Here is a 57542-nt window from a genome sequence, read left to right as displayed (position 1 = left end):
GCCTGGCCGAGGCCGTGGAAGAAGAGGTACAGCCCTACTACCGCCGCATAGAGGAGGTGGCGCGCAAAAACCACCAGCGGGTGCTTTCTGCCTTCCAGGAGGTCCGTGTCAGCGAGTTCCACCTCAGGGGCTCCAGCGGCTACGGCTACGGCGACGCCGGACGCAAGGCCCTGGACGAGCTTTTTGCCAGGTGCTTCCAGGCCGAAGCGGCCCTGGTAAGAAGCCAGATAGTCAGCGGCACCCACGCCATTGCCCTCTGCCTTTTTGGCGTGCTCCGCCCGGGGGACGAGCTGCTGTTTGTGCAGGGGCTCCCCTACGACACCCTGCAGGAGGTAATCGGCACGCGCGGTAACGCCCCCGGTTCCCTCAAGGAACTGGGGGTCACCTACAGGCAGGTGGACCTCCTGCCGGACGGGCAGCTGGACGCCGCGGCCATAGAAAGCGCCCTGGGGCCGCGCACGCGTGTGGTGCTCCTGCAGCGCTCCCGCGGTTACAGCCTGCACCCCTCCCTCGGCGTTGAGGAAATGGGCGGCCTGATTGCGGCGATAAAGAAGAAGTGCCCCCGCGCGGTGGTGGTGGTGGACAACTGCTACGGCGAATTTGTAGAGGAGCTTGAACCCACGGCCGTGGGAGCGGACCTGGTGGCAGGCTCGCTCATTAAAAATCCCGGCGGCGGCCTGGCCCCTACCGGGGGCTACGTGGCCGGGCGCCGGGAATACGTGGAAATGGCCGCCGCGCGCCTTACGGCCCCCGGGCTGGGCGGCGAGGTGGGAGCCAGCCCCGATTACCAGCGGCTGTTCTTCCAGGGCCTCTTTATGGCCCCCCACGTGGTGGCGGAGGCGCTCAAGGGAGCCGTCTTTGCCGCGCGCCTCTTTGAAAGGCTGGGCTTTAAAGTGACGCCCCGGGCACAAGAAAAGCGCACGGACATCGTGCAGGCCATACTGCTCGGCTCCCCGCAGCGCCTGGTGGCCTTCTGCCAGGGCCTCCAGCAGGCCTCCCCGGTCGATTCCCATGTTCTTCCCCAGCCGGTGGACATGCCCGGCTACGGCGACCGGGTGATCATGGCCGCCGGTACCTTCGTGCAGGGCTCATCCATTGAGCTCAGCGCGGATGCCCCCATGCGGGAGCCCTATGCCGTCTACCTGCAGGGCGGACTGTCCAAGGAATACGTGCGCCTGGCGGTAATCTCTGCTGCCCGGGCGGTTCTGGCGGTGGGATAGGCATGAACATCAAGCAGCTGGAAGCATTCGTGCGGGTGGCCGAACTGCAAAGCTTCACCCGTGCCGCCCAGCAGCTTTTCATGAGCCAGCCGGCCATTAGCTTTCAAATAAAGTCCCTGGAGGAGAGCCTGGGCACCACCCTTTTCCACCGCAGCGAAAAGAAGGTGGAGCTGACCGAAGCGGGACGCCTCTTTTACCCCGAAGCCAGGCAAATCCTCCAGCACTACTACCGCATCCGGGAAACCCTCGAGGAGCTAAAAGGGCTAAAGAGGGGGCACCTCCACCTGGGCGCCAGCACCATTCCCGGCGAATACCTTTTGCCCCTTTACATCGGCCGCTTCCACGAACTCTACCCGGGGGTGGAGGTAAGCCTGCGCATTGCCGGAAGCAGGGAAGTCGTGCGCTGGGTGAGGGAAAGGGAGGTGGACCTGGGTATCACCGGGGCCATCATCGAGGAGCAGGAGGTGGAGTACACGCCCTGGCAGGACGACTGCCTGGTGCTCATTGTGGGGCCGGAGCACCACTTCCGGAAAAGGAAGGAGGTAGACCTGGACGAACTCCTGGCCGAGCCGTTGATACTGCGGGAACCCGGGTCGGGAACCCGCCGCACGCTGGAAGCCCAGATAGCGGCTGCAGGCCGCAGCCTGGAAAAGGCAAGGGTGGTAATGGAGCTGGGCAGCACCAGGGCGGTAATCACCGCCGTACAGGCCGGGTTAGGGGTGAGCCTGGTCTCGGCCCTGGCCGCCGCCGAGCCCATTGCGCTGGGAAACGTCTACCTGGTAGGGGTGAGGGGAATAAACCTTTGCCGCAAGCTCTACCTGGTGCGCCCTTCCAGCTGGCCCCGCAGCTATGCCGCCGCCGCCTTTTTCGAGTTTTTAACTGCCGGTCCCAAATAAAAAGGCCCCTCCAACGGAGAGACCGTTCTGCCTTTATCTATGCCTTTGGTTCGGAAAAGGTGTTGCTCATTGGCCGCATCGGGCTAACGGTGGAGATGGCGTGCTTGTAAATCATCATCTGCCTGCCGTCGCTTTCCAGGATGACGGTAAAATTATCAAAGCCCCTGATAACTCCCTTTAGCTGGAAGCCGTTAATTAAAAAAACGGTAACGGGCACTCCTTCTTTTCTTGCCTGGTTTAAGAAGGCGTCCTGCAGGTTAATTTGCACCTTGCTCATGAAGGTCCCTCCGTTGGCGGTAATTTTTTCTTTCTAATTGCTTTTCGACGCTTCCTTCAATACTCCTTCTGCGCCGGTGGTAATTTCCTGTACCACTTCCATTATGGAGGAATAGTTCCCCACATCTATCCAGCATATGCGCCCGTCCTTTTTAAACCAGGTAAACTGCCGCTTGGCAAAGCGCCTGGTGTTCCTCTTTAAGAGGTAAACCGCTTCGGAAAGGGTAGACAGGCCACGGAGGTAAGCGGCCATCTCCTTGTAACCCAGCCCCTGCATGGAAACAAGGCCCGGACCGTATCCCCTTTCCAAGAGCCCCCTCACCTCTTCCACCAGCCCCCTCTGCAACATTTCGTCCACCCGCGCCTCAATGCGCCGGTAAAGCTTCTCCCGCTCCATGGTCAGGCCGTAAAGCACCGCGCGGTAAGGGGGAGGGTCCTCCTTTAGCTCCTGCAGGCGCTGCGACATGGGGCGCCCCGTGAGGTGGTATATTTCCAGGGCGCGGATGACCCTCTTTACGTTGTGCGGGTGGATGCGCTCCGCCGCTTCCGGATCCACCTCCTTTAACAGCCGGTACACGGCCAGAGGGCCTTTTTCCCTCGCCACCGCGCACATACGGCGCCGGAAGGCCTCGTCCACACCGGCCCCGGCAAAGTGGAGGGGCTCAAGCACCGCTTTCACATAAAGGCCTGTCCCTCCCACCAGGAGGGGAACTCTACCCCTCTCCCATATTTCTCTAATGCAGCGCCGCGCCTGCGCCTGGTACAGGGCCACGCTGTAAGCCTCCGCAGGGTCGACCACGTCAATCATGTGATGGGGGATACCCTGCCTCTCCTCCTCCGTGGGCTTGGCCGTCCCTATATCCATGTAGCGGTATACCTGCATGGAGTCCGCGGAAACTATCTCCCCGCCTATTTTCTTGGCCACCTCCACGGCAACGGCCGTCTTCCCCACCGCCGTGGGTCCCACGATCACCACCAGGGGTACCGGCCTCTCCACCTGCCCCATACCCCCTCACTTTTCAATTACCCCGTAGGCCACCGGAGAGGACTTGCCGCCCTGCACGCAGGTAAATCCCAGGCGGGCGAATTCCCGGCTCCCCCTCCTTTCCTTCATCACCACCCGCCGCCTGGCCACCCTCACCGCTTCTTCCACCGCCTGCCGGGCCAGCGGCGCGTCATTGGCCAGCGCCCTCAGGGGGCCAATGGCCGGCGAGCGGTGAAGGGGCTCGCGGAACATGGGGTCAAAGTAAACCACGTCAAAGCTTTCCGCGGGAAGCCCCTTAAGGTAAGACAGGTGGTCGCCGCAAATTACCTCGATGCGCCGCATGGCTTCCAGCACCTCCCGCGGCAGGCGGTCGCAGTAGTACCCGAGCCCGTGCTCCACCAGCGCCGCCAGCACAGGAGAGGATTCCACGCCCACCACGCGCCCCGCCGGCCCCACCACAAAGGAGGCCACGATGGCATCCACGCCGAGGCCCAGGGTGCAGTCCAGGACCTCCTCACCCGGGCGCAAGTCCATGGCTTTAACCATCTGGTCAGTTTTCCCAGTTTTTATCTCCGCTATGCGCAGCTTGGCCATGCTGGGGTGAAAAAAGACCTCCACCCCCCCGGTATAAAAAGAAGCCCTGCGCTGTGCCACCACCAGGACCCCCCGGGCGCCGTACTTCTCCTCCAAGGCTTTAAGGGACAGGTTTTCCCGCGGCACGAGAGGGGCACACAGGCGCCGGGCAAACCATGCCGCCAGGGAAAGCTCCTGGGGCCCCGGCCTGCGCCCGGTGGTAACCACGTATCCCGCAGCGTCCAACCAAGCGCTCCCCCTTCTTACCCGGGCCTGTTGCTCGAGCGCCCGAAGCGGCGCTCAAGCTCCCGGTATGAGAGATGGATGGTGGTGGGGCGCCCGTGGGGGCAGGTAAAAGGATTTTGCGCGGCGGCCAGTTCCCTTAAAAGAAAGCGCGCCGCTTCCTCTGCCATTTCCTCCCCGGCCTTTACGGCCATCCTGCAGGCGAGCTGGGAAAGGAGGCGCTGGTAAAGCTTTTCCCCGGGCGGGAGCCTCCCCCATTCTTCCAGGGCCGTGGCCACATCCCGCAAAAAAGTCTCTCCCACTTCCCCCGGGAACCCCGCAGGGGCCCCGCGCAGCACCACGGTCCCCGGCCCCCAAAAATCCAGCTCGAAGCCCAGGGAGTAGAGCAGCTCCCTGTGCTCCTCCAGCACGCTGGCCTCCCCGTAAGTCAGGGCAACCTGTAGGGGGACGGCCAGCCTTTGAATACCTATTCTCCCCCGGGATGTCAGCTCTTCCATGTACTTCTCATAAAGGACGCGCTCGTGGGCGGCATGCTGGTCCACGATATAGAGCCCGTCGGGGCCGGCGGCCAGGAGGTACGCGGGCCCCAGCCGGGCCAGGTAGTGCAATTGGGGGAAGGGAGGTGGGGCGGCCCGGTACGCCGGAGCCGCCTCGCCAAGCTGCCAGAGGTCCGCCTGCAGGCCGGCCCGCATCCCTGCGCTTCCCTTTTGCCCCGGGCCGGGATCCGCCTTGCTAACGCCTTCCGGCATGATCACCCCCGGTATACTCCGGCGGCTGCCCTGCAGCACGGCCCGCACGGCGGCGGTTACGGCCCGAGAAACCTCTTTTTCCCGCGCCAGCCGCACCTCCAGCTTTGCCGGGTGCACGTTCACGTCCACCAACGCAGGGGGCAGGGAGACGGCAATTACGGCCACGGGGTAGCGCCCGGCAGGGAGCATGGTGTGGTAGGCCTCGCATATGGCATTGACCAGGGGGAGGCAGTGCACGTAGCGCCCGTTAACAATAGTCACAATGTGGCGCCGGGAGCTGCGGTGAATGCCGGGCCTTCCCGCGTAACCCTCTACCTGCAGCCATTCCAGCGACCTGTCCTCCACCCGGATCATCTCGCGGGCCAGGTCCAGTCCGTATACTGCCGCCACGACCTCCAGCATGTCCCCCGACCCCGAAGTGGCCAGGACCTGGCGGCCGTTATGGAAAAAGCGCATGGCCACCTCCGGGTGGGCAAGGGCCAGGCGCCCCACGCAGTCCCCCACCAGTCCCCCCTCGGTGGCCGGCGTTTTCAGGTACTTTTTGCGTGCCGGTGTATTATAGAAAAGATCTTCCACCGTTATTACCGTGCCCGGCGCCATGGCCACCGACCCGCTCTCCACCACCTTCCCGGCCTCTACCCGCAGGAACGTGCCGTGTTCCATAAACGGCGGACGGGTCTTGATGGTCATCCTGCATACCGCCGCAATGCTCGGGAGGGCCTCACCGCGAAAGCCCAGGGTAGTGATGCGGTGCAGGTCTGCGGCGCTCCTTATCTTGCTGGTGGCGTAGCGGAGCAGGGCCAGGCGGGCATCCTCCTCGTCCATGCCGCAGCCGTTATCGCGCACCACAATGCGCCGCAGCCCGCCCTCCTCAATGTCCACGTAGACGGCGGTAGCCCCTGCATCCAGGGAGTTTTCCACCAGTTCCTTGACCACGGAAGCAGGCCTCTCCACCACCTCACCGGCGGCAATCTGGTTGGCCGTTGCCTCGTCCAGAACCACAATGCGCGGCAAATTTACTCCCCCACCTTCGGTCCTTCGGAGACCCACTCCCGTTTCTTATCCCGCTCGAAAGAGAAAAACGTATCGGTTGATTTATCCTGGAGGTAAACGTACTGGTAAACGTCCAGGCCCTTGGCCCGTTCGTAGGCATCGTAAGCTTCCGCCTGGCAGGCGCCGCAGGCCTGAAAGGGGACGGAAACGCAGAAGACCCTTGTGGAGTAGCTGTAGCCCCTCACCCCCTGGGAGTCAACGGTAATGTAGCCGGGGCAGCTGGGGCAGCGGCGCACCCTTTCCAGTTGCTCTTCTTCAATGTAGTCGGTATCGTAGAAGATCTTCTTTTGCCTTTCATAAAAGGGACCGCGGCCAAAGATTTTTTCTATGTCAATATTGTCCCGCTCTTCCCAGACCCTGAGGAGCTGGTCTACCATCCGCTTGACCCGCGACACGCGGTCCGGGTTCTCCTTTACGGCTCCCGGCCAGTCCGGTTCCCGCACGCGGGAGTAGTCCAGCCCGGCCAGGGCCAGCAAAATGGCCAGGTTGACGTACGGGAGGGCCGTTTCAATGGCATAACCGCCCTCCAGCACGGCCAGGTGGGGCTTAAGCTTGGAAGTAAACTCCGCGTACCCCCAGGCGGTGAAGCGCATGCTCCCCAGGGGGTCGGTGTAGTGGTTGTCCTGGCCCGCAGAGTTGATAATGAATTCCGGCTGGAAGTCCCTCAGGATGGGCAGGATGAGGTTATCCACCACGTAATGAAATGTTTCATCCCCGAGGCCCGGCGGAAGAGGAATGTTTATGGTGCGGGCGTAGGCCCCGGGGCCCCCCAGCTCGTGGGGAAATCCCGTTCCGGGGTAAATGGTGCGACCGTCCTGGTGGAAAGAAATGAAGAGCACGTCGGGATCGTGGTAGAAAATGTCCTGGGTACCGTCACCGTGGTGCACGTCGGAGTCCACAATGGCAATGCGCCTTATCCCGTGGTGCCGGCGCAGGTATTCCACCAGGATGGCCTCATTGTTGATGTTGCAGAACCCCCGGTTGCCGTGCACCACGCGCATGGCATGGTGGCCGGGAGGCCTGACCAGGGCAAAACCGTTCTTAATCTCCCCGCTGACCACCGCATCGGCCAGCAGCAGGGCCGAACCGGCGGCAATGAGGTGGGCTTCCGTAACCTGGCTCTGCACCCGGGGAACGCAAAAATGCGTGCGGGCCACATCGTGAACGGTAGCCAGCCGGGGGGCATACTCTTTTATCTGCGGCAGGTCCAGGACCCCTTCTTCAAAAATCTGGTCCCGCGTGTAAAGCAGCCGCTCCTCCCTCTCGGGGTGGGTGGGCGAAATGGCCCAGTCAAAGGCGGGGAAGAAAACCAGGCCCGTTTTCTTGCCTCTCACTCCTCCACCCCCCTTTCCCTTCCTCCCCCGACGTGGTAAAGTATGCCCCGCGGGGTCTGGATGGTGATGTCTATCAGGCGCCCCACCGTAACCCAGTCCCGCACCATATTGAAAACTTCTTTCCTGAGCAGCTCCACTTCCTGCACGCTGTTCTCCAGCCCGTAGCGGTTGGCCCGCCAGGCCAGCCACCTCTTGGCCAGGTTAAGCGCCTTTTCTTCGTTAAAGGCGGGATCGTCCAGCTGGCCCTGGAATCCCTCCTCATTTACCGTATAGTAGCCCTGCTCGGTATCGGCGCGGAGGGTAATCTGGATGGTGGGGCGGGCCACCGCAGCCCCAATGGCGTTGGCTACAGGAGCGTACGGCGGGATCACGGGCGAACAGCCCAGACGGGCGGCAATTTGTGAGATAAAGCCCGGGGCTCCCCCGCCGACTCCCACTACCGTACCCGGGCGCACTTTCTTTTTCTGCAAAACCTCCCATACCCTGTAGGCAGGCTCCTGTTCCCAGCTGGAAAACATATTTTCAATTTCCTCGACAACGGTTTCCACCACCTGCCTGATGATCCGCTCCGCCACTCCCTCGGGAGATAGACCTAAGGGAGCGCCCAGCAAGTTCATAGCCTGCCGGGCCCTTTCCGGATCCCCCAGCTTTGTCAGCCCCAGCACGCGCAGGGCGTCGGTGGGCGTGGGCATGGGACCCCCGAGGCAGTACGGCGGGCCGAGGCGTTCCGAGTAAAGGATGATATCCCTGCCCACGCGCTCCACCACGCTGTCCCCGCCCACGGGCACCGATTTCACGGCCAGTGCCCTGACGTGGGTGAACATGTCGTCCACTTTCGCCCCCTTGGAGGCCAGGAGGGGCTGGCCGCTTAAAATGAGGGCCAGGTCGGTGGTGGTGCCCCCTATATCCACCACCACTGCCGTTTCCCCGGGCGGCAACAGGGCCTGCACGCCCAGTGTGCTGGCCGCCGGCCCGCTGAAAATGGTCTCCATGGGCACTTCCTGGGAGCCCTCCAGGGGGAGGGTCCCCCCGTCCGCCTTAAGAATAAATATCTTGCCCCTGATGCCCCGCTGCCCGATGGCCTCCTGTACCGATTGCACAAAAAAGCGGTATTTTTCCCTGGTGGCGCAGGTAAGGTAGGTAGAAACCACGCGCCGGGGGAAATTCAGCTGCCCGGCAACCTGGTGTCCCAGCTCTAGCTTCCACTCCGGGAACCTCCGCTGGATGCGCTCGGCCACCTTTTTCTCGTGCAGGTAATTGCGGCAGGAAAACTTTCCTACTACGGCTACCTTCCGGTAACCCCTGGCAGCCAGGTCGTCTGCCACCCGGTCGACCTCTTCCATGTTTAGGGGAATTATCTCGCGGCCACGATAGTCAATGGCTCCCTGGACCACCCGCACTTCCCCGGGAAAGCGGAAAAGGCCGATGTCCAATCCCGGCCCGGGGATGAGGATGAGGCCAACCGGGTCGTATTTTTTTTCCGCAATCATGTTGGTGATGAGGGTTGTGCTGAAGACCACCCTCTCCACCTGTTCTCCCCCCACCCCCTGCATGACTGCATCCAGGGCCTGCAAGAGGGAGGTCAGAAGGTCCCTGCTCGTGGGTATCTTGGCCACTGCCTTGACTAGCCCTTTGTCCATAAGCACGGCATCCGTAAAAGTCCCGCCCACGTCGATGCCGATGTGCATGCTAGCACTTCACTCCCTGCCGAAAAGTCCCGTCATGCCGGGGAGAGGCTTTTTCTTACTCCCGCGGTTACCGGCCCGCCCTACCTCCTGCCTTAAGCTTTTCTGCCAGGAAGCCAGGATGTTGAGGGCCTCCAGGGGTGTGATCTGCCAAAGGTCCAGGCGGGAAAGCTCTTCCAGGACAGGATGGCGCGCCAGGATTACCTTCTGGCCGCTGTGCGGTTGGGATTGCCGGCGTGAATCCCCGGCCCGGCCCTCCATCTCCTTCAGCACCTCCTGCGCCCGGCGCAGGATTTCTGCGGGCAGGCCCGCCAGCCGGGCCACCTGAATGCCGTAACTGCGGTCGGCCTTTCCCTCGCGTACCCGGTGCAAGAAGACAATTTCTTCGCCGTTCTCTTCCACCGCCACGGTAAAGTTTTTTACTCCGGGAAGGGATTCCAGGGAAGTTAGTTCATGGTAGTGGGTGGAAAAGAGGGTCCGCGCTCCGATGCGCTGGACTATGTACTCCACCAGGGCCCGCGCGATGCTTATCCCGTCGTAAGTGCTGGTGCCGCGCCCCACCTCGTCCATGATGATCAGGCTGCGGGGGGTTGCTGCCTTGATAATGGACTGGCACTCCCTCATTTCCACCATAAAAGTGCTCTGACCCCCGGCCAGGTCGTCGCTGGCCCCTATGCGCGTAAAAATGCGGTCGACCAGGCCGATCTCCGCGTAGGAGGCAGGTATAAAGCTCCCCACCTGGGCCATGAGCACCAGCAGGGCCACCTGGCGCATGTAGGTGCTTTTTCCGGCCATGTTGGGCCCGGTGAGGATGATCAGCCGGGTGTCGCCCCCCAGCTCCACGTCGTTGGGCACAAACTCTCCCGGCCCCAGCACCTGCTCCACTACCGGGTGGCGGCCCTGCCGGATGACAATACGGGTGCCGTTGTTCACCAGGGGGCGCACGTAATTGCCCTTTACCGCCGCCTCGGCCAGGGAAAGCAGGGCATCAACCTGTGCCACGGCTGCGGCGGTCTGCTGGATGCGCCGCACCTGCCCGGCTACTTCCTGCCTGATGGCCGTAAAGATTTCGTACTCCAGCCTGGCCAGCTTTTCCTCCGCGCCGAGAATCTGCTCCTCTAACTCTTTTAGCTCCGGGGTGATGAAGCGCTCGGCCCCGGCCAGGGTCTGCTTGCGCAGGTAATAGGGGGGTACCAGGTGCAAGTTGGGCTTGGTTACCTCTATGTAATAGCCGAAGACTTTGTTGTAACCCACCTTGAGGGAGCGGATGCCGGTGCGCTCCTTTTCCCGCGCCTCCAGTTCGGCCAGCCAGTTTTTACCTTCCCGGCTTGCCTGCCGCAAGCGGTCGACCTCGGGGTGGTAGCCGCTGCGGATTACCCCCCCGTCCTTGGGCCCGGGAGGTGCCTCCTCGCTGATGGCTTCCCCGATGAGCCTGGCTACATCCTCGAGGGGGTCCAGGGTTTCGGCTATCTCCTGCCAGAGCCGGGCTTGTTGACGGGAGAGAATGGCCTTTAGAGAGGGGAGGACGGCAAGGGAATTCTTTAGGGCCAGTAGATCGCGGGGCCCGGCACTGCCGTAAGCAATGCGGGAAGAAATCCTTTCCAGGTCGTAAATTTCCTTTAAGATTTGCTTTAATTCCTGGCGCACTATACCCCCGTTAACCAGCTCCTCCACCGCTTCCTGGCGGGCGCAAATCCCCGCCAGGTCCAGCAGGGGACGCTCCACCCAGGACTTCAGGAGGCGCGCCCCCATGGCCGTAACCGTGTGGTCGAGCACCCACAGCAGCGTCCCCCAGCGGGAGCCATCCTTTAGGGACGCCGTTAGCTCCAGGTTGCGGCGGGTGACGCTGTCCAGGTGCATGAACTGGCCGGCGCTGTACACCTCAACCTGATTAATTTGCGCCAGTTCCCTCTTCTGGGTGGCCTTCAGGTAATCGAGCAACCCGCCGGCACACCTTACGGCCAGGGGCAGGCCGGCCAGACCCGCGCGGTTCCAGGACATCCCCAGCTGCTCCTGGAGGCGGCGCGCCGCCCTTTCCGGCTCAAAGGCGCCCTCGCTCCAGAAGGAGATGGCCGCGCCCTTTAGGTTCTGGCGCAAAAATTCGGCCAATTCGTGCCGCTCCTCGCCCTCGGGCAGCAGCACCTCCGCGGGCTCCAGGCGCAGCAGCTCGTCCAGCAGCGCCTCCCGGCCCGCCAGCTGCGTGACCATAAACAGGCCGGTGGTAATGTCGGTTACCGCCAGGCCAAAGTCACCGGCAGCCCCCTCAACCACGGCGACCAGGAAATTGTGCCTCTTCTCCTCAAGGTAGTCCATAATAGTGCCGGGAGTTACCACCCTGGTTACCTCCCGGCGGACAATCCCTTTGGCCTCTTCGGGGTCCTCCACCTGATCGCACACGGCCACCTTGTAGCCCTTTTCCACCAGCCTGGCTATGTAGCTGTCTGCCGTGTGGTACGGCACCCCGCACATGGGCACCCTGCCTGCGGACCCGGCATCGCGCCCGGTGAGAGTGATTTCCAGTTCCCGGGAGGCCACGAGGGCGTCCTCAAAGAACATCTCGTAAAAGTCTCCCAGGCGGAAAAAGAGGATGGCATCGGGGTAGTTCTTCTTAATCTGGAGGTACTGGTTAATCATGGGGGTATACGACACCCGCATCCCCTCCTGGCCACCATTATAGCATAAAGGAAGATGGCCCAGGAAAATTTATTTGCACCCACCTGGGAAATGGGTTATAATACGAAAGAACAACGGGAAGGGATCTGCCGTGGCGGGAAGAGCACCGACCTACCGGGTAATTACCTTCGGTTGCCAGATGAACGACCACGATGCGGAAGTTATGGCCGGAATGCTGGAATCTCTCGGCTACCAGCAAGTGGAAGACAGCGCCGAGGCAGATGTAATCCTGGTCAACACATGCTGCGTGCGGGAAACGGCGGAAAATAAAATCCTCGGCCTCCTCGGTCGCCTGGCCCGTTTAAAAAAGGGCAGGCAGAAGCCCATCATTGGCGTTGCCGGGTGCATGGTGCAGCAGCCGGGCATGGCGCAGAAAATCAAAAACCGCTTTCCGGAAGTGGATCTGATTATCGGCACGTACAACCTCCACCGCCTGCCCGAACTGCTCCTGGCCGTGCAGGAGTGCCGCGAAAGGATCGTGGAGGTCTGGGAGGAGGCAGGGGAAGTAGTCGAAAACCTGCCCGTGCGCCGGGCTTCCAGGATCAGGGCGTGGGTGAACATCACCTACGGCTGCAACAACTTCTGCACCTACTGCATTGTGCCTTATGTGCGCGGGCGGGAGCGCAGCCGCCGTCCCGAGGACATCTTGCGCGAAATCAGGCAACTGGCGGAAGAAGGGTACCGGGAAGTCACGCTCCTGGGGCAAAACGTCAACTCCTACGGGCGGGACCTGGGAGGAGAAATTAATTTCGCGCGCCTGCTGAAGGAGGTAAACGGCATAACCGGGCTCTGGCGCATCCGCTTTACCACCTCTCACCCCCGGGACTTCACCCAGGAGCTTATTGACACCGTGGCCCGCTGCGAGCGCGTTTGCGAGCACATCCACCTGCCCGTGCAGGCGGGCAGCGACCGCATCCTTGCGCTCATGAACCGGGGCTACAGCCGCGCCTATTACCTCGAGCTCGTGGAGCGCATCCGCCGGGCCATCCCCGGGGTCTCCATCACCACGGACATCATGGTGGGCTTCCCGGGAGAGACGGAGGAGGACTTCGCCCAAACCATGGACCTGGTGGAAAGGGTGCAGTTTGACGCCGCCTTTACCTTTGTTTACAACCCGCGACCCGGTACCCGGGCGGCCACGTTCCCGGACCAGGTGCCGGAAGATGTAAAGAGCAGGCGCATCCAAGAACTCATCGCCAGGCAAAACGAAATAACCCTGGCCCGCAACCGCTCCTTTATAGGGCGGTTGGAGGAGGTGCTGGTGGAAGGGGAGAGCAAGACCAACCCGGAAAAGCTTAGCGGGCGCACGCGCACCAACCGCCTGGTCATTTTTAGCGGCCCGCGGGAGCTGGCCGGAAAGCTGGTCCGTGTCACCATCACCGGCGCAAAGCTTACCCACCTGGAGGGTGAGTTGGCCCTGGAAGGGAGGTGAAAAAATGTCCGTAAGGGAAAAGGCCCAGGAGCTGGGGGAGGAAATTGCCCGTTCCCGCGAGCTTGCAGCCATGGTCAGCGCGCAGCAGGCCATGCTGCAGGACACCACCGCCCGGGAAATAATTGAAGAATTTAATCACAAGCAGCGGCTTTTCCGCATGCTACAGTCCCAGGGCTTCAACCTCACCGCTAGCCAGAAAGCAGAAGTGGAAAGCCTGGAAAGGCGGATGCTGGACAACCCCCTCATTGCGGAGTACATCCGCGCCCAGCAGGAATTTGAAAAGCTCCTGGACGAGGTCAATAAGATAATTGACCGCGCCATATCGTCATCCCTTGCCTGCGCTTCCGGCTGTTGCGACAGCTGCGATGAGTGCGGCTAGCCGAGTTTTTGCCGGACTTTTAGCCGGCGGTAGCGGTTTATGGCCGCGGCAATTTCATGTGCCCGGGGGAGAGCCAAGTCCCCCGGGTGCTGTCCTTTAAAGGGCGAAACCACGTCCAGGCCGTCGCGCTCAATATCCGCAAGTACCGCCTCCACCACCTCCCGCAGGGTCCGCCTGCCGTCAATGTACCGCTTTGCCGCATAGCGGATGATCTCTCCTATGGCCCTGGCCTGAGCAGGGTCCACCAGCTGTTCCACGGCCTGTAGCTCGATGTCCATGTAGCCGTAGACAATCTCCTCCGTGCCCCTGGCCTTCACCTTCTGCCGGCCTTCCAAAGCAAAAGCCTGCGGCAGAGGTATCCTCGGCGTTACCCCGGTCAGCTCGTCCCGCACTTCCACGCGCCGGTTGCCGCCATACCGCCGGGCGATTTCTTTGGCCCGCCGCGTGACGTCCAGGGGCCGGTAGTTCTGCATCATGATCACGCGGTCGGCCACCGCCAGGTAATCCCCGGCGCCCCCCACCACCAGGATGGTGGAGACGCCCATGTTCTCGTAAAGCTGGCGCACGCGGTCTATAAAGGGCGTGATGGGCTCGTGTTCCTTGGATACAAGCTCTTGCATCAGGCCGTCCCGGATCATAAAGTTTGTGGCGCTGGTATCTTCGTCGATGAGCAACAAGGAGGTGCCCATCTCGAGGGCCTCCACAATGTTGGCGGCCTGGGAAGTGCTCCCGCTGGCACTGGCGGTGGAAAACGCGCGGGTGTCCTGCCCGAAGGGCAGGTTGTTGATAAACGGGCTGATGTCTACCTTCTCCACGCTCCGCCCGTCCTCGGCGCGTATCTTTACCGCATCGTGTACGGTAATCACCAGCTCGCGCCCGTCGCCGGGTATGTGATTGTACACCCCCCTTTCCAGGGCCCGCAGGAGGGTGGATTTTCCGTGGTAACCCCCTCCCACAATGAGGGTAACCCCCTGCGGGATGCCCATGCCGGTTACCCTCCCTGCATGGGGCAGCTCCAGGGTCACCTCCAGTTCCGGCGGCGAGACGAAGGGAATAACCCGGCCCCCTGTCAACGGCCGGTCGCTGACACCGCTTTCGCGGGGGAGCACGGAACCGTTGGCCACAAAGGCCACCAGGCCCAGCTCTTTAAGCCGCGAGCGCAGGAATTCCTGGTCCTCCACCAGATCCACGTACCGCCTGACGTCCCCGGCATCGAGCTTCCGGTAAAAGAGGGCCTCGCCGGCTATGGCCGGCAGCTCCCGGAAAAAGATGTCCACCGCCTCCCGGGCGTTGATGGTGCGCCCGCGGGAGGGCAGACCAACGGCAAAGCGGATCTCTACATAATCCCCGTTAACCACCGCCCCGGTGCGCTCCAGGATCTCCTGCCCGCAGCGGTCCACCAGGATCAAGCCGCTTTTCCCCGTCCCCCGGTGGCCCCGGGAGTGAGTTTCCACGGCCCGGGCAAAGCGGCGCAGGAGGTAATCCTGCAGGGCCACCCGCCGCGGGCGGGTAAAATACAGCTCGCGCGGGAAGCCGGCCAGCTCCTGGGCCACCCTCAACCGCATGCGGCTGGGCGGGGCAAAGGGGTCGCTCTGCACGTGGTCGATGTACAGGGTGTAAAAATCAAACTCGTAAGAACCGGCTATGGACTTGTAGGCACCATAACCGCGGCCATTTATTTCCAAAAGGATCTTGTGCAGCGTTTCCTTGCCCGGCAAACTCATAACCTCCTTGCTCCAAAAGGACCAGGGCGCCAGGCGCGGGGCAAGCGCACCGCAAGGGCAAATTTCTGCCGCTCACAGGATGCGCTCCAGGTTAAGCAGCAACCAGAGGCGGTCGCCCTTTTTGATGACGCCGCGCAGGTAGTCCATCCCCTCGCCGGCCACGGAAGGCGGGTCCATTTCTTCCGGGCTGTATTGGCCAACCTCCAGCACGTTATCCACAATCATGCCCACTTTCTGGCCCTCGTGCTCTACCACAATAATACGGGTGGCCTCGGTGTACTCCTGCGCGGGCAGGCCCAGGCGCTTGTTGAGGTTAATCACGGGTAAGATAGTCCCCCGCAAGTTTATAATCCCCTCTATATAGCTCTTTGTATTGGGGACGCGGGTAATGCCGGTCATGCGGATAATTTCCTGGGTTTCCTGCACGGGCAGGGCATACTGCTGGTCGTTTAGCTGGAAGATAACCACCTGTTGTTCCCCGCTCATTTACAAGCCCCCCTTATTGCTTATTTTTGCGGGGCTTCCTTGGCCAGCTTGTCTTTGGGGGCCCCGCAGATTTTGCATTTCCCCGGCTTGCAGCGCGCCTCCACCACGCTGCCGCACTCCTGGCACTTCCACACGGCCACTTTACTCCCTCCTTTCTGCCGCCAGGCGTAAACTTTTTATGGCCCCCTCCGGGTCCGCCGCGCCGAAAATGGCCGTGCCCGCCACCAGCACGGTTGCCCCTGCTTGCACCACCAGGCGGGCGTTTGCAGGGCCGATACCCCCGTCAACCTGTATTTCTGCCCGTACCCCCTCCTTTTCCATCATCTCCCTTATACGGCGTATCTTGGGCACCACTTGCGGGATGAAGGCCTGCCCCCCAAAGCCGGGGTTTACCGTCATTACCAGGACGAGGTCGAAAAGCCCCCAGAGGTAACTTAGGGCCTCGGGCGGGGTCGCCGGGTTTAAGGCCACCCCTGCCTTTACTCCCTTTTCCCTTATGCGGCAGAGGGTGCGGTGCAGGTGGCGGCAGGCCTCCACGTGGACGGTAATGAGATCGGCCCCTGCCTCCGCAAAAGGCTCCAGGTAGCGGTCGGGATCCTCAATCATCAGGTGCACGTCAAAGAAGAGGCGGCTGTATGGGCGCAGGGCCGATACCACCAGGGGCCCTACGGTGATGTTGGGCACAAAGTGACCGTCCATCACGTCAATGTGCAGGTAATCCGCCCCGGCTTCCTCCACCCGGCGCACGTCGTCCAGGAGGCGGGCAAAGTTTGCCGCAAGTATGGATGGGGCGATCTTAATCACTTAACCTAATATCTCCTTTCCTGTTCGATAACGTCCCGCAGTAACTGTAGGTAGTTCTCATGGCGAAAGGCGGCGATTTTCCCTTCCTTCACCGCTTCCTTCACGGCACACCCGGGTTCCTGGTCGTGTAGGCACCCGGTAAAGCGGCACCCCGCACGGTAATCCTCAAATTCCCGGAAGAAGCCGCCCAGCTCCTCCCTTCTCATCCCGGGGAGGTAGAGGCTGGAGAAGCCGGGAGTATCGGCCACCAGGCCCCCGTCGGGCAGGAGAAGCAACTCCACGTGCCTGGTAGTATGGCGCCCCCTACCCAGTTTTCGGCTGATCTCGCCCGTTTTTAAGTTCAGGCCCGGCACAAGGGCATTCAAAAGGCTTGATTTCCCCGCCCCCGAGGGGCCGGCAAGCACGGTTATGTGCCCCTTTAACATCCCCCGCAGCTCTTCTAAACCGGTGCCTTCTTTAACGCTCGTGCACACCACCGGGTATCCGGCCCGGCGGTAGGCGAGGATTATCCCTTCCGCTTCCCCTGCCCCCAGGTCCGTTTTGTTAAAACAAATAACGGGTTCCACCCCGGCGTGCTCGGCCTGGACGAGGATCTTATCCAGGAGGAGCGTGCTGGGGTCGGGGTCCCTGACGGCAAAGACAACCAGGGCCCGATCGACGTTGGCTACCGGGGGCCGGAGAAGGGAGGTCTGCCGCGGATAAAGCTCCTCTATCACCCCCTGCCCCGGCGCGAGCACACGAAAGCCCACCCTGTCGCCCACCATTACCCGCTCCTGCTCAAAGCGGAACCGGCCCCGCAGGGCGCAGTCGTAAACTCCTCCCTCCGCCATGACAAAGTAGTGTCCCCCGTAGGCCCTAATTACCGTTCCGGTGAGAAGCATATTCCTCTTTTCCTCACATACCCCCCTTCAAGGCTTCAGCGTTTCCCTCTTCACCAGCCTCTCGTCTATATAAACCTCCACGGTTGCCTGGCCAAAGTAACGCGAAACTACTTCCACCTGTTCCCCGGGGCGGTGGGTATTCAGGTATACGGTGTTGCTGCCCCTTACATCGCTGATATTGATCTTCACCTGGTGCTCCTGGCCGTCGTTGGGCACGGGCACCTTGATGCGCGCCTCCCTGGGGAGGGGGCCCGGCCCCCTGCTCAAGGTCAGGCGCACCTTCGTCCCCTGGGTAACCCGGGTACCCTGGGGGGGATCCTGGGCCACCACTTGCCCTTGGAGGTAGGCGGTGCTCTCCGCCCACTGCAAGTTTTCATCCAGGCCGAGCTGGCTTTCCGCCAGCCTCGCGCGCGCCTGCTCCAGGGTGAGGCCCACCAGGCCGGGCACCTCCACCTGGCGGGGAGGCGGGCCTTCCGAGAGATAGACGGTCACCGGCGTACCCCTGGGCTTTTTTTCTCCGGGGGCCGGCATCTGCCCGAAAATGTAACCGGCAGGAACCTCCTCGCTGTAGCCCTTTTGTACGGGCTCCGCCAGGACAAAGCCGTTTTCGGCCAGGCGCATGCGGGCATCCTCCAGGGAAAGGCGGTAGAGGTTGGGGACCGCCCGCAGTTCTGGGCCGGCACTGACGGTCAGGGTAATGGTGCGGGGAGGTTTGACCCGCGGACCCTCCGGGCCAATATCCTGGGCAATAACAATTCCTTCCTTAGCATCCGAGGGGGCTTTTTTAACGGCTGTCTTCAGCCCCAGCTGAGCCAGAATGGCCTGTGCCTCCTCCAGCGGCAGGCCGACTACATTGGGTACCTGGACTTCCGGCGTGCCAAAATAATACCTCTCCCAGGCCCAGACCCCTCCCGCCAGGAGGGCCACCAGGAGGAGAAATATTACCGCCCACCCTGCCGGCCGCAAGCGGCGGCGCACCCTGGGTTTGGACACCTGCGGGATTAACCGGGTGGCTTCTTCTTCCTCCCCGCTGAAAGCCCGCTTCAAGCTTTCGGCCATTTCCCGCGCGCTGTTAAACCTGCGGGAAGGCTTTTTCTGGAGGGCGCGCAGGACCACCTCTTCCAGGGCCGGCAGCACGGCAGGATTGCGCCGGGACGGGGGCTCGGGTTCTTCCTGCACGTGCTTGAGGGCTACGGCAATGGGGCTCTCTCCGGTAAAGGGTACGGTGCCGGTAAGCATTTCGTAGAGCACCACGCCCAGGGAATAAAGATCCGACCTGGGTTCCGCCGGCTCTCCCCTGGCCTGTTCCGGGGAAAGGTAATGCACCGAGCCCAGTATCGTATCCGTCTGGGTTACGGTGGCCGCCGTAGCCTCACGGGCAATGCCGAAGTCCGTTAATTTGGCCCGTCCCGACCTGGTGATGAGAATGTTATGGGGCTTTATGTCCCGGTGCACGATGCCGTTTTCGTGGGCGTGCTCGAGGGCCTCCAGCACCTGGCAGGCTATCACCACCGCCCTCTCGGGCGGCAGAGAGCCTTCCCGCCTGATAATGGATTTTAAGTCTTCCCCGTCAACATACTCCATGACCAGGTAGTGGATCCCGTCCTCCTGGCCCACATCATAGATGGAGACTATATTGGGGTGTGATAGGCTGGCCACCGCCCGGGCTTCACGCCGGAAACGGAAGGTAAAGTTCTGGTCGCAGGAATACTCCGGACGCAGCACCTTGATGGTCACCAGGCGCCCCAAGAAATTGTCCCGGCCCTTGTAGACTATGGCCATGCCGCCCCCGCCGAGCTGCTCGATAATCTCATAGCGGTTGCCCAGCTGCCTGCCGATCATTCCAAAGCTCACCTCGAATTGCCCTCGCCGCTCAAACTCAAAGCCAGTGCCAGGAGCTCCCTTGCCACCGGCGCCGCCACAATTCCCCCGCTGCCGCCATTTTCAATAATTACCGCCACGGCCACCCGGGGCGCTTCCGCAGGGGCAAAACCGATAAACCACGCGTGCGCGTCCCCGTGAGGGTTCTGTGCCGAGCCGGTTTTCCCGGCCACGTTTACCCCCGGCAGGGACGCTTCCCTGCCGGTTCCCTCCCTTACCGCGGCCACCATGGCCTTCTTTATTATCTCCGCCACTTCGCCGTCGGTAGCCTTCACCCACGTCCGGGGCTCGCTCCGGTAGAGCACCCTTCCGGAGGGGTCCAAGACGCGCTCTACAAAGTAAGGGCGCATGATTACGCCACCATTGGCAATGGCTGCCGCTACCAGGGCCATTTGCAGGGGGTTTGCCAGCACCTCACCCTGGCCAATGGCGCTGGAAGCCAGAAGGGGGCGGCTCATCTTCTCCGGAGGTGTAAGGCTGCCGGGGCGGTACGGCCAAAAAGGGGTGGCGGTATTTTCCCAGGGATTCTGTTCAAAACCGAAGGAGCGTGCTGCCCGGTACAGGCGCTGCGCCCCAAGTTCGAGCCCCAGGAGGGCAAAGGTGGAGTTGCAGGACTCCACCAGGGCGCGCTCAAAGCTCACCCTGCCGTGGGCCACCGTATCGCGGAGCACAAACCCGTCCACCGTAATGCTCCCCTGACAGTCAAACACGCGCTTTGCGGTGCCGCGCTCGGCGGCCAGCGCCGCGGCTGCCGTTACCACCTTGAAGGTAGATCCCGGGGGGTAAGCGCTCTGGGTAGCGCGGTTAAAAAGCGGGGCCTCCTTTTCCCTCTGCACCGCCTGGTAGTTTTCCTCTATCCGGTTGGGGTCAAAGCCGGGGCTGCTGGCCATGGCCAAAATGGCCCCGGTCCTAGGGTTTAAGACCACCGCCGCTCCCCTGCGCCCGGCCAGCAGTTGCATGGCCAGCCGCTGCAGGCGCGCGTCCAAGGTCAACACCACGTCGTTCCCCACCGGGACCCGTCCCCGGAGGCGGTCCCAGAACATCCTCACCCTGTCACCTGGGGCCTGCCCCAAAAGGTAGGCATCAAGGGCCGCCTCCAGCCCGGTCTTTCCGTAAAGGGCGGAAACAAAGCCCACGGGGTGGGCGGCAAGCTCCCCCAGCGGGTAGTAGCGCCTCCCCTCCTTGCTCTGGGCCAGAATCACCCCCTGGCGGTCGTAAATGCTCCCCCTCTGGATGCGGGCCTCTAAGGCTATCAGCCGGCGGTTGTAAGGATGGGCGTTTAAGCGCGGCCCCCAGAAAACACTGACATAGCCCAGGTACAGAGAAACCACCACGAAACATCCCAAGACGACATAGCCCAGCCTCTGTATATTTTGCTTCATGACGCTTCCTTTCCCGCTCCATCAAAACACACATGGTGGGAAACGTTTAACAAAAGGCCCAGAAGGATGAAGTTGGCCACCAGAGAGCTGCCGCCATAGCTAAGAAAGGGAAGGGCAATACCGGTAAGGGGCAACAGCTTGCTTACGCCGGCAATAATTATCAGCGCCTGAAGACCTAAAAGGGCGCTCAGCCCGGCGGCCATCAAGGAGCCAAACTCGTCCCTGGAGCTGACGGCCACCAGGAAGCCCCGGTAGACCAGGAGCATGTAGACAACCAGGAAGGCAAGGGCGCCGCCGAGGCCCATTTCTTCGGTAATGGCCGCGAAAATAAAATCGGTATGTACGGCGGGGATGTATTCCGGCATCCCCTTTCCCAGGCCGGTCCCCCAGAGGCCACCGGAAGCCAGGGCAAAAAGCGACTGCGCGATCTGGTAGCCGGCGGTATCTATTAACGCCCAGGGGTTGAGCCATACTTGCACGCGCAGGCGCACGTGGTCAAAGAGGAAGTAGCTCCCTGCTGCCCCGGCCAAAAAAAGCAGTGCTCCCAGCAGCACATAGGCTGCCCTTGCCGTGCCCACGTAAACCATGGCCAAAAAGGTGGCAAAATAAATCAGCCCTGCCCCCAGGTCTTTTTGGAAGATCACCAGCAGGAGGGATACTCCCAGCATGACCAGCATGGGCCCCCAGTCCCGCGGGGAGGGCAGGAACACCCCCAGCACTTTAAAGTTGCCTGCCGATAAGAGGAGCCGGTTTTCCGCCAGGTAGGCGGCCAAAAAAAGCACCAGCAGCACCTTCACAAACTCCGAAGGCTGTACGTAAAAGAGGCCCAGGTCGAGCCAGCTTCTAGCGCCCCCTTGCTCCACGCCGCAAAAAATCGGCAGGAGGAGGGCCACCGCGCCGGCAAAGGCATAAAGGTACTTGTAATCCGCCAGCGCCTGGTAACGGGGAAACCAGCAGGTAACCGCCCAGAGGGAGGCAACACCCACCAGCAGCCAGGCGAACTGGCGGACAGCGTAGGCCGGGTTGAGGCGGTAGAGAAAGAGCAGGCTGGTAAAGGAAAGAAGGGCCACCAGCGGCAAAAGGAATGGATCCCCGCCAAAACCCTTAAAGGACCAGAAAAAGTGGAGGAGGATAAAGGACAAAAATGCTGTCGCCGCCCCTGCCAGCACCGTCCAGGGCACTTTCCCGTAGCCGTGCAAAAATAAAATCGCCGTCCCGGTACCCAAATAGGCTCCGGCGTAGAGGAGTAACTTTCTCTCCACACTTCTCGAGCGGCCCAGCGTGGAGGCAGGCACTTCACTCACCCACCGCCAGCAAAATGATGCTTATGTTGTCGGTACCCCCGCGCCTCAAGGCCATCTCCACCAGGCGCCCCACCGCCTCGGCCACCGCTGCACAGTTGGACGCCACCGCCGCAATCTCCTCGTCCGAAAGGTGCTCCGTCAGGCCGTCCGTGCAGAGAAGCAACCTGTCCCCGGACCGTAGCATTAATCTATCGCTGTCCACCCTCACCTCGGGCTCGATACCCAAGGCCCTGGTCAACACGCTGCGGTGGGGGTGAAAGCGCGCCTGCTCTTCCCGCAAGCCTCCCCGGCGCACGAGTTCCTGCACCAGGGAGTGATCCTCGGTAAGCCGCACCAGCTCTCTGCCGCGCAGCAGGTAAAGGCGGCTGTCGCCCACATGGGCCCAGAACAGCTCGTTCCCTCTGACCAGGGCAGCCGTGAGCGTGGTGCCCATGCCCCGCAGGGAGCGATAACTGGAGGAAAGGTGAAAAACTAAACGGTTGGCTGCCTGAACTCCATTAACCAGGGCTTCCGCCGGATCGGGAAAGGCAGAGAGGTTTTCGCGCAGATACCTCACCAGTTCGGCAATGGCCGTCTGGCTGGCCACTTCCCCTGCCTGGTGGCCGCCCATCCCGTCAGCCACAGCAAAGAGGCCGAGTGCGGGCTCCGCACAGAGGGAGTCTTCGTTTGAGGGGCGCAGCAGGCCTTTATCGCTGGCCAGGCTCCAATTCATAAGCCCACCTCACAAAACGAAAGGTAACGCTCCCCACACGCAGGCTATCACCATCCGCCAGAACGGTGGGCCGTGTAATGCGCACGCCGTTGAGGTAGGTCCCGTTCTTGCTGCCGAGATCCCGCACCCAATACTGGCCGTTACGGAAAAAGACTTCCGCATGCTCGTGGGAGGAAAAGGGATCGGGAAGGACCAAGTCGTTCTTTTCTCCCCGCCCCATGGTCAGCCTTTCCCCCAGAGTGATGACTTCCCCTTCCCTGAAGCGGGGGTTGTTGCTGGAGAGAACCACCAGCCAGCCCTCCGAGGGCAGCGTGCGGGGCACGGACACCTTGCCCGCTTCCGCCAGGCCCTTAAACATCATGCGCAGCGCGGCCCACAGGAACAGGTAAAGGAGGAATAAAAAAGCGTAGCGCAAGACGGCCAGCACGAGGTCCAGCACCTAATCCACCTCAAAAGTACACAGGGTGGTGCCGAGCTTGATCACGTCCCCTGAGGAGAGCACCTTGGAGTGAACCCGCACGCCGTTTACGTAAACCCCGTTGGTGCTACCCAGGTCGCGCAGGATAAAGTTCCCCCCGCGGTACTCCAGCCGGGCATGGCGGCGTGAAACGCTGGGATCATCAATAACCAGGTCGCATGTTTCCCGGCGCCCCACCACGGCTGTGCGGGGCAAGAGCTCAAACACCTTCCCCTTTGCCGGCCCCTCGGTAACTACGAGCCGCGCCCTTACCTCCTCCCGGCAGGCGGGTGCAGGCACGGCGGAGCGGTCCGGGCGGTACTCCAAGGTGTCTTCCATTTCCCCTTCCCCTGGATGGGTACCGGCTGTGCCTGCATCCTCCGGCTGGCCAAAGGAGGCTTCCACCCGCATCTCCCCGCCGGGCACCTCAGGCGACTCCCTGATTTCCACCCTGGGTGCAGCCACCAGCGTGAAATTTTTTTCCCGCGCCTTCTGTAAAAGGTACTCTTCCAGCTCCTCGGCCAGGTAAGGGGCAAGGTGAGAAACACCTTTGTAATCTTCGGGATGCAGGTAAATTATGTATTCGTTGGGCACGTAAACCCGGCTGATGCTTACCCTTTTGCGGTCCCGCATTTCCCGGAAGAGGCGCTTGGCCATGTCTAGCGGCTGCACGCGCCCCTTAAACCTGTCCCGGAAAAAGCCCTCAATGTACTTTTCGAGGCTGCCCTCGAGCTCGGAAAACAGTCCCACGGCTTTCCACCTACCCGTACAACCCCAGCACGCGGCGCCGCAGCTGGCCGCAGGCGGCATCTATGTCCGCACCCAGCTCGCGGCGCATGGTTACTTTAACGCCAGCACGCTCCAATACCCTTTTGAAGACAGCCACCCGTTCAGGCGGAGAGGGGGCGACAAAAGGGCGATCCGGTACAGGGTTGGCCGGTATCAGGTTGACATGGCAGAGCAGCCCCCTGACAAGGTAAGCCAGCTCCCGGGCACAGGACACGCTGTCGTTTACGCCATCCAGGAGCACGTACTCAAAGGTAAGGCGCCTCCTGGTCAGCCGCACGTACTCCCGGCAGGCGGCCATTAATTCCTTTAAGGGATAGCGCCTGTTGACGGGCACCAGGCGGCTGCGCAGCTCGTCGTTGGGCGCATGAAGGGAAACGGCTAGAGTCAAGGGCAGGCGCCTTTCGGCCAGCCGCAAAATTCCCGGCACCACCCCGCAGGTGGAGATGGTGATGTGCCTCCAGCTGAGATGCAGTCCGTAGGGCGCGGTAAGGTGCTCCAGGAATACCATTACCTGCTCGTAATTTTCTAGGGGCTCCCCGGTGCCCATGAGCACCACATGGCTAACCCTTTCTCCGGCATCACGCTGGGCAACCATTACCTGGTCGTACATTTCCCCCGGCGAGAGGTTGCGTACCAGTCCCCCTATTGTGGAAGCACAAAAAAGGCAACCCATACGGCAGCCTACCTGGCTGGAAACGCAAACAGTACGCCCGTAACGGTGGCGCATGAAAACCGCCTCCACGGCCTGCCCGTCGCCCAGGCCAAGGAGGTACTTGACGGTATCTCCCCGGCGGGAAACCTGCTTCTGCCAGAGGGTTACCCCGGTGAGGGAAAACTGCTCTTTGAGCTCCGCACGCAGTTCCTTGGGGAGGTCCGTCATTTCCTCCCAGGAAAGGCACCCGCGCTGGAAAACCCAGCGGGCCACCTGCAGGGCGCGGTAGGGAGGTTCGTTCATGCGGACCAGGTAATCCTTTATTTGCGCCAGGGACAGGTCTTTAATGTTGCCCATTATCAAAACATGCGGCGTGCAGCATTTTTAAGTTTTATTATATCATACCCCTTTCAGGCCATATCCTTTTTTCGCAGGCGGGCCAAGAAAAAACCGTCCGTGCCGTGCCTGTGGGGTAAAAGCAACAGGTAGCCCTCCGTAAGGCTTCTTTCCCCGTGCAGTTCCGCGGGCAGGTAGGGGCGGAGATCTTCACAGGTAAATTCCGGGTGACGCGCTAAAAAAGCCTTTATCTGGGCGAGATTTTCTTCCTCCGTGAGCGTGCAGGTGCTGTATACTAGCACGCCGCCAGGCCTCACGCAAGGGGCTACGCCCTCTAAAAGCTCTTCCTGCAGCGCGGCCATACCGGCAATAGTTTCCTCCTTCTTGTGCCACCGGGCGTCAGGGCGCCGGCGCAGCACCCCCAGCCCGGAGCATGGGGCGTCAAGGAGCACAAAGTCGGCCCATTCCGGCCATCGCTCCCACGCCCGGCGGGCATCCGCCAGCGCGGTGCGCACGCAGGAAATACCCAGGCGGCGGCAGTTGTCTTCCACCAGCTTGAGCTTGCGGGGGTGCACATCCAGTGCGATTATTTCCCCTCTGTCCTGCATGAGCTGGGCGAGGTGGGTGGTCTTCCCTCCCGGCGCCGCCGCGGCATCCAGTACCCTTGCCCCGGAGCGCGGTGAGAGGGCGTGCCCCACCAGGATGGAACCCTCATCCTGAACCAGGAAAAGCCCCTCCTCAAAAGGGGGAAAGCCCCTCAGCGGCGGGGCGTGCTCCAGGACGGTAATGCCTTCCGGGGTAAGGGAGGTGGGTGCGGCCTGTACCCCTTCCGCGGCCAGACGCGCCAGGAGCGACGGGCGGTCGGTTTTCAGCGTGTTGGTGCGCAAGACGTATGGGGCCGGGCGGTTATTGGCCGCGCATAAGGCCATGGTTTCCTCCGCCCCGAAAGCCGCAACCCAACGCCGCACCACCCACTCCGGATGGGAGTATTTCAAGGCAATGTGGGCCACGGGATCCTCCTGCAGGCCGGGCCAGGATACCTGCCCTGCGCCGCGCACGAGACTGCGCAGCACGCCGTTTACAAACCCCGCCGCGCCGGGCCGCCCGTATTTCTTGGCCAGCTCCACCGCCTGGTGGCAGGCCGCGGATACGGGTATTTTATCCATGTACAGAATCTGGTAGGCCCCCAGCCTCAGGATATTCTTCAACCACGGATCCTGGGAGCTTAAAGGGTGGCGCGTAAAATGGTCCAGGTACCAGTCCAGCGTGTTCCGGCGGCGCAAGACCCCGTAGACCAGCTCGGTGGCCAGGGAGCGGTCCAGCCTGCCCAACCCGTGCCTCTCCAGCGCGCGGTCCAGGGCAATGTTGGCGTAGGCGCCGCCGGCATCAACCGCGTGGAGCACCTTTAAGGCCACCTCGCGCGCCGTGACCATATCAGCCCTCAGCTCTCCTGGCGCCCACCGGGAGGAAGCTAAAAATAGCCCCCTCCACCTGGGCCAGCGAAACGTTGGTGTTGAAGCAGGGCCCGTGGGGGCGTTCGTTAACCACCCCCAGCACGGGAATGGGGTTGGTGTCCAGGATGCCGCTGCTCAGATCGCGCTCGCAGGCGACGGCCACAATGGCCCGCGGCCGGAACATACGCACATACTTACGCGCTAGCGTGCCCCCCGTAGCCACCCCCATGTTAAAGCCGTACCTGTCCTTTAACGCCAGCAGTTCCCCGATGGCGCAGCGGCCACAACGCCGGCAGTTACCCACATGCACGGTAATTTTGTGGGGGCACTCGCTGCACTGCAGGCAGTGGGGCACCAGGAGGAGGAGTTCGTGGGGGAGCACTTTCACGCGGCGGGCACGCACCAACTGGTTGTTCACCTCGATGAAGGACCTCCTGATGTTGTCGGTACTTATTCCGAGAAGGCGCCCCAGGGCGAGAATTACGGGGAAAAAGGTGTTGATGGCCACCCTGGTGGGCGCCTGCAGGGGCTCGCAGGTCCGCGCGGCGGCAAGGGTCAGCACCATGCCCAAAAAGCCGCTTGCCGCAAGGAGGGCCACACATGCCAGAAGGGAAACGGCGAACCAGAAAATAATCCGGTGAGCCAGGGTGCGTGCGGGGACAAAAATCAGGTACCAGGTGGCCGCCACGAGCAAGACCACCAGCAAAAGGCTGCCGCCTAGAAGCGCCGGGAAGAGAAATTTAGACGGTTTCATGGCCAAAGCAACCCTCAACCCTTTTGCCCAGCACCGTGCCCTCCGGTATGGGCCTCCCCCGCAGGAAATCCTCTGCCGGCAGGCGCTTCCCGCCCTCCAGCTGGATTTCCAGCAGGGCCAGGCACCCCACGCCGGTAGCCACTACCAGCTCTTTGCGGGAGAGGACGACTTCCCCCGGCTGCGCCCTCGCGGGAGGGGGGAGGGGGCTTGCGGCGGCCCGCCACACCTTGAGTACCTTGCCCTCCAGCCAGGTGCGGGCCACGGGCCACGGGTTCAAGGCGCGTACCTGGTTGTAGAGGTCACGCGCCGGCCTCCGCCAGTCGATAAGCTCATCCTCCGGTGTCAGGGGAGGCGCATAGGTGGCCAGGCGGTGGTCCTGGGGGCGGGGAGCCAGGTCCCCCCGGGCCAGCAGGTCTAGTGTTTCCAGGAGCAACTCCGCTCCCTCGCGGGCCAGGCGGTCGTGAAGCTTACCGGCGGTATCCTCCTCATAAATGGGCACGCGCCGCTGCAACAAAATGCCGCCCGTGTCCAGGCCTTCATCCATAAGCATGGTGGTGACGCCCGTCTCTTTTTCCCCGTTCATAATTGCCCGCTGGATGGGCGCGGCGCCGCGGTAACGGGGCAGCAGCGAGGCATGAAGGTTAATGCACCCGTAGGGTGGCAGCCGCAAAATTGACGGGGGGAGGATCTGCCCGTAGGCCACTACCACCACCGCGTCGGGGGCCAGGCCCCGCACGAGGTCTACAAACCCCTCCTCTTTTACCCGCTGCGGCTGGAACACCGGCAGGCCCAAGGAAAGGGCCCGGACCTTTACCGGGGGAGGCTGCACCTTTTTCCCCCTGCCCCTGGGCCGGTCGGGCTGCGTAACAACCCCCACCACGCGGTGCGGCGAGCTGACCAGCACCTCCAGCGAAGGCAGGGCAAAATCAGGAGTACCCATAAAGACGACCTTCATTGGTTTGCATGCGCCCCTCGTCTATTCCCGGGACCTGGATCTGACGGGCTGGAGGCGGATGGCCCGGTCAATAAATAGTATGCCGTCGAGGTGATCTATCTCATGCTGCAGGGCCCGGGCCAGGAAGCCCCTGGCCTGGTACTCCACCCGGTGGCCCTGGCGGTTCAATCCTACCACCTTCACTTCCACCGCGCGGGGCACTTCCCCGACCAGGTGGGGGATGCTCAGGCACCCCTCGGTATCTACCTCCTCGCCCTGCGCCTCCACGATCTCCGGATTGATCAGCTCAATAAGCCCCTCGCCGACATCCACCACAATAACCCGCTTGGACACGCCAATTTGCGGCGCGGCAAGGCCCACGCCCCTGGCGCTGTACATGGTATCGCGCAGGTTGTCCAGGAGTTTTAAGACGTTGGGGGTAATCTTTGTTACCGGCCTGGCCTTTTCCCGGAGCACCGCATCCCCGTACTGGACAATCTTGAAAACGGCCAACTTTCATTTCACCCCTAGCCATCACATCATACTCTGGGGGGCCATGTCTACGGACACGCGCACTTTCCGAAAGAGGGCCATTTTCTCACAGCTTTTCAAGGCCGCCCCCACCACCTCCCGCAGGGCAGCCTGCTCACCGGCCTTTAGCACTAGGTGCCAGCGGTAGCGACCCTTGAGGCGCCCCAGGGGGGCCGGCGCAGGCCCCAGCACGTCCACACCCGCCTCCTGCGCGCGTATTTCCCGGGCAAGGATACCCGCCCCCTCGGCAACGCTATCCTCCCCGACACCCGTGACCAACAGGCGGCACAGGTAAGAGAAGGGGGGGTAGCCCAAGGTGCGGCGTACGGCCATTTCCTGGCGGTAAAAGGAAAGGTAGTCGTGGTCCCTGGCGCAGGTTATGGCGTAGTGGTGCGGTGTATAGGTCTGGATGATTACCTCCCCTTCCCTTTCCCCGCGGCCCGAGCGCCCGGCCACCTGGGTAAGGAGCTGGAAGGTCCTCTCGCTGGCCCGGAAATCGGGCAGGTAGAGGGAGACGTCGGCATTAACCACGCCCACGAGGGTCACTCCCGGTATGTCCAGCCCCTTGGCCACCATCTGGGTGCCGACGAGTATATCCGCCCTGCCGCGGCGAAAGCCGTCGATAATCTCGCGGTACGCCCTGCCCCTCCCCGCGCTGTCGCTGTCCAGGCGCAGGATGCCCGCCTGAGGGAAGAGCCTCTGGAGCTCTAGCTCGATCTTTTGCGTGCCCGTGCCCAGAAAAGCCAGGTAACGGCTACCGCAACCGGGACAAAGGGAGGGAGCCCGCACGTTAAAGGAACAGTAGTGGCAGCGCAGGCGCTGGCTGAGGTGGTAGGTTAAAGTGATGTCACACTGCGGGCACTTCAGCACCAGCCCGCATTCGCGGCACACCACCAGCGTGGAATGGCCCTTCCGGTTTAAAAAAAGGATTACCTGTTCCCGGCGGGCAAGGCGCTCCGCAATGGCCTCCTGGAGGCGCCGCGAGAGCACCCCCGGGTTTCCCTCCCGCATTTCCTGGCGCAAGTCCACCACGTGCACCTCAGGCAGCGGGCGCCCTCCCACGCGCCGGGTCAGCCGCAGCAGGCGGTAGGGCCCCCTGCCTCCGGCCTGCGCGTACGACTCCAGGGAAGGCGTGGCGCTGCCTAGCACCACCACCGCCCCGCTGTAGCCGGCCAGGCGCAGGGCCACGGTGCGGGCGTGGTAGCGCGGGCTCTCCTCCTGCTTGTAAGACGGCTCGTGCTCCTCGTCGATGACAATGAGGCCGGGATTCTCCAGGGGGGCAAAGACGGCAGAGCGGGCGCCCAGGACAACATTAGCCTTTCCGCTGCGCAGCCGCTGGTATTCCCCGTATCTCTCCCGCTGCGTCAGGCGGCTGTGCAGGAGGGCCACCTGGGCCCCAAAGCGGTTCTTGAAGATTTCCACCATCTGCGGCGTTAGGGCAATCTCGGGCACCAGCATCATGGCCTGCCTGCCGCGCTGCAGGGCCGCGGCAATGGCCTGCAGGTACACCTCCGTCTTGCCGCTCCCGGTTACACCGTGAAGCAAAAAAACCGCCCTTTCCTTCCTCTCCAAGGCGGTAACTATTTCCCTTACCGCCCTCTCCTGCTCTTCGTTGAGAACCGGCGGCCCTGCGCTCCCCACCAAAGGCCCTTCTTCTTCCTCCCACCAGCGGGGCGCCTGCTCCACCCGGCGCAACAGCCCCCTGGCCACCAGGGCGTCCACCACCGAGGGAGAAACTCCGGCCTTCCTGGCCAGCTCCGTGCGGGACAGCCCGGGGTGCTCCAGGGCCGCGCGCCAGGCGGCGGCACTCTTCGGCGCGCGGCGGGGGTCAGGTGCCTCCCGGTCGCCTTGCGGCAAGAGCACGTAAGTCCTCCCCGGAGGAGAGCCGTGCAGGAGCGGCCAGGCTATGGTGCGGATGGCTGCAGCCAGGGGGCACAGGTAGTAGGCGGCCATCCACCTGGCCAGGTTCAGCTGGTGAGGGGTCAGCAGCGGCCCCTCATCCAGGATGTCGGCAATATCCTTGAGGCCGGTACCTGCGGGCGCCGGGCCAAAGCCCACCACGTACCCCTCTACCTGGCGCCGGCCAAAAGGTACCATAACCCTGCTACCCACCTTTACCTTTCCTTCCAGGTGAGGAGGCACGTTATAATAAAATACCTTGTCCACCCGGCGCAGGGCCAGGGAGACCACTACCTCTGCGGCCAACCCTTATCTCTCCCCGTAGCTGATCTTCAGCCGCGGAGCGCATGCCGGAGGAGGCGGGGAGAGGGGCGGGGGGACACCCCTGCCCGGAGGCACCGCCGACTGGTGGCAGGGAGCATGGACCATGGTCACGCTGTTAAGGATCAGTTCTTCCTCGCACACCAGGTGGCCGGCGTGGTAATGGCGCCGGCGCACCTCCAGGCGGGGGATGTAGGCCGAAAATTCAGCCGGGACAACGTGCTTGGCGCGGCGGTTCATGCGCATCACCACGTCCCCGATCTTGATCTCGGCCTCGTCGACTTGGCACCATCCTGCTTCCCGACCGGGACCATGGAATAACATGGCATCACCCCCGGTATATTCTATTCACCCCTCCGCCCGGGTGGTTTTAAGGGTGCGAATTTCCCGCACGATGTCCAGGAGGCGGTGGGCCAGCTCCTCTTTGGGCATTAATGGCAGCGGCTGAACGCGCCCGTCGGGATAAAAAATTTTCACCTCGTTGGTATCCCAACCAAAGCCGGCACCGGGCCGTGTGACGTCGTTGGCCACGAGCAGGTCCAGGTTCTTTTTCTCCAGCTTTTCCCGGGCGTTTGCCTCAAGGTCTGCCGTTTCGGCCGCAAAGCCAACCAGCACCTGATGAGGCAACTTTTGCCGGCCCAGCTCAAAAAGGATATCCGGGTTTTTTTCCAGCTCCAGAATAAGGGTACCCTCTTTCTTCTTTATCTTCTGGGCGGCCACCACCCTGGGGCGGTAGTCCGCCACCGCGGCAGCCTTAATGACCACATCCTGGAGCGGGAAGCGGCTGACCACCTCCCGGTACATTTCCCGGGCCGTTTCCACGGAGACGAATTCCACTCCTTTGGGGGGCTTGAGGGCGGTGGGTGCGGAAACCAGGGTTACGGCGGCCCCCCGCCTGGCCGCCGCACGGGCCAGCGCGTAACCCATCTTGCCCGAGCTGCGGTTGGAGATAAAACGCACGGGATCCAGCGGCTCCCTGGTACCGCCAGCAGTAACCAGCACCTTAACGCCCCGGTAGTCCTTCTGCGGGGCCAGCAGGTCCGCGATGCGCTCCAGGATCTCTTCCGGCTCCGGCAGACGCCCGGGCCCCTGGGCCCCGCAGGCCAGGTGTCCGGCAGCCGGTTCCATAATGTGGTATCCCATTTCTCTCAGCCGCTGGAGGTTGGCGCGTACGGCGGGGTGCATGAGCATGGCTGTGTTCATGGCCGGGCAGAGGAGCACCGGGCAACGCAGGGCCAAGAGGAGGGTGCTCAAAAGGTCGTCGGCCAGGCCCCAGGCCAGCTTGGCGAGGAAGTTGGCCGTAGCCGGGGCGATTACGGCCAGATCCGCCTCGCTGGCCAGCCGGATGTGCGGGACGAAGTCCCCTCCCGGGGTATGAAAAAGGGAGGTGTGTACCGGCCTCCCTGTAAGAGCAGCAAAGGTAAGGGGGCGCACAAACTCCTGGGCGGCACGGGTCATCACCACGTCCACCAGGGCCCCGCGACGGCTCAGGGCACTGGCCAGCTCGCAGGCTTTATAAGCGGCAATGCCCCCCGTCACTCCCAGGATGATGCGCTTTCCTCCCAGCACGGCTTATCCCCCTTCCCTACTTTAACCCGTGCTTGGTGCGCCGGTAGGATACCTCTCCCCGAGCTACTTCGTGAAGGGCTTGCGTCACCGGCTTAACGGCCGAACCGGCCTCCTGCTTGCCGTTTTGCTTGTTCCTCTCTTCGGTAAGCATCCTGGCCCTCTTAGCTACCAGCACAACCAGGGTGTAGCGGCTGTCCACCTTTTCCATGAGTTCGTCCAGCGAAGGCTGGTTCATCGTCCACCCCCCCTTACAAGCCCCAGCTTTCATCCAACTGGACGCGCTGGGGGCGGCATTTTTCCGCGGTTATGATGGCCTGGATGGTAGCAACCGCTTCCTCCACCCGCCGGTTGATAACCACGTAATCGTAGCGGTAAAGGGACTGTAGCTCGGTGGAGGCCCAGCGCAACCGCCGCCTTATTTCTTCCGCCGAGTCTGTGCCGCGACCTGTGAGGCGTTCCACCAATGCCGCCCGGGAAGGGGGTAAAAGAAAAATCAGTACCGCCTCGGGAAACTTTTCTTTAACCTGCAAACCTCCCTGCACGTCGATTTCCAGAAGCACGTCGTAACCCTCCTGGAGGGCTTCCTCCACCGCCTTGCGGGGCGTACCGTAGTAGTTGCCGTATACTTCTGCCCACTCCAGGAGTTCCCCGGCTTTAATCATCTCCTGAAACCTTTCACGGGTGACAAAGAAATAATTAACCCCGTCCACTTCCCCAGCACGGGGCTTCCTGGTGGTAGCAGAAACGGAAAGGCGGATGTTGGGTTCCTTTTCCACCAGGGCACGGCACACCGTACCCTTTCCAGCCCCTGAAGGCCCGGATAAGACCAGCAACACTCCCTTCGCCTTCATGGCTACCTCTCACTCGGAAGGCTCCTCCGCCTGGGGTGGCGGGCTCTCCCTGTTTACCAGGCGGTGGGCTACGGTTTCCGGCTGTACGGCGGAAAGAATAACGTGATCGCTGTCGGTAATAATGACCGCCCGCGTGCGCCGCCCATAGGTGGCATCCACCAGCTTGCCTCGATCCCGGGCTTCGTTGATGATGCGCTTTATGGGGGCTGATTCAGGGCTCACAATGGCCACAATGCGGTTGGCGGAAACGATATTCCCGAAGCCAATGTTTATCAGTTTAATATCCACCAGATTTTCCCCCTTACCGCGGGATCACTCAGGTGGGTTACTCCACGTTTTGCACCTGCTCCCGCAACTTCTCCAGCTCGCTCTTCACTTCCACCACCAGGCGGCTTATTTCCAGGTCGGGGGCTTTGGCAGCTATGGTATTTATTTCACGGAACATTTCCTGCAGTAAAAAATCGAGCTTCCTGCCTACCGGGCCCTCGCTTTCCAGGAACCCCCGGAACTGGGAGATATGGCTTTCCAGGCGGACGATTTCCTCGTTTATGTTCGAGCGCTCGGCAAAAATGGCCACTTCCGCAGCCAGGCGCCCCGGGTCCAGGGGGACATCCGCCAGCCACTCCTTGACCCTCTGGCTCAAGCGCTGGTAGTAATCCAGCGCCACCTGCGGCGCCCTGGCCTTTATGCGCGCCGCCAGCTCTGCCACCCTCTCCAGGCGCTGCAAGAGGTCGGCCTTTAAGCGAGCGCCTTCCGCCACGCGCATTTCCACCAGACCGTCCAGCGCCTGCTCGAGGGCATCCCTGACGTAAGGCCACCATGCCTGGGGGTCCTCAGCAGGCTCGTCCACCACCAGGACTCCGGGCAGGTGAATTAAATGCGGCAAGGCTACCTGGTCCTGCAGTCCAAGCGCTACCTTCAACTCTTCCATTGCCTTATAATACGCGGCAGCCAGTGCTTTGTCAACTTTGACAAGCGCCCTTCTTCCTTCGGCGTTCTCCAGCGCAAAGTAGCCGTCCACCCTTCCCCGGGAGATGCGCGCCTGGATGATGCGCCTGATCTGGTCCTCCAGAGCCACCATGTGGCGGGGGAGGCGCAGGTGCACCTCACAGAAGCGGTGGTTGACGGACTTCAGCTCCACCACGAACCTGCGCTCCGGGCTGGAAGCCTCCCCGCGCCCGTAGCCGGTCATGCTTTTTAGCAACTGCATCTGCCTCCTGCCTCAAAAGACTTTTACTGCACCTGCCGGAGGACCTCTTCCATGCGGTCAAGCCCTTCCACAATATCCTCCATGGATGTGGCGTAGGAAAGTCGCAGGTAACGGTCGTCGCCAAAGGCCACGCCGGGAACCACCGCCACCTGTGCCTCCTCGAGCAGGATGCGGGCCAGGTCGCCGGAGCCCCTGATTGGCTGGCCCTTGTACGAGCGCCCGATAAGCGCGGCTACGGAGGGGAAGAGGTAAAAGGCCCCCTGGGGCTTGAGGCAGGAAATACCGGGCATGGCATTGAGCCGCTCCCACATGTAGTCCCGCCGGCGCCTGAACTCGCCGACCATCTGCTGCAAAGGCTCCTGGGACCCGCAGAGGGCGGCAACGCTGGCCGCCTGGGCGATGGAGGTGGGGTTGGAAGTGGTGTGGCTCTGAAAGTCCACCATGGCCTTGGCCACGGCAACAGGAGCCGCAGCGTAGCCAATGCGCCACCCGGTCATGGCGTAGGCCTTGGAAACCCCGTTAATGACCACCGTGCGCTCCTTGAGATCCGAGCTGAGGGACGCTATGCTCACGTGCTGGCACCCGTCGTAGACCAGCTTTTCGTAGATCTCATCGGAAATGACGATCAGGTTATTTTTCTCGATAACCTCACCCAGGCTCTGCAACTCCTCCCGCGTGTAAACGGCACCGGTGGGGTTGCCGGGGGAGTTGATGATCACCATGCGCGTGCGGCGGGTAACAGCCGATAACAGCTCCTCGGCGGTGAGCTTGAAGCCGTTTTCCGGCCTCGTCTGCACAAGGATGGGCACGGCTCCGGCCAGCTTGATTTGCTCCAGGTAGCTGACCCAGTAGGGCAGGGGGAGGATCACCTCATCGCCGGGCTCCAGCAGCACCTGCATGGCGTTGTAAAGGGAGTGTTTGGCCCCTGCGGAAACCACGATTTGCTCCGGCTGGTAATCCAGCCCGTTTTCATCCTTCAGCTTGCGGCAAATGGCCTTTCTTAATTCCGGCGTGCCCCCAACCGGCGTGTACTTGGTCATGCCCCTTTCCAGGGCCGCTACAGCCGCTTCCTTGATGTGCGGCGGGGTATCGAAATCCGGCTCGCCGGCGCTAAAGTTAAAGACCTTGACGCCCGAGGCTACCAGCTCCTTGGCCCGCGCATCAATGGCCAGGGTAGGCGAGGGGTTGATTTCTCTGGCTCTCCTGGCAATCCTCATGACCATTTCCCCTTTTCTTTCAAAAGCGTACCGGGCCCACGTTCTTCTTAAGGCGCTCCATCGCTTCCCTTAACCGCCCGGTGTCCACGGTCAGCGACATGCGAAAATATCCTTCACCGCGAGGACCATACCCGTTACCCGGGGTTACCACCACTCCTGCCTTTTCCAGGACCATCTCGGCAAAAGACTCGCTTGTATAACCGGGGGGCACGGGAGCCCATACATAGAAGGTAGCGCGGGGCTTTTCCAGCTTCCAGCCCAGCGAGTTTAGGGCCTCCACCAGGATGTCCCTGCGTTCCCGGTAAACGGCGCAAACGCGCTCCACAACTTCATAGGGGCCCTTTAGCCCCGCCATGGCCGCATACTGAATGGCCTGAAACTGACCCGAGTCCAGGTTAGATTTCAGGCGCGCAAGGGCTTCCACGGCCTCCGCACAGCCGGCCGCCCACCCTATCCGCCAGCCCGTCATGTTAAAGGGCTTGGAGGCGGAGTTAAATTCGATGCCCACTTCTTTGGCCCCCGGGACTTCCAGAAAGCTCGGCGCCCGGTAGCCGTCGAAGGTAACCTCCGAGTACGCAGCATCATGGCATACGAGGATGTTGAACTCGCGGGCAAAGGCTACCACCTCGGCAAAGAAGGCCCTATCCGCCACCGCCCCCGTGGGGTTGTTGGGGTAGTTGAGGAACATCATCTTGGCGCGCCGGGCCACTGCGGTGGGGATGGCGCTCAGGTCCGGGAGGTAACCTCTTTTTTCCTCAAGGGGCATGTAATAGGGCTCGGCGCCGGCCAGGATGGCGCCGCCCGCATATACGGGGTAACCGGGGTCGGGCACCAGCACCACATCGCCCGGGTCGAGGTAGCACCAGGAGATGTGGGCTATACCCTCCTTGGAACCAATTAAGGCCACCACTTCCGTGCGCGGGTCCAGCTGCACGCCAAAGCGGCGGGCGTACCAGTCGGCCACCGCCTGCCGGTAGGCGAGCATTCCCGCCGAGGAAGGATACTGGTGGTTGGCCGGGTTTTGCGCTTCCTTGATCAGCTCCGCCACAATGTGCTCCGGCGTGGGCTGGTCGGGATCGCCAATGCCCAGGCTGATGATATCCATGCCGGCAGCCCTCTTTTCTTCGATGAGTTTTTCAATGCGGGCAAAAAGGTAAGGCGGCAGGCTCTTTAAACGCTTGGCTTGTTCAAAACGCAAACCCAAAACCCCCTCACGTCATGGTTTACGGGCACGGAATCTGGCCGCAGAAAACCTCTTCCGCGGGACCGGTCATGTAGACGCGGTTGTCCTCGGCCCATTCCACCAGCAGGGCGCCTCCCGGCAGGCTGACCTCCACCCTGCGCCCGGTCAGGTTGTTCACCACCCCCGCCACCACCACCGCGCATGCCCCCGTGCCGCAGGCCAGGGTGGAACCCGCTCCCCGTTCCCAGACCCTTACCATGACCGCCTCACGGCTCAACACCTGCGCGAACTCCACATTGGTCCGGCGCGGGAAAAGGGGGTGGTTTTCTAATTTCGGCCCCCACCTTGCCAGGTCCACCCCTTCCACGTCCGGCACGAAAACCACACAGTGGGGGTTGCCCATGGAAACAGCCGTCACGTAAAAAGTCTGGCCCTCCAGCACCAGCGGCTCGCCGACGGCTGCACCGGGAGGACCGATCATAGGGATTTCCTTTCTTTCCAGGCGGGGGGGCCCCATATCCACCCGCACCGCCTCCACCCGCCCTCCCCTGACCAGCAGCTGGGGTACCATAATTCCGGCCCCGGTCTCAATGGAAAGGACTTCTTTTTTCATGCCGGCCCGCTCGTAAAGGTACCTGGCCACGCAGCGGATGGCGTTGCCGCACATCTCGGCCTCGCTGCCGTCGGGGTTGAAAATCTGCATACGCGCATCGGCAGCGGAACTGGGCAAGATCAACACCAGCCCGTCGCCGCCAATGCCGAAATGGCGGTGGCAGAGCCGCCGCGCCACGCCGGGCAGGTCCTGCCACGCCGGCGGCCACTCCTGGTGCAAGAGGTCGAAGAGGATGAAATCGTTGCCCAGGCCGTGAACCTTAAAAAAACTCAGCAACCCTAAACCTCCCCTAAAATTATTTCCTGCACCTAAAGCGTAAAATTTTTTTCGTGCTCTAAAACCTTTTTTCCTGCAAAAAAATTAAAAATCCATTGGGCAGGGGACAATTGTCGCCCCCGCCCTTAAACGCGCAGGTAGGTAACCTTCTCCCGCACTTTTACCTGCAGGTGATGGAAAAAAGTGCCCAGCAGGGAAGGGGCCAAGGCAAAGGGAACGATGATCCCCCAGTGCCCCGCTTCCAGGGAGACGGTGCGGAAAACGGGCTGCAGAAAAGGGAAATAGGTGACCGCCACCTGCAAGAGCAGCGAACACAGCACCGCCGCCACCAGGTGGGGGTTGGAGAACAACCCCACTTCCCAGACGGCATGGTGTTCCGAGCGGCAGGTAAAGACAAAGAACAGCTGGGAGAGAACCAGAGTGTTGAAGGCCGCCGTGCGGGCCAGGTCCAGGTTGGACGGGTTCCCCGCATAGAAGCCGGCAAAAACCAGAAGGGTGCCCAGCCCAATGGCCGCGCCGCTACCGAGAATGCGCCAGGCCAAGCCGTGGGCAAATATGCTTTCCCGCGGGTCACGGGGCGGCCTGGCCATGAGGTCCCTTTCCGGGGGGTCCAGGCCCAGGGCCATGGCCGGCAGGCCGTCCGTCACCAGGTTCATCCAGAGAATCTGGATGGGCAAAAGGGGCAGGGGCAGGCCGGCCAGCACGGCCAGGAGCATGACCAGCACTTCCCCCACGTTGCAGGAGAGCAGGTAGCGGATGAACTTGCGGATGTTGTCGTAAATGCCCCTCCCTTCCTCTACCGCCGCCACGATGGTGGCAAAGTTATCGTCGGCGAGAATCATGGAGGAAGCTTCCTTGGCCACATCGGTTCCCGTTAAGCCCATGGCAATGCCAATATCGGCCTCTTTGATGGCCGGGGCGTCGTTGATGCCGTCGCCGGTCATGGCCACCACATGGCCGGCCTTCTTCAGCGCCCGCACAATGCGCAGCTTGTGGCGCGGCGAAACGCGGGCGTAAACGGCCACCTTACCCACCACCCGGCCCAGTTCTTCGTCGTCCATCTGGTCCAGCTCGGTCCCCTTTAGGATGCGCCCCTCCCTTTCCAGGAGCCCCAGTTCCCTGGCCACCGCCCTTGCCGTGAGGTAGTGGTCCCCGGTAATCATCACCACCTTTATGCCCGCCTGGCGGCAGCGCCGCACGGCTGCCACCGCCGCCGGGCGCGGGGGGTCGACGATCCCGGCAAGCCCTGCAAAAACCAGCTCCCTCTCCACCTCCTCTTCGGCAAGCACCTGCCCCCCTGAGGGGAGCCTGCGCCAGGCCAGCGCCAGCACCCTTAACGCATCGGAAGCCATGGCCGCATTACGTCTCAGTATTTCCCTCCGGTCCTGTTCGCTCAGGCGCACCACTCGACCGCGGACCATCTGGTGGGAGCAAAGCTCCAGCACCACGTCCGGCGCGCCCTTTACATAGGCGACCAGGCTACCGTCCCCCTGGCGGTAAACCACGGACATGCGCTTGCGCTCGGCATCAAAGGGGAATTCTGCAACCCGGCGCTCCTCTTTCTCCAGGACTTCCCTCCACACCCCCCCTTTGGCGGCCATCACCAGCAAGGCCCCCTCGGTGGGATCCCCGCCGACCGACCAGAGGAGTGCTTCGCGGCAGGCCAGGCCGCGCCAGAGCCCCTTCACGCCAACCTCGCCGCGTTGCAAGGAGGCATTATTGCAGAGGGCGGCCACCTTTAAAAACCAATAAAGATCCTGGGAGTGAAGGGGTTGGGAGGGCATGATCTCACCCTTAGGGTCGTACCCCTCGCCTGAGATTTCTACAGGAACGCTGCCGATCAGCGCGCGGCGCACCGTCATCACGTTTTGGGTCAGCGTGCCGGTCTTGTCGGAGCAAATTACCGTCGCGCAGCCCAGCGTCTCCACCGCCTGCAGCCTGCGGATAATGGCCTGGCGGCGGATCATGCGCTGCACACCGAGGGCCAGCACCACCGTGACAATGGCCGGGAGGCCTTCGGGGATGGCGGCTACGGCCAGGCTTACCCCTGCCAGGAACATCTGGTAGGCAGGCTCGCCGCGGTAAATGCCCGAGGCCACCACCAGGGCGCAGATAAAAAGGCAAAAGGCCACCAGCCACCGGCCCAGCTGCTCCAGGCGGCGCTGCAGGGGGGTTTCCTCGCTGCCCGCTTCTTTTATCAGGGTGGCAATGCGGCCCATTTCCGTCGCCATACCCGTGGCGACCACTATCCCCTTGCCACGGCCCCGCGTCACCACCGTTCCCATGTAGGCCATGTTGCGCGCATCCCCGGGAGTAACCCTACCGGCAATTGTCTCTACGATTTTTCCAACCGGGCGAGACTCCCCGGTCAGGGCGGACTCCTCCACTTCCAGGTTGGACACTTCCACCAACCTCAGGTCCGCCGGCACCCTGTCACCGGCTTCTATGAGCACCAGGTCTCCCGGAACAAGGCTTGCGGCGCCAATCCTCTTTTCCGCACCCTCCCTGATCACCCTGGCCTCGGGAGCCGCCATTTCCCTCAAGAGCTCCATGGAGCGCTCGGCGCGGTACTCCTGCAGGCAGCCCAGGAAGGCATTTAAGAGCACGATGACAATAATGGTCACGGCGTCGGCGTACTCACCCAGCAGCCCGGACACAACCGTTGCCCCCAGCAAAACCAAAACCATGAAGTCCTTCAACTGCTTGGAGAACAGCTGCCACAAGCCAGGCCGCGGCGGCTTTTGCAGCTCGTTGGGCCCAAAGCGCTTTAACCTTTCCCTTGCCTCCCCTTCCGTCAAGCCCCTCACCGGGTGCGTGCCCAGCAGCCCGGCCACCTCTTCCACCGCCAGGGAATGCCATTGCTCCGGCAACACCTATCACCCCTACCGCTGGATGTTTGTCCCCTAAAAAAATATGCCGCCCTCCTGGTAGAAATAACCGTGCCTTGAGGAGGACAGCCGGAGGTGGTAAACTCTCCTTGTAGCCATCAAACAGCGGGAGTGGTAAGGGACATGCCCTTTGACGGCCTGGTAATGGCCGCCGTGCGCCGGGAACTGGAAAGGGAAATTACGGGGGGGCGCATCGAGCGCATCTACCAGCCCTCGCCCCTGGAGGTACTCATGGTCATCCACTGCCAGGGGAACAAGCAGCGCCTCCTGCTCTCCGCCCACCCCCAAAACGCCCGTGTGCACCTCACTGCCAGGGCCAGGGAAAACCCCCTTTCACCGCCCCTTTTCTGCATGGTGCTGCGCAAGCACCTGGAGGGTGGGCGTATCCAGGAGGTTTCCCAGCCGGGCCTGGAAAGAGTCCTCACCATCCGCATCCAGGGATGGGATGAACTGGGAGAGCCCGCGCCGCGGGAACTTATCTGCGAAGTCATGGGACGCCACAGCAACATCCTCCTCATCGATCCCGGCTCGAACCGCATCATTGATGCCGTAAAGCGCTACACCCACGCCGTAAGCCGCCACCGGGAGGTCCTCCCCGGGCGGGAGTACGTTCCCCCGCCCGCGCCGCCAAAGCTCGACCCCCTGGAGGCCGGGGAAGAAAGCTTTTACCGTTGCCTGCTCAAAGGCTCCCTGGATATGCCTGCCGCCCACGCCCTCCAGCAGTGCCTCCACGGGATCAGCCTGCCCACGGCGCGGGAGATAGTCTACCGGGCCGGGTTCCCCGTGGATATCGCCCTGGAACACTGCGGTGCGTACGAGCTCTCCAGGCTGTGGCTCACGGCCAGACAGGTAACCCTGCAGGTTCTTTGTGGGGAGCTTTCTCCCTCCCTCCTGCTTGACGGCGAGGGAAACCCGGTGGAGGTGGCAGCCCTTGAGCTGACCCACCTGCAGCCTGCGTCCAGCCGCCACGGCTCCATGAACCTGCTGCTTGATTTGTTTTACGGGGCCGTTGAGGAAAGGGAAGAGCGGGCGAGGCTTTGTCAGTCCCTCATGGCGGTGGTAAAGCGGGAAACCAAGCGCCTCCGGGAGGTCATCTCCCTTCAGGAGGAAAGGGTGGCTGCCGCCGCCGCTGCCGACCGGTACAGGATGTACGGCGAACTGCTCATGGCCAACCTCCACCGCCTCTCAAGAGGGTTAAAGGAAGCGGAAGTGGAAAATCTCTACGACCCCGAGGGAAAGCCGCTTACCATTCCCCTCGATCCCGCCCTGTCCCCCCTGGAAAACGCCCAGGCCTACTTTAAAAAATACGCCAAGGCCAAGCAGGCCGTGGAGGAAGCCCAAAAAAGGCTTGCCGCCTGTGCCCTCGAGCTGGAATACCTGCTGGGGGTGGAAACGGCCATAAACTTCGCCGCCACCAGGGAAGAGCTGGCCGAAATCCGCCAGGAGCTGGAAGAACAGGGATATATAAAACCGGCAGGAAAAGAAAAGGAAAAGAAAAGGGAGCAGGCCGGGCCGCAGCCCCTGGTCTTCACCTCCAGCGACGGGTTCACCATCCTGGTGGGGAAAAACAACAAGCAAAACGACTACCTGCTTACCCGCCTGGCCAGGGGAGAGGACCTCTGGCTTCATGCCCAGGGCGTGCCGGGTTCTCACGTTATCGTCCGCGCCCAGGGCCGGCAGGTGCCGGAAACCACCCTGCTGGAGGCTGCTTCCCTGGCCGCGTACTACAGCCGCTCCCGCCAGTCCCCCAAGGTGGCGGTGGATTACACGTCCGTCAAAAACGTGCGCAAGCCCCGGGGGGCCCGCCCGGGTTACGTCACCTATACGGGCCAGCGCACCCTTTTGGTTAAACCGCAACCCTTAAACCCGCCGCCGCAATCATCTCCAGGTCCCGGCGGATCTCCTGACCGCGGGTAGTAAGGTAATTGCCCACCATAAGCCCGTTTGCGGCCACCACGAGGGCCTCCGCCTGCCTTTCTCCCAGCCCCGGCTCGCGTCCGCCGCATAACCGAAAAACCCCCTCGGGTATGATCAGGCGAAAGAGGGCCAGCGTCTTGAGGATCTCCTCCCTGGGCAGGGGCTTTTGGCCGGCTAGCGGTGTTCCGGGGATGGGGTTTAAAATGTTTACCGGCACCGACCTCACCTTCAACTCCCGCAGCTCAAAGACCATCTCCAAGCGGTGGTCCATGCTTTCTCCCAGGCCGATGATCCCTCCGGAGCACACGTTTAACCCTGCGGCCCGGGCCGCCCGGATGGTCGCCACCCTCTCTTCAAAGGTGTGGGTGGTGCATACTTGGGGGAAATAGCTCCTGCCGGTCTCAAGGTTGTGGTGGTAGGTGGTCACCCCCACTTCCCTCAAACGCCGGGCCTTATCTTCATCGATGATGCCTAAAGACGCGCACAGCTCAAGACCGGTTTCGGCCCGCAGCGCGCGGTAAATTTCCAGCACCCGCGCGAAATCCCTTTCCCCAATGCCCCTGCCGCTGGTAACCAGGGCAAAGCGCTTTACCCCCGCGGCTTCCATGCGCCGCGCCTTTTCCAGGACCTTCTCCGGCCCAATGAGAGGGTATACTTCCACCCCGGTTTGGTAGCGGGAGGACTGGGCGCAAAAGCGGCAGTCTTCACTGCACAGCCCTGAACGGGCGTTGATAATGGCGCAAAGTTCCACTTCCTTGCCGCAGAAGCGCTCCCGCACCTGGCGGGAAAGTTCCAGCAACTCCCCCAGTCTTTCCAACGGCCAACCGGCCAGCTCCCGGGCCTCTTCGCAGGATAGACCTTCACCGGAAAGCACTTTTTCCCTGATGGCACGCATAGATTTAACCCCCTCCCCCGCTTACCTGCCGGTTACCGCCGCTATGGATTCATAGGTAATTTCCAGCACCCGCTGCAACTCTTCGCAAGACATGGAGAGCACGGGCATGAGCACGATCACATTGCCCAAGGGGCGGATGACCAGTCCCCGCCGACGAGCTTCCAAAATAACCCGGTGACCTATTTGTTCTCTCATGGGGTAGGGCTCCTTTGTGCTTTTATCGACCACCAGCTCAATGCCCACCATCATTCCCCGCTGGCGGATGTCCCCCACGTGGGGCAATTGCCAAAACTTCTCCAGGCCGCGCCGTAAAAGCTCTATCTTGGTTTGCAAAGCGGCCAGTAGGTTTGTTTTTTCTAACAGCTCAATATTGGCCAGTGCAGCTACACAGGCTAAAGGGTTGCCCGTATAGGTGTGCCCGTGGTAAAAGGCCTTACACTCTTCCGGCTCTCCTAAGAAAGCCTCGTAAATTTCATCGGTGGCTAAGGTGGCAGCTAGGGGAAGGTAGCCTCCGGTGATACCTTTAGCCAGGCACATTAAATCAGGGGCCACCTCTTCATGCTCGCAGGCAAAGAGCCGCCCCGTGCGGCCAAAGCCAACAGCCACCTCGTCAGCTATGAGCAGGATGTTGTACCTGGTGCACAGTTCCCTTACCCGGCGCAAAAACCCATCGGGAGCCGTAATCATCCCGGCCGCCCCTTGTACTAAGGGTTCAATGATCAGGGCAGCAACCTCCTCGCAGTGCCCGGCCATTAACTCTTCCAGTTGGTCCAGGCAGGCCATGTGACAGCTTTCCCTTATAAGGCCTAGGGAGCAGCGGTAGCAGTAAGGAGCAGGGGCATGCAGGCACTCAAAAAGCAGGGGTTTAAAAATGCCGTGAAAAAGGGGTATTCCGCCTACGCTTACCGAGCCAATGGTATCACCGTGGTAGGCGTTAACCAGGGAGATGAACTTGGTCTTGTTGCGGTATCGTCCCCCGTCTTTTTGCTGCCAGTATTGAAAGGCCATTTTCAAGGCTATTTCCACGGCTGTGGCCCCGTTGTCGGAATAAAACACCTTGTTTAAACCAGGTGGGGTAATTTCCACCAGTTTCTTTGCCAGCAAGATAGAGGGGACATTGGCAATACCCAGCAAGGTTGAATGGGCAATGCGGTCCAGTTGCTCCCTGATGGCCTGGTTTAATTCCGGGTGGCAGTGGCCGTGCACGGTCACCCAAAGGGAGGAGATCCCATCCAGGTAGCGGTTGCCTTCCACGTCAATTAAGTAACTGCCTTCACCCCGGTCAATGATGAGCGGTTTTTCCCGGAGGTATTGGCGCATCTGGGTAAAGGGATGCCAAACGTACTGCTTGTCCCACTGTTCTAAGAGGGAGGGATCATATTTAACCAATGTTGGGCACCTCCAAATATGGCTAGATTAAGACTTCAGGTAGGTGAGCAATTCGCCCCAGAGAACGTGTTTTTCTACTGCTTCCACCAATCCCTCACATGTCCCCTGTTCAACGCTCACGCCCGGTAAGTAGGGCAAAATACCCAGCACTGGCACACCGGTCATCTCGGCAATAACCCCGGGGTTATCCCTTTCGACAGGTCCGGCCTCCCCGGGCCTTAAGCTGTTAAAAATAATTCCCGCCACCCTGAGGCCTATGTTCCTGGCATAGGCCACGGTAAGCACGGTGTGGTTAATGGTGCCCAGCCCAATCCTGGCTACCACAATTAAGGGCAGGGAGAGGTCCCGTGCCAGGTCGGCCACCGTAAAATGCGGGCCGGACAGGGGCACGCAAAGCCCCCCGGCTCCTTCTATCAGGGTTACCTGGTGGCGCAAAAGAGCCTGCTGACAAAAATCCACCACCCGCCGGGGATCCACTTTTTGCCCGGAGAGTTCAGCCGCCAGGTGAGGTGATACCGCAGGGGCAAAGCGGTAGAGGTTCAACTGCTCAAGAGGGTAGGTCAGGCCGGTAGCCAGGCGGTAGAAAAGAGCATCCTCTGGGACCAACTCCCCGTCTTCCAGCCTTGCCCCGCTCTGCACAGGCTTGATGGCCACGGCATCAAGGCCATGGCGGCAAAAAACGCCTGCCAAGCCGGCAGTGACTACCGTTTTGCCCACACCGGTATCGGTACCGGTAACCAAAAATCCCTTGCTTGTTACATCATCCATGGTTCTTGCCCCTCCAGCACTGATGAAAGGTAGCCTATAGCATATTGGCAGGCCTTAGCCCCTCGTACTCAAAAAAAGCCCAGCCTCTCCCCCGCCTGCCGGAAGGCGTCCAGGGCCCACTGCAGGTCTTCCGGGGTATGGGTCGCCATTACGGTAATCCTTAAACGGCTGGTGCCTTCCGGCACTGTGGGCGGGCGGATGGCCGGTACAAGCACGCCCCTCTCGGCCAGCTTGGCCGAAAGGGCTAGGGCTTGGCGAGCATCTCCCACCATCAGTGGGATGACGGCCGACTCTGTAGGTAGCACTTGAAAACCCATCTCCTTTAAACCCTGGTAGAGAAATTGGACGTTAGCGTGAAGCTGTGTAAGCAGGTGAGGCTCTTCCTCCAGGACATCTAGAGCCGCCATAGCGGCAGCAATTACGGGCGGTGAGAGAGCAGTGGAAAAGATAAAGGAGCGGGCCCGGTTGCGCAGGTAATCAATTAAAGCGGCATCACCGGCCACATATCCCCCCTCAGCACCCAAAGCCTTGCTTAAGGTTCCCATTTGGATAATGCCCCTGCCTTCGAGACCAAAATATTCCACCGTCCCAGCTCCCTTTTTTCCAAGCACCCCGGTAGCGTGAGCGTCGTCCACCATCAGCAGGGCTTGAAACTCCTCTGCTAAATCTAATAACTCGGGCAGCGGAGCTACATCACCGTCCATGCTGAAAACTCCATCGGTAACGATCAGGCACCTGCGGCAGGCGGCCCTTTCCGCAGAAAGGATGTTCCTTAGGTGGGCCAGGTCTTTATGCCTGTACACCTTTACCGTGGCCCGGCTGAGGCGGCAACCGTCAATGATGCTGGCATGGTTCAGCTCGTCGCTTACCACCAGGTCGCCCCGAGTCACCAGGGCGGAAACGGTACCCAGGTTGGCCATGTACCCGGTATTGAAGACCACCGCGTCCTCGGTGCCCTTAAACCGGGCAAGGCGTTCTTCCAGCTGACGGTGTAGCCTGAAGTTCCCGGTAGTCAGGCGGGAACCGCCGCTGCCCGTTCCCCACTTCTCAATGGCTTCTATGGCCGCCGCCTTAACACGGGGGTGATTGGTCAGCCCCGAGGTAATTGTTTGAAGAAAGAAGCAGCATTTCACGCCCCCCAACCACCACCCGGGAGCCAGAAGCACTTTCCAACGGCCCGGGTAACTGGCGGTAAAGGTGAGCTTCTTTTAGCATATTTAGCTCCTGCACCAGCTGGTAATAAAGCAAGCCCCTCCCCCCTCCTCCCAGGGGAAACCTTGAAATCAGCCTGGTACAATTAATTCTATATTGTTAACCACAATTCCTCCTTGAGTTTACATTGCCGCCAAAAATATGGAATTTATTCCAATTGACTTCCCCCCAGAGCTAAAGCTCGGGGATTCCTTCAGGCGGTTTTAAGCCGCCATCCGGCTGCCGCTCGCCGCATACAGCGTACCGGCGGCAGATTCGAAGCGGCTTACCCAGCGGTGGTGGTTCCACCGGAAGGCGAGCGGTGGCAATTGCGTGGCCTCCGCCCCGTGCCCCTTCGAGGAGCCCAAAAGCAGTATGTTGAGTGCCGCGTTGGCGTCGGCGTGCCAGACGCGGCCGCATCTTTTGCACACCGCCTTGTGCCGGACGGGACGCCCGGTGGGAGAGCCGCAGACGGCGCACCTGGAAGAGGTCCCGCGCGGTTCGACGGGAACGACTTTTATCCCGGCCCGGGCGCAGGCGGCTGTGATAAGGTTTTTCAGCTGTCTCACGGCCCAGAAGTTGTGCACCAGGATGTTTTTCGGCCCGAAGTCCATGTCCTCCCGGATGCCCGTCAGATCTTCGATGAACAGCGTGGTTACGCGGTGCTGGTTCAGGGTGCGTGCGATTTCCGCGGCCAGGGCCAGATAAGCGTGTCTGAGCCTGCGGGCGCGAGTTTGGTAGAGCTTCCTCAACTGCCGGGAGGTTTTACGCCCGGCCCGGGCAAGCCTTGCCTGCTCTTCTGCAATTCGCTTCGTCCAGTACAGGAAGTCTTTCCAGACTTTGCGACCGGAGAAGAGAATCTGGCGGCTTACACCTTCGATGGCTAGGGCTGCCAGTACCCTAGCGCCGAGGTCTAAAGCGGCGCATTTCTCGGGCCGGGTTTTTCTTGCTGGTTCCGGCACTTCCACGACCTGATGGGCGTACCAGCGCTTCTTCACGCGGTCGTACCTGAGTTCCAGGGTTTTGGGGGTACCGTGGAAGCGCAAGACACCCTTCGTGTGCAGGACCAGGCGGCCTCCATGCTTTTCCCGGAGATCCCGCGGTAGTGTGAGGGAGAGGGTGCGGGAGTTCAACGCGTAGGACGTGGGCGCCTTGACGGGGATGACGCAAAACGTGCGCCTTCCCGTGCGGCGGTCCTTCCAGTAGCGGGGTATGCGCGGCGGCCTCCCCAGTTCGCCCTTGCGGTACAGCCGCAAGAGCGCGAAGAACGAATCCCACGCCTTCCTTGCTTTTTTGATGACCTCCTGCCCTATGTGGGCGGGCAGGGCACGATACGGCCGGGTGTTCCTTGAACTCGGAGCACAGGGTTTCGTAGGAAGGCACGGGTTCACCCTTGAAGAAGGCCTGTCTGCACCTGTACTGGACGGCATTCCAGAGGGCAGCGCAGCGGTCCCCGATGGTTTCGAGCGCTTGCCTTTGTTGCTTGCCGGGCAAAACCCGGACAACGTTTGTTCGCCTCATGCTTTTATTTTAGCACACCCGGCTGCCGCTTTCATCCCCAGGCTTAAAAGCCGGGGCCTTCAGCGGCGGTTTTTGGTAAAGACGCCCTCGAGGTGGATCCCCGGCAGCGCCGCCACGGCAGAAACAAACTCAGGCGCCTCGGCAGGCTGCACGCCGATGCGCCCCATGCCCGTATCCACCTTCACGTGCACCTTTACTGTTTTCCCCGCGGCTACCGCCGCTCCCGAAAGGGCCCCGGCAACCTCCAGGGAAAACACGGTCTGGGTGAGATCGTTTTCCACCACGAGGTGCACCTGCTCCGGAGGAGTGTAACCGTGCACCAGGAGGGGCGCGCTTATGCCAGCCCGCCGCAGGGCCAGGGCCTCCTTCAGAATGGCCACAGCCAGGTAGTCCGCGCCGTTGGCCATGGCCACCCGGGCCACGGGCAGCGCGCCGTGGCCCTAGCCGTCCGCCTTTACCACGACGCAGAACCTGGTTCCAGGGGAAAGCAAGGCGCGCAGCTGGCTTACGTTATGGGCTATGGCTTCCAAGTCCCCCTCTGCCTATACGGGCCGCAAAAGAACATTTCCTGTCATGGCCAGCCCACTCCCCGTCGGGATTCTTACAAAAACCGGCTTTCTGTGGTATAAAAAGGTTAGGGGTGGTGCCGCCACAGGGGCCAGGGGCGACGGCCTTACCCCGCCCGGGTTCCGCCGGCTCCCAGGGGGCGGCTTCCGGGCTTAACCAGCGGCTCTCCCCGGCGGCAGAGCGGGCACTCCTGGGGAAGGTAGCTGGCCATCGGGAGGGTGAGCAGGGCGTAATAGGGCAGGCCAAAATCCACGCTGCCGTTGCTGCGGTCCACCAGGGCCGCCACGCCCGCCACTTCCGCCCCGGACTGCCGCACCACTTCCAGCACTTCCCTCACCGAGCCGCCGGTGGTTACCACATCTTCCACCACCAGCACCCTTTCACCGGGTGAAAGGCTGAAACCGCGCCGCAGGGTCATTCTGCCGTTCTCCCTCTCCGCAAAGAGACTCCTCACCCCCAGGGCACGGGCTACCTCGTAGGAGACGATGATCCCTCCCAGCGCCGGGCCGACGACCGCCTCCACCCTCCCCACATCCAGCCTGCGCACCAGCTCGCGGCAGAGCAGCTCGGCATAGGAGGGATGCTGGAGGACCAGAGCGCACTGGAAGTAGCGGTCGCTGTGGCGCCCGGAGGAAAGCAGGAAGTGACCCGTTAAGAGGGCGCCTGTCTTGGCAAAAATGGTCATAATTTCCTGCCGGCTGAGCACCGCTTTTTACCTCCACGTCCAAGGGGTGTTTTTGTCATGGGCTACATACTGGCCGTAATTTCCTCCCTGCTGGGCTCCACGGGCCAAATTTGCCTGAAAATCGGCGTAGGGCATTACACCAGCGGGCAGGTCTGGCCCGGCATAGGAAAGATCCTCCTGGGAGTCCTGTTTTACGCGCTGGGCTTCGGGCTGTGGCTCATCGTATTATCAAAATTGCCCCTTTCCAACGCCTACCCCGTGCTGGCCCTCAACCTTGTCTTTGTCCTCCTGGGATCAGCCGTTGTGCTGGGCGAGCCGCTGACTCCCGCCAAAGTAACCGGCATTTCGCTGATCGTCGTCGGCGTCTGGATTGCCAGCGCCGCCCTTGGCTGAGAATAACAATAAAAGCGGGCGGCCACATTAATAATGCGGGTAGTACTGCCCCTTGCCCGCCGGAAAGGAGGTAGGCTAATGAGTAGAAGGCGCCGCGGAGTAATGTCCGACAGGCTGAAATACGAATTAGCCAAAGAGCTTGGGGTGGCCGACATCGTGCGCGAAGAGGGCTGGGGCGGAGTTTCCTCGCGGAACTGCGGCAACCTGGTCCGGCTGGCCATCGAGCGAGCCGAGCGGGCTCTCATGGAGGGGCGGTACGGACCCGGGGTACGCCCTTAACGGGCGTACCCTTTTAAATTTTCAACCCCAGGAATCCTTGATCTCGGCCAGCAGGCCCTTTACGGCCTCCACTGGATCTGCGGCCTCGGTCACCGGGCGCCCCACCACCAGGTGCGTTGCCCCTGCCTTCAGGGCTTCGGCAGGCGTGGCCACGCGCTTTTGGTCGCCGGCAGGGGCCCCCGCCGGGCGGATGCCGGGCGTCACGATCAGGAAGTCCGGGCCGCAGGACTGCCGGATGGCCGCCGCCTCGCGGGCGGAGGCCACCACGCCGTCCAGCCCGCACTCCCTGGCTAAAAGCGCCCAGGCCACCACCTTCTCCGAGATGCGACCCCCGAAGCCGAGTTCCCGCGCAAAGGCCTCCTGGTCGATGCTGGTGAGGACGGTAACCGCAAGGACCAGCGGGGGCGGTAAACCCATCGCCGCCGCCTCTTCCCGGGCCGCCTCCGCCGCCGCACGCATCATTTCCGCTCCCCCGGCGGCATGGACGTTAAACATGCTCACCCCGAGGCGGGCCAGGACGCGGGAGGCGCCGGCCACCGTGCGGGGGATGTCGTGCAGCTTTAAATCTAAAAATACCCTTGCTCCCGTGCGCCGCAGGGCCTCCACCACCGCCGGCCCCTGGCCGTAAAAAAGCTGCATTCCCACTTTAAACATACCCACCCAGGGCGCCAAGCATTCCGCCAGGCGGCAGGCACGGGAGGCCTCGTCCACGTCCAGGGCCACAATCAACCTTTCCCTGATTCCTTCCAACTGCTAGCGCGCACCCCTTTCGCCGTGGGCCACCCCGATGAGCTCCCTGATGTCCCCTATGCCCTCCTCAACTAAAAACCTTTCCAACCCCTCAATTACCTCCACCGTTGCCCGCGGGTTAAAAAGGTTGGCCGTACCCACCGCCACCGCCGTGGCCCCGGCCATGATAAACTCGAGGGCGTCCTGGGCGGTGGCAATGCCCCCCATGCCCACGATGGGCACCTTCAGGGCGCGGTACACCTCCCAAACCGCCCTCACGGCCACCGGGCGTATGGCCGGTCCGGAGAGGCCGCCCGTGATGTTGGCCAGCGCGGGCCTGCGGCGGCGCACGTCAATGGACATGCCCAGCAGGGTGTTGATCATGGAGAGCGCGTCGGCCCCCGCCTCCATCACGGCCCCGGCAACGGCCACGATGTCCGTGACGTTTGGAGTCAGCTTGACAATGAGCGGCAGGCCGGTAACCTCCCTCACCGCACCCACCACCAGGGCCGCAGAGGCAGGGTCCACCCCAAAGGCCATGCCGCCATGACGAACGTTGGGGCAGGAAATGTTTATTTCCAGCCCGGCCACCCCGGGAAGCCCGTCCAGGCTGGCCGCCACAAAGGCGTAATCGTCCACCGTGGTACCGGCAATGTTTACGATGACGGGGAGGTCGTACGGCCTTAGGGCCGGCAGTATCTCCTGCACGAACTTCTCCACGCCCGGGTTTTGCAGGCCTATGGCGTTAAGGACTCCTGCCGGGGTTTCCACCAGGCGCGGCGGGGGATTTCCCGGCTGGGGGTAGCGGGTGATCCCCTTTACAAAAACGGCCCCCAGGCGGTTTAAGTCCACAAAAGGAGCATACTCCAGGCCAAAGCCAAAGGTACCCGAGGCGGCGGCCACGGGATTTTTCATCTTAATGCCGGCAATTTCCACCGACAGGCTGGGTTTGGCCACCTTCACCTATCCTCCCAGTCAACGCTCTCTGCGGCAAAAACCGGCCCGTCCGCACAGACGCGGCGGTAGGAGAACCCCCCTGCTTCTCTGACCCGGCAGGCGCAGGAAAGGCACGCCCCAACCCCGCATCCCATGCGCTCCTCCAGGGATACCTCACCGGGCACGCCAAAGCGGGCGAGCACCCCCGCCGCCTCCCGCAGCATCTGCCGGGGCCCGCAGGCGTAGGCCCTGTCCACCTTTACGGCGGCCAGGAGGACCTCTAAAAGCCCCGTCACCGGGCCGCAAAAGCCGTAAGAGCCGTCATCGGTGGCAAAGGAAGGCTTGAAGGAAGGCCTTTTCTCCTCCAGGGCCAGCAGATCTCCGAGCAGGTAAAGCTCTTCCAGCCTCCTGGCCCCCGCCAGGAAGTGAACCTCGTGGCCAAAACGGAGCAATTCCTCCGCCAAAAAATACAGGGGGGCCACGCCCATCCCGCCGGCCACCAGGACCACCCGGCTCCCCGCAGGGGGCAAACTAAAGCCCCGGCCCAGGGGGCCGAGCACGTCCAGCAGCTCCCCTTCCTTCACCCGGGCCAGGAGGGCGGTACCCCTCCCGACCACCCGGTAAAGGAGGGCCACCGCCCCCCGCTTGACATCCACCCCGTGCACGCTTAGGGGGCGGCGCAAGAGAGGGTCATAGCAGTCCGATCCCCGGCCTTTGGTGTGCACGGAAACGTGCAGGAACTGTCCGGGGCGGGCCTGCGCAGCCACATCCGGAGCAAAGAGCTCCATGCGGTATACGTCCAAGCCCACCTTTTTGTTCTGCAAAACCGGTGTCTCGTGCTGCTGCAAGGCACCTCACCGCGCGGGTAGTTTTACCTGCCCTGCAGGGCCAGGCACAGGCGGTGTATACCGTAGTAGGCCTCCGCCCCGGTAATTTGCTGCTGGGGGTCCTCACCCGCGTGCTGCACGGGCAGCAGGCCCTTTTCTTTGGCCAGGCGCACCGCCTCCCGCGGGTCGCCGGGGGCAGAACCGTCCAGCCAGTAAAGCAGCAGTCTGGCCGCCTCCCACCGCCTGATGGGCTGGCTACTGGCGTACTCCTTTTCCAGGGAAGCGGCCCGGTACTTTTCCGGGAAGGCCCTTCTCACGGCGTTGGCGACCATATTGTACATGGTGGCCTTTCCGAGGGGCTTCTCCAGGCCCCAGTCGTTTTCGTAACCGGGGCAGATCAGCCCCCAGCGGTTGACAAATTCCAGGGCCGGGAAGGCCCAGTGGCCGGCCAGGGGATTGGGAACCTGCACTGGCTCCAGATAAGCCCCCTGCTTTTTCAGTATTTCCTGCACCTTGGCCACGGCTTCCTGGTCGGCAGCCAGGGCGTGGATGGTCTTGTTCAGCTTGAGGGAAAGCGCGGCGGCCACGCCGGCGGCATCGCCTTCGGCCATACCCACGGGCACCACGCGGGCGCTCCCGGCGGCCAGGTGGGTGTAACCCGCCGCGCGACCGACCACCAGAAGGTTATCCACCCTCTGGGGCACCAGGCTCCGCAGGGGTATGGCGTACATCTTGGGCTTGCCGTAGACAAAACCCGTGTCGGCGGGGGACGTGGCCTGCACGTCTACCGGGTAAGAGCCGATGGCCACCCGGTCCGGAAAATCGCGGTTGAAGACCACATCGTTTAAGTCCAGCTGGTAGAGGCACTGGATGTGCCTCGTCTCCCGCACGTAAAGCTCGGGGGCGGCGCCGTCCAGGGCCGCCTTCTCAAAGCCCGGCAGGTGCTTCTGGAGGTGGGCGATGATGAGCGGCAGCTCTTTTAAGGCCAGTTCCCTCCCCTCGGCCCTAGAACGGGGGTCCAGCCCGTCCACGCCAAAGATCTGCAGGGCGTTGATAAGCACCGTGCCGTCGCTCTGCAAGCCGATATTTAAGCCGCGCAGGCGCAACCGGGGAGTAGAGGGGCGGTACTTCTCGGCTACCTCGTGAAAGCCCCAGGCGTTCCGGCCGGAGACTATTCCCTTTACCTGCCCCCTGCTTGCCGCCTCCTTTAGTTTCTCCCAGGATACGTTTTTCACCCGAAAGACCAGGGTTACGCACTGGCGGCGGGCGGGCTCCCCGATGTCCTGCGCCCCCACGGTGTAGGGAGCGCCGGCCATCACGGCCACATCCCCGTCCTGCGTGGCATCGATGACGCGGCGCGCGCGGATGAGGGAAAACCTCTCGTCCCTTTGCACCTTAAGCCCGGTTATGGCTCCCCCTTCCACCAACGTCTCCACTACCCGCGTGTTTAAGGAGAGCGAAATGTTGGGGTGCCTGCCAATCATCTGGTTGAAAACCTTTTCGGCCTTTTCCACGTCAAAGGAAGCCGAGCCCACCTGATGGTAGAACTCAGCAAAGGTCCCTTTAGTTACCAGATCGCCGTGGGGGCCGTAGTTCATGTCAATAAAGTTCAGCCAGCCCAGCGTGTACAGCCCCCCCACCTTATCCCGGTGATCCAACAGGAGCACGCTGACACCCTGCCGGGCGGCGGAAACCGCTGCCGCAATGCCCTCCGGCTCTGCACCGGCCACAACAACATCAAAGCTTGCCTCCTCCGGGAGGGAATAGGCCCTCGGAGCAGCCTCTTTCCGGCAACCGGCAAGGAAGAAAACCGCCAGAAAGACCAAAACCGCCAGTTTTGCCGCCCTCATCCCCGCGCTTTTAGACCTCCTTCGCATTTTTCCGCCAAAAGTTACCCCTTGTAGTATAAAATATCCTTCCCGGGGCAGGCAACGAATTTTTTCGTCTTTACAAGCCGGGGAGGGTGCTGCTAACCTAGAGATCGGGTTGTTGGCACTGCCCAGACAACGCAGGGAGAGGGAAGATAGGGTGCCTTTGCTTTCCTGGCCGGTATGGGGGAGCCTCTGGTCAACCCTCGGTAAGCTCTTCTTTCCTTTTGTATTTCTCGGGCTTGCAGCCCAGCCCTTACCCCCGGTCGCCAAAAGCCTGCCCCCGCATTCCGGGGTTGCGGTGCTGATGTACCACCACATCAGCGCCACCCAGCAGTCCAGCTCCACCATTACCCCCCAGCTCTTCAGGGCACACCTCGAGGCCCTGGAAAGAGAAGGGTACCGGGTAATCTCCACCGAAAAGCTGGCCCGCCACCTGGCTCTGGGGGAGGAGCTGCCCTCAAAGGCGGTGGTCATTACCTTTGACGACGGCTATGAATCTTTCTACACCCAGGCCTACCCGGAGCTCAAGAGGAGAAACATGCCGGCCACCTGCTTCGTAATTGTCAGCAGGGTGGGGGACAAAAAGGATAAGCTCCCCAAGCTCTCCTGGGACCAAATGCGCGAAATGCAAGCCCACGGCATGAGCTTCCAGTCCCACACCTACGACAGCCACCACAAAGCTGTGGTCTCGCGCTCCGTGCTGGGCAGGGTAAATTTAAAGCCGGCAGTATGCGAACCGCTCTGGCTGGAGGCAGCAGGCCGCCGGGAAACGCCGCAGGAATACCGGGCCAGGGTTAAAGAAGACCTCCTCCTGGCCAAAACAATTCTGGAAAAGGAGCTGGGCCGGCCCGTGGAGCACCTGGCCTGGCCGTACGGCGTGGCCAGCCCCGAAGCGGTGGAAATTGCCCGCGCGGTGGGTTACAAGTACTTTTACTACATTCACCGGGGGACCATTACCCCCTACACCCTTTCCGGGGGAACCATTTTACGTATCAATGCCGGCAACCCCCGCATGACTCCGGAAAGGCTCCTGCGGGAGATCAAAACCCATTCCCTCCTTACCCCCGCCGGAGGAGGGGGCATGGCCCTTTTTGCCCTCTACCCTAGCCTTTCCAGGCCGGTCCTACTGGCTTTAATGAGGATATGAAAAGCACTCCTTTAGCCTAACTAGCCGTATTTCTTAGGTTTTGTCGGTCGTAAGGTCCAATAGGGTCTAGGCAGCTCCCCCTCTTTCACCTGGAATGGGTCACATACACCCTGTAGAGGAACATGTAAAGGCATGCTCCGCATCTGAAGGTAAAGCTGCTCGAATACCTGCGGTAAAAAGAAAAGGCGGGTGCTACTCCCGCTCACCCCCGTAGACCCGCTAAAGATCATCCATAAAGTACAAGCCATTTATATCTTGCACGTGTGACCTCCTCCCCCCAATAAATTGGGGAGCATCCGGGAGCGGCTAGGCTCCGGAGGCCAGGGCCATATTATGTACCCTGGAGGTTTCCGTATACCACCTTCCCCAAGGGGCGCGGCGGTACACGGCACGCGCGGTGAAGCCTTCCGGCTTAACCGGCGGCCGGGCCAACTCGGCAAGGATTTTGTTGAGCAGGTTCACGGCAGAGTTCTCGTCACGGCCCACTATGAGCCCGCACTTAGGGCAGCAGTAAACCCGCACCGAGGGGCCGAGCTTCTGCCGGTGCCCGCAGCGGCTGCACCGCTGGGTGCTGTAGCGCTCGTCGGCACTCTTCGCGTACCTGTCCCGCAGGTGGCACTTGTAGGACAGGCGGCCGAGGAGTTTCACCAGCGGCCAGTCGTTCTGCACCGCGCGGTTGATTTTTGCGTTACCCTTCCCTTTGGCAGGATCCTTCGAAACCATGCCCTGCTTGTCGGGCTTGCCGACCACCTTGCTCCTGCTATGGCTATGCGCTCCCGCCTTCCCTGCCCGCCGGAAAGCACCAGCCTACCGCCCTCCAGGGCAAACCCGCTCTGGACGTAGCAAAGCGTAAAGAAATAGCGGGAGCTCTTGAACCGCGGCGGGCGGGCCGTTTCCTCCCGGCCGTTTGCCCGCGGGCTCCTCAGCCGCCCGAAGAAAGAGTTGAAGTTCTTCTGCACCAGCCGCAGCACTTCCTGGGCCACCAGGCTGTAGAGCACCTTGAACTCCGGAAAAGCCTCTTTAAGTTCCACCAGCTGGGCGTTTTGTTGTGCGTAGGTGATGCCCGGCCTGGTGTGGTGGTAGCGCAACCAGTGCCAGCGCCGCTGCTCCAGGGCCAGGTTGTACAGTCTGGTGGCACAGCGGCTCATCTCCCACAGCCACTCCTTCTGTTCGGGCGTGGGAGCCAGCTTGAGCTTAGCCGTGAGGAAGGATCTTTTCCATCTCGTTTACCTTCCGGGTATATGGTAGCACTTCCTGTGCCAGGCGTAAATACCGGAGCGAGGGGGTCCGTGCGACGAGCAATTTTGCCTCGGGAGCTTACTGGAAAGGGTAAGAGCTAACGCAGCAAAATTGCTCGTCGTATCCCCTCAATAAATTGAGGGGGATTACAGCCCCCTCGCGCTCCCCATTTCTCTAAAAATTATACACGCCCTGACAAATTCACTGACGAATTTCATCTGACATTTTCACTGCTCGCTCTGGAAATTTTAGAGCCCTAGCCCACCAGCCGGCTCCATACCTCCCGGTAGGCTTCCTCCACGCCGCCCAGGTCGCGGCGGAAACGGTCCTTGTCCAGCTTCTCCTTCGTGCGGGCGTCCCAGAAGCGGCAGGTGTCGGGGGAAATCTCATCTGCCAGGATGACTTCCCCGTGGTGGCGCCCGAACTCCAGCTTGAAGTCCACCAGGATGAGGTTTCTTTGGGCCAGGTAGTCCCGCAGGATCTCGTTGACCGCCAGGGCCAGCCGCTTCATGATGCCCAGCTCCTCGGGCGCGGCCAGCCCCAGCACGGCAATGTGGTCCTCGTTAACCATGGGGTCGCCCA

General features: G+C 61.9%; 55 protein-coding genes and 1 pseudogene (1 of these 56 running past the window's edge). 8 read left to right on the top strand and 48 right to left on the bottom strand.

Annotation, left to right across the window (positions count from 1 at the left end; translation table 11 throughout):
• Both G454_RS0101995 and G454_RS0101990 read left to right on the top strand, forming a co-directional pair.
• Positions 1–1220: the 3' portion of a methionine gamma-lyase family protein gene (locus tag G454_RS0101995; RefSeq protein ID WP_027717248.1), read on the top strand. The gene continues 22 nt to the left of window position 1, outside the view; only the last 1220 of its 1242 coding nucleotides appear in the window; the start codon falls outside the window, past its left edge; it ends in the stop codon at positions 1218–1220.
• Positions 1221–1222: 2 nt separating this feature from the next.
• Positions 1223–2116 carry a selenium metabolism-associated LysR family transcriptional regulator gene (locus tag G454_RS0101990; RefSeq protein WP_027717247.1) on the top strand — a complete coding sequence of 298 codons (894 nt, stop codon included), beginning with the start codon at positions 1223–1225 and terminating at the stop codon, positions 2114–2116.
• 37 nt (positions 2117–2153) lie between these two features.
• Here G454_RS0101990 and hfq read toward each other — a convergent pair whose 3' ends face one another.
• Genes hfq through mutS form a run of 7 tightly spaced genes read right to left on the bottom strand, consistent with a single transcriptional unit; the run spans position 2154 to position 11663 of the window.
• Positions 2154–2393: an RNA chaperone Hfq gene (hfq, locus tag G454_RS0101985; RefSeq protein WP_027717246.1), complete on the bottom strand. Its 240-nt coding sequence runs from the start codon at positions 2391–2393 to the stop codon at positions 2154–2156.
• A 33-nt stretch (positions 2394–2426) separates the two neighbouring features.
• On the bottom strand, positions 2427–3389 hold the full coding sequence (gene miaA, locus G454_RS0101980; RefSeq protein ID WP_245574278.1) for a tRNA (adenosine(37)-N6)-dimethylallyltransferase MiaA: 963 nt from the start codon (positions 3387–3389) through the stop codon (positions 2427–2429).
• A 15-nt stretch (positions 3390–3404) separates the two neighbouring features.
• Positions 3405–4196, bottom strand: a complete 792-nt coding sequence (locus tag G454_RS0101975; protein ID WP_027717244.1) for a class I SAM-dependent methyltransferase — start codon at positions 4194–4196, stop codon at positions 3405–3407.
• Positions 4197–4213: 17 nt separating this feature from the next.
• Positions 4214–5956, bottom strand: coding sequence for a DNA mismatch repair endonuclease MutL (gene mutL, locus G454_RS0101970; RefSeq protein WP_027717243.1), 1743 nt, complete (start codon positions 5954–5956; stop codon positions 4214–4216).
• 2 nt (positions 5957–5958) lie between these two features.
• Entirely contained in the window at positions 5959–7329 is a 1371-nt protein-coding gene (locus tag G454_RS0101965; protein WP_027717242.1) for a histone deacetylase family protein, read from the bottom strand.
• Positions 7326–9017: a hydantoinase/oxoprolinase family protein gene (locus tag G454_RS0101960; protein ID WP_027717241.1), complete on the bottom strand. Its 1692-nt coding sequence runs from the start codon at positions 9015–9017 to the stop codon at positions 7326–7328. The genes G454_RS0101965 and G454_RS0101960 overlap by 4 nt, the downstream gene beginning before the upstream one ends.
• Before the next feature lie 9 nt (positions 9018–9026).
• The gene (gene mutS / locus G454_RS17280; RefSeq protein ID WP_051275764.1) at positions 9027–11663 is read right to left on the bottom strand and encodes a DNA mismatch repair protein MutS; all 2637 of its coding nucleotides are present in this window, start codon (positions 11661–11663) and stop codon (positions 9027–9029) included.
• Positions 11664–11778: 115 nt separating this feature from the next.
• Between mutS and miaB the strand changes: the two genes are divergently transcribed.
• Positions 11779–13119: a tRNA (N6-isopentenyl adenosine(37)-C2)-methylthiotransferase MiaB gene (gene miaB, locus G454_RS0101950; protein WP_027717240.1), complete on the top strand. Its 1341-nt coding sequence runs from the start codon at positions 11779–11781 to the stop codon at positions 13117–13119.
• A gap of 4 nt (positions 13120–13123) precedes the next feature.
• Positions 13124–13498, top strand: a complete 375-nt coding sequence (locus G454_RS0101945; protein ID WP_027717239.1) for a YlbF/YmcA family competence regulator — start codon at positions 13124–13126, stop codon at positions 13496–13498.
• Here G454_RS0101945 and G454_RS0101940 read toward each other — a convergent pair.
• The 27 genes from G454_RS0101940 to G454_RS0101810 all read right to left on the bottom strand — a co-directional run bounded on the left by G454_RS0101940 (position 13495) and on the right by G454_RS0101810 (position 40588).
• On the bottom strand, positions 13495–15216 hold the full coding sequence (locus G454_RS0101940) for an ABC-ATPase domain-containing protein (protein WP_245574277.1): 1722 nt from the start codon (positions 15214–15216) through the stop codon (positions 13495–13497). The two genes, G454_RS0101945 and G454_RS0101940, sit on opposite strands and share 4 nt — an antisense overlap.
• Before the next feature lie 78 nt (positions 15217–15294).
• Positions 15295–15708 carry a chemotaxis protein CheW gene (locus G454_RS0101935; RefSeq protein WP_027717237.1) on the bottom strand — a complete coding sequence of 138 codons (414 nt, stop codon included), beginning with the start codon at positions 15706–15708 and terminating at the stop codon, positions 15295–15297.
• Positions 15709–15728: 20 nt separating this feature from the next.
• Positions 15729–15848 carry an RCKP-type rubredoxin-like domain-containing protein gene (locus G454_RS0101930; RefSeq protein WP_027717236.1) on the bottom strand — a complete coding sequence of 40 codons (120 nt, stop codon included), beginning with the start codon at positions 15846–15848 and terminating at the stop codon, positions 15729–15731.
• A gap of 1 nt (position 15849) precedes the next feature.
• Complete coding sequence (rpe, locus tag G454_RS0101925; protein WP_211229909.1) at positions 15850–16509, bottom strand: ribulose-phosphate 3-epimerase; 660 nt, start codon at positions 16507–16509, stop codon at positions 15850–15852.
• An 8-nt stretch (positions 16510–16517) separates the two neighbouring features.
• On the bottom strand, positions 16518–17393 hold the full coding sequence (rsgA, locus tag G454_RS0101920; protein WP_027717234.1) for a ribosome small subunit-dependent GTPase A: 876 nt from the start codon (positions 17391–17393) through the stop codon (positions 16518–16520).
• A gap of 27 nt (positions 17394–17420) precedes the next feature.
• Positions 17421–19247 carry a Stk1 family PASTA domain-containing Ser/Thr kinase gene (gene pknB, locus G454_RS0101915; protein ID WP_211229900.1) on the bottom strand — a complete coding sequence of 609 codons (1827 nt, stop codon included), beginning with the start codon at positions 19245–19247 and terminating at the stop codon, positions 17421–17423.
• Positions 19244–20656, bottom strand: coding sequence for a peptidoglycan D,D-transpeptidase FtsI family protein (locus G454_RS0101910; RefSeq protein WP_027717232.1), 1413 nt, complete (start codon positions 20654–20656; stop codon positions 19244–19246). Before G454_RS0101910 ends, pknB begins: the two co-directional genes overlap by 4 nt.
• The gene (locus tag G454_RS0101905; protein WP_156896613.1) at positions 20653–21960 is read right to left on the bottom strand and encodes an FtsW/RodA/SpoVE family cell cycle protein; all 1308 of its coding nucleotides are present in this window, start codon (positions 21958–21960) and stop codon (positions 20653–20655) included. Before G454_RS0101905 ends, G454_RS0101910 begins: the two co-directional genes overlap by 4 nt.
• Positions 21953–22672: a Stp1/IreP family PP2C-type Ser/Thr phosphatase gene (locus tag G454_RS0101900; protein ID WP_027717230.1), complete on the bottom strand. Its 720-nt coding sequence runs from the start codon at positions 22670–22672 to the stop codon at positions 21953–21955. Before G454_RS0101900 ends, G454_RS0101905 begins: the two co-directional genes overlap by 8 nt.
• Positions 22647–23111: an FHA domain-containing protein gene (locus G454_RS0101895; RefSeq protein ID WP_027717229.1), complete on the bottom strand. Its 465-nt coding sequence runs from the start codon at positions 23109–23111 to the stop codon at positions 22647–22649. The genes G454_RS0101900 and G454_RS0101895 overlap by 26 nt, the downstream gene beginning before the upstream one ends.
• Positions 23112–23879, bottom strand: coding sequence for an FHA domain-containing protein (locus G454_RS0101890; RefSeq protein WP_027717228.1), 768 nt, complete (start codon positions 23877–23879; stop codon positions 23112–23114). It lies immediately after the preceding gene.
• 10 nt (positions 23880–23889) lie between these two features.
• Positions 23890–24927 carry a dual-specificity RNA methyltransferase RlmN gene (rlmN, locus tag G454_RS0101885; protein WP_027717227.1) on the bottom strand — a complete coding sequence of 346 codons (1038 nt, stop codon included), beginning with the start codon at positions 24925–24927 and terminating at the stop codon, positions 23890–23892.
• A gap of 53 nt (positions 24928–24980) precedes the next feature.
• Positions 24981–26339 (bottom strand): 16S rRNA (cytosine(967)-C(5))-methyltransferase RsmB, encoded by a 1359-nt coding sequence (gene rsmB, locus G454_RS0101880; protein ID WP_027717226.1) that lies wholly within the window; start codon positions 26337–26339, stop codon positions 24981–24983.
• A 1-nt stretch (position 26340) separates the two neighbouring features.
• Positions 26341–27114: a DUF116 domain-containing protein gene (locus G454_RS0101875; protein WP_027717225.1), complete on the bottom strand. Its 774-nt coding sequence runs from the start codon at positions 27112–27114 to the stop codon at positions 26341–26343.
• Positions 27101–28069 (bottom strand): methionyl-tRNA formyltransferase, encoded by a 969-nt coding sequence (gene fmt, locus G454_RS0101870; protein ID WP_027717224.1) that lies wholly within the window; start codon positions 28067–28069, stop codon positions 27101–27103. The genes G454_RS0101875 and fmt overlap by 14 nt, the downstream gene beginning before the upstream one ends.
• A gap of 21 nt (positions 28070–28090) precedes the next feature.
• Positions 28091–28561 carry a peptide deformylase gene (gene def / locus G454_RS0101865; protein WP_027717223.1) on the bottom strand — a complete coding sequence of 157 codons (471 nt, stop codon included), beginning with the start codon at positions 28559–28561 and terminating at the stop codon, positions 28091–28093.
• Between the two features lie 21 nt (positions 28562–28582).
• The gene (gene priA, locus G454_RS0101860) at positions 28583–30784 is read right to left on the bottom strand and encodes a replication restart helicase PriA (protein ID WP_027717222.1); all 2202 of its coding nucleotides are present in this window, start codon (positions 30782–30784) and stop codon (positions 28583–28585) included.
• A gap of 3 nt (positions 30785–30787) precedes the next feature.
• Positions 30788–31123: a hypothetical protein gene (locus G454_RS20180; RefSeq protein ID WP_027717221.1), complete on the bottom strand. Its 336-nt coding sequence runs from the start codon at positions 31121–31123 to the stop codon at positions 30788–30790.
• 24 nt (positions 31124–31147) lie between these two features.
• Positions 31148–32368, bottom strand: coding sequence for a bifunctional phosphopantothenoylcysteine decarboxylase/phosphopantothenate--cysteine ligase CoaBC (gene coaBC, locus G454_RS0101850; RefSeq protein WP_027717220.1), 1221 nt, complete (start codon positions 32366–32368; stop codon positions 31148–31150).
• 16 nt (positions 32369–32384) lie between these two features.
• Positions 32385–32603 (bottom strand): DNA-directed RNA polymerase subunit omega, encoded by a 219-nt coding sequence (gene rpoZ, locus G454_RS0101845; RefSeq protein WP_027717219.1) that lies wholly within the window; start codon positions 32601–32603, stop codon positions 32385–32387.
• Between the two features lie 13 nt (positions 32604–32616).
• The gene (gene gmk, locus G454_RS0101840; RefSeq protein WP_027717218.1) at positions 32617–33219 is read right to left on the bottom strand and encodes a guanylate kinase; all 603 of its coding nucleotides are present in this window, start codon (positions 33217–33219) and stop codon (positions 32617–32619) included.
• Between the two features lie 9 nt (positions 33220–33228).
• Positions 33229–33507, bottom strand: coding sequence for an extracellular matrix/biofilm regulator RemA (remA, locus tag G454_RS0101835; RefSeq protein ID WP_027717217.1), 279 nt, complete (start codon positions 33505–33507; stop codon positions 33229–33231).
• Between the two features lie 37 nt (positions 33508–33544).
• A complete protein-coding gene (locus G454_RS0101830) occupies positions 33545–34429 on the bottom strand; it encodes a YicC/YloC family endoribonuclease (RefSeq protein WP_211229899.1) in 885 nt (294 codons plus the stop codon).
• Positions 34430–34452: 23 nt separating this feature from the next.
• Positions 34453–35646, bottom strand: a complete 1194-nt coding sequence (locus G454_RS0101825) for a pyridoxal phosphate-dependent aminotransferase (protein WP_027717215.1) — start codon at positions 35644–35646, stop codon at positions 34453–34455.
• A gap of 19 nt (positions 35647–35665) precedes the next feature.
• A complete protein-coding gene (locus tag G454_RS0101820) occupies positions 35666–36844 on the bottom strand; it encodes an LL-diaminopimelate aminotransferase (protein WP_027717214.1) in 1179 nt (392 codons plus the stop codon).
• Between the two features lie 25 nt (positions 36845–36869).
• Positions 36870–37718, bottom strand: a complete 849-nt coding sequence (dapF, locus tag G454_RS0101815) for a diaminopimelate epimerase (RefSeq protein ID WP_425387424.1) — start codon at positions 37716–37718, stop codon at positions 36870–36872.
• Between the two features lie 125 nt (positions 37719–37843).
• Positions 37844–40588, bottom strand: a complete 2745-nt coding sequence (locus tag G454_RS0101810) for a cation-translocating P-type ATPase (protein ID WP_027717212.1) — start codon at positions 40586–40588, stop codon at positions 37844–37846.
• A 129-nt stretch (positions 40589–40717) separates the two neighbouring features.
• Here G454_RS0101810 and G454_RS17270 point away from each other — a divergent pair, with 129 nt between their 5' ends.
• Positions 40718–42523, top strand: a complete 1806-nt coding sequence (locus G454_RS17270; RefSeq protein WP_211229897.1) for an Rqc2 family fibronectin-binding protein — start codon at positions 40718–40720, stop codon at positions 42521–42523.
• Here G454_RS17270 and bioB read toward each other — a convergent pair.
• The 7 genes and pseudogenes from bioB to pyrE form a co-directional block, all read right to left on the bottom strand.
• Positions 42453–43418, bottom strand: a complete 966-nt coding sequence (gene bioB / locus G454_RS0101800) for a biotin synthase BioB (RefSeq protein ID WP_027717211.1) — start codon at positions 43416–43418, stop codon at positions 42453–42455. The genes G454_RS17270 and bioB overlap by 71 nt on opposite strands.
• 21 nt (positions 43419–43439) lie before the next feature.
• Positions 43440–44807, bottom strand: a complete 1368-nt coding sequence (gene bioA / locus G454_RS0101795; RefSeq protein ID WP_027717210.1) for an adenosylmethionine--8-amino-7-oxononanoate transaminase — start codon at positions 44805–44807, stop codon at positions 43440–43442.
• 27 nt (positions 44808–44834) lie between these two features.
• Entirely contained in the window at positions 44835–45575 is a 741-nt protein-coding gene (gene bioD, locus G454_RS0101790) for a dethiobiotin synthase (RefSeq protein ID WP_027717209.1), read from the bottom strand.
• A gap of 68 nt (positions 45576–45643) precedes the next feature.
• Positions 45644–46708 (bottom strand): 8-amino-7-oxononanoate synthase, encoded by a 1065-nt coding sequence (gene bioF / locus G454_RS17265; RefSeq protein ID WP_245574276.1) that lies wholly within the window; start codon positions 46706–46708, stop codon positions 45644–45646.
• Positions 46709–46990: 282 nt separating this feature from the next.
• Positions 46991–48196: an RNA-guided endonuclease InsQ/TnpB family protein gene (locus tag G454_RS17260; protein ID WP_245574275.1), complete on the bottom strand. Its 1206-nt coding sequence runs from the start codon at positions 48194–48196 to the stop codon at positions 46991–46993.
• Between the two features lie 150 nt (positions 48197–48346).
• Positions 48347–48817: pseudogene (locus G454_RS17255) on the bottom strand (alanine racemase).
• 143 nt (positions 48818–48960) lie between these two features.
• Entirely contained in the window at positions 48961–49539 is a 579-nt protein-coding gene (pyrE, locus tag G454_RS0101765; protein ID WP_035106560.1) for an orotate phosphoribosyltransferase, read from the bottom strand.
• Between the two features lie 57 nt (positions 49540–49596).
• Here pyrE and G454_RS0101760 point away from each other — a divergent pair, with 57 nt between their 5' ends.
• Together G454_RS0101760 and G454_RS0101755 are read left to right on the top strand one after the other, a co-directional pair.
• Complete coding sequence (locus G454_RS0101760) at positions 49597–49932, top strand: EamA family transporter (protein WP_027717206.1); 336 nt, start codon at positions 49597–49599, stop codon at positions 49930–49932.
• Positions 49933–50010: 78 nt separating this feature from the next.
• Entirely contained in the window at positions 50011–50211 is a 201-nt protein-coding gene (locus G454_RS0101755) for a small, acid-soluble spore protein, alpha/beta type (RefSeq protein ID WP_027717205.1), read from the top strand.
• Positions 50212–50232: 21 nt separating this feature from the next.
• Here G454_RS0101755 and pyrF read toward each other — a convergent pair whose 3' ends face one another.
• The 4 genes from pyrF to G454_RS0101735 are packed head-to-tail and all read right to left on the bottom strand — an operon-like array spanning position 50233 to position 54553.
• Entirely contained in the window at positions 50233–50961 is a 729-nt protein-coding gene (gene pyrF, locus G454_RS0101750; RefSeq protein WP_027717204.1) for an orotidine-5'-phosphate decarboxylase, read from the bottom strand.
• A gap of 3 nt (positions 50962–50964) precedes the next feature.
• Positions 50965–51897: a dihydroorotate dehydrogenase gene (locus tag G454_RS0101745; protein WP_027717203.1), complete on the bottom strand. Its 933-nt coding sequence runs from the start codon at positions 51895–51897 to the stop codon at positions 50965–50967.
• A 2-nt stretch (positions 51898–51899) separates the two neighbouring features.
• Complete coding sequence (locus G454_RS0101740) at positions 51900–52700, bottom strand: dihydroorotate dehydrogenase electron transfer subunit (RefSeq protein ID WP_027717202.1); 801 nt, start codon at positions 52698–52700, stop codon at positions 51900–51902.
• 47 nt (positions 52701–52747) lie between these two features.
• Positions 52748–54553 carry an FAD-dependent oxidoreductase gene (locus tag G454_RS0101735; RefSeq protein WP_027717201.1) on the bottom strand — a complete coding sequence of 602 codons (1806 nt, stop codon included), beginning with the start codon at positions 54551–54553 and terminating at the stop codon, positions 52748–52750.
• Positions 54554–54878: 325 nt separating this feature from the next.
• Here G454_RS0101735 and G454_RS17250 point away from each other — a divergent pair, with 325 nt between their 5' ends.
• Complete coding sequence (locus G454_RS17250; protein WP_084413188.1) at positions 54879–55721, top strand: polysaccharide deacetylase family protein; 843 nt, start codon at positions 54879–54881, stop codon at positions 55719–55721.
• Between the two features lie 306 nt (positions 55722–56027).
• Here G454_RS17250 and G454_RS22010 read toward each other — a convergent pair whose 3' ends face one another.
• The 3 genes from G454_RS22010 to G454_RS0101715 form a co-directional block, all read right to left on the bottom strand.
• Positions 56028–56390 (bottom strand): zinc ribbon domain-containing protein, encoded by a 363-nt coding sequence (locus G454_RS22010; protein WP_035106471.1) that lies wholly within the window; start codon positions 56388–56390, stop codon positions 56028–56030.
• A complete protein-coding gene (locus G454_RS20745; protein ID WP_211229906.1) occupies positions 56366–56908 on the bottom strand; it encodes a helix-turn-helix domain-containing protein in 543 nt (180 codons plus the stop codon). The genes G454_RS22010 and G454_RS20745 overlap by 25 nt, the downstream gene beginning before the upstream one ends.
• A gap of 308 nt (positions 56909–57216) precedes the next feature.
• Positions 57217–57542: phosphoribosylaminoimidazolesuccinocarboxamide synthase (locus G454_RS0101715; RefSeq protein ID WP_027717199.1), on the bottom strand; the 326-nt coding region annotated here is incomplete at its 5' end.

The sequence above is a fragment of the Desulfovirgula thermocuniculi DSM 16036 genome (assembly GCF_000429345.1).
Classification (GTDB): domain Bacteria; phylum Bacillota; class Desulfotomaculia; order Desulfotomaculales; family Desulfovirgulaceae; genus Desulfovirgula; species Desulfovirgula thermocuniculi.
The sequence above is the reverse complement of the archived record's forward strand: the minus strand, read 5'-3'. Positions and strand labels throughout refer to the sequence as shown.

Excerpts from the sequence above, each read along its gene's own strand:
- G454_RS0101990 (WP_027717247.1), top strand. The coding sequence starts at position 1,223 with ATGAACATCAAGCAGCTGGAAGCATTCGTGCGGGTGGCCGAACTGCAA.
- hfq (WP_027717246.1), bottom strand. The coding sequence starts at position 2,393 with ATGAGCAAGGTGCAAATTAACCTGCAGGACGCCTTCTTAAACCAGGCA.
- G454_RS0101960 (WP_027717241.1), bottom strand. The coding sequence starts at position 9,017 with ATGCACATCGGCATCGACGTGGGCGGGACTTTTACGGATGCCGTGCTT.
- G454_RS0101945 (WP_027717239.1), top strand. The coding sequence starts at position 13,124 with ATGTCCGTAAGGGAAAAGGCCCAGGAGCTGGGGGAGGAAATTGCCCGT.
- G454_RS0101935 (WP_027717237.1), bottom strand. The coding sequence starts at position 15,708 with ATGAGCGGGGAACAACAGGTGGTTATCTTCCAGCTAAACGACCAGCAG.
- rsgA (WP_027717234.1), bottom strand. The coding sequence starts at position 17,393 with ATGCTTCTCACCGGAACGGTAATTAGGGCCTACGGGGGACACTACTTT.
- G454_RS0101910 (WP_027717232.1), bottom strand. The coding sequence starts at position 20,656 with ATGAAGCAAAATATACAGAGGCTGGGCTATGTCGTCTTGGGATGTTTC.
- G454_RS0101900 (WP_027717230.1), bottom strand. The coding sequence starts at position 22,672 with ATGAATTGGAGCCTGGCCAGCGATAAAGGCCTGCTGCGCCCCTCAAAC.
- rlmN (WP_027717227.1), bottom strand. The coding sequence starts at position 24,927 with ATGGGCAACATTAAAGACCTGTCCCTGGCGCAAATAAAGGATTACCTG.
- rsmB (WP_027717226.1), bottom strand. The coding sequence starts at position 26,339 with ATGGTCACGGCGCGCGAGGTGGCCTTAAAGGTGCTCCACGCGGTTGAT.
- G454_RS0101875 (WP_027717225.1), bottom strand. The coding sequence starts at position 27,114 with ATGAAACCGTCTAAATTTCTCTTCCCGGCGCTTCTAGGCGGCAGCCTT.
- fmt (WP_027717224.1), bottom strand. The coding sequence starts at position 28,069 with ATGAAGGTCGTCTTTATGGGTACTCCTGATTTTGCCCTGCCTTCGCTG.
- G454_RS20180 (WP_027717221.1), bottom strand. The coding sequence starts at position 31,123 with ATGTTATTCCATGGTCCCGGTCGGGAAGCAGGATGGTGCCAAGTCGAC.
- rpoZ (WP_027717219.1), bottom strand. The coding sequence starts at position 32,603 with ATGAACCAGCCTTCGCTGGACGAACTCATGGAAAAGGTGGACAGCCGC.
- gmk (WP_027717218.1), bottom strand. The coding sequence starts at position 33,219 with ATGAAGGCGAAGGGAGTGTTGCTGGTCTTATCCGGGCCTTCAGGGGCT.
- G454_RS0101830 (WP_211229899.1), bottom strand. The coding sequence starts at position 34,429 with ATGCAGTTGCTAAAAAGCATGACCGGCTACGGGCGCGGGGAGGCTTCC.
- G454_RS0101825 (WP_027717215.1), bottom strand. The coding sequence starts at position 35,646 with ATGAGGATTGCCAGGAGAGCCAGAGAAATCAACCCCTCGCCTACCCTG.
- bioB (WP_027717211.1), bottom strand. The coding sequence starts at position 43,418 with ATGCGTGCCATCAGGGAAAAAGTGCTTTCCGGTGAAGGTCTATCCTGC.
- bioD (WP_027717209.1), bottom strand. The coding sequence starts at position 45,575 with ATGGATGATGTAACAAGCAAGGGATTTTTGGTTACCGGTACCGATACC.
- G454_RS17260 (WP_245574275.1), bottom strand. The coding sequence starts at position 48,196 with ATGCCGTCCAGTACAGGTGCAGACAGGCCTTCTTCAAGGGTGAACCCG.
- pyrE (WP_035106560.1), bottom strand. The coding sequence starts at position 49,539 with ATGACCATTTTTGCCAAGACAGGCGCCCTCTTAACGGGTCACTTCCTG.
- G454_RS0101760 (WP_027717206.1), top strand. The coding sequence starts at position 49,597 with ATGGGCTACATACTGGCCGTAATTTCCTCCCTGCTGGGCTCCACGGGC.
- G454_RS0101755 (WP_027717205.1), top strand. The coding sequence starts at position 50,011 with ATGAGTAGAAGGCGCCGCGGAGTAATGTCCGACAGGCTGAAATACGAA.
- G454_RS0101735 (WP_027717201.1), bottom strand. The coding sequence starts at position 54,553 with ATGAGGGCGGCAAAACTGGCGGTTTTGGTCTTTCTGGCGGTTTTCTTC.
- G454_RS17250 (WP_084413188.1), top strand. The coding sequence starts at position 54,879 with ATGTACCACCACATCAGCGCCACCCAGCAGTCCAGCTCCACCATTACC.